We start from the raw sequence: 56,200 nt of genomic DNA, 5'->3' as shown, positions 1-56,200 counted from the left end.
AGTTCCTCGACGTCGAGCTGGGCGGGGTGGATGACTCGGCCGCCGGCGCCTCGACCGAGGTGCCGCTGCACCTCGTCTTCCACCTCGCTCGCGCGGGGTGGCTGCGCTGGTACGACGAGCTTCCGAAGACGGTGCTCCGTCCGGGGCGTTCGCCGATCGCGCTGCGGGTCCGGCTCGACGACGGCGCCGGCTTCGACCTCACCGAGGCGGGCACGAAGAAGTCGCTCGCGGTGTACGTCGTCCGCGACCCGGCGGAGGTGCCGGGGGTCGCGCGGCTCGGCCCCGATCCGATGGCCGACGACTTCACGCTCGAGCGGTTCGCGGAGGTCCTCGACGGCCGGCGCACGCGCATCAAGGGGCTGCTGCGCGACCAGTCGGTGCTCGCCGGGATCGGCAACGCGTACTCCGACGAGATCCTCCACGCCGCGAAGATGTCGCCGTACAAGATCGCCGCCACGCTCGATCCGGCCGAGGTCGAACGGCTGTTCGCCGCGATGCGGGGCACGCTCGGCGAGGCGCTGGCCGAGGCATCCGGCAAGCCCGCCGCCGAGCTGAAGGACGCCAAGCGACGTCACCTCCGGGTCCACGGGCGCACCGGCCAGTCCTGCCCGGTGTGCGGCGACACGATCCGGCAGGTCGAGTTCCACGACTCGACGTTCCAGTACTGCCCGACGTGCCAGACCGGCGGCACCCCGCTCGCCGATCGCGTCCGGTCGCGACTCGTGAAGTAGCTCCTCCGAACGGGCTGGGGGGATGCCGCGAGGCACCTGTGGCGCGCCCTGCGCGGCACGCGCACGTGCTTGCATGCTGGCATGGGATCGTTCGCGATGTTCCCGCTCGGCAGCGTGCTGTTTCCGCACATGCCGCTCGCGCTGCGCGTGTTCGAGCCCCGGTACCTCGTCATGATGGCGAGGATCCTGAACGACCAGCCGAGCGAGTTCGGCGTCGTGCTGATCGAGAGCGGGCGCGAGGCCGCCGGCGCCGAGGCGCAGCGGCGGTTCGGGGTCGGGACCGTCGCGCGGGTGACGGAGCTCGGCGCGACCGACGGCGACCTCGCCGTGATCGCCCGGGGCGGGCGTCGGATCGAGGTCGTGGAGTGGTTGCCCGACGACCCGCACCCCGCGGCGGTCGTCCGCGACCTGCCCGAGCTCGAGTGGGACGACGACCTGCGGCCGCTGCTCGAGAAGGCCGAGCTCGTCGTGCGCCGCACGATCGCCCGAGCGAGCGAGTTCGTCGAGCTGCCCTGGGACGCGGACGCGGGACTCAGCTCCGACCCGTCCGAGGCGGCATGGCAGCTCGCCGGGATCGCGCCCCTCACCGCACTCGACCAGGTGCGACTGCTCGCCTCGACCAGCATGCGCGCCCTCCTGACCCAGCTCGTCGAGCTCACGCTCGGCGCGGGCGAGGTTCTCACCACGTCCTGGGCGACGGCCGACGACCTCGATGCCGAGATCGCCGAGGCCCTGGACCGCTCCGCAGGGCCGTCGGGGTCGCGAGACGACGACCGCGGCGACGACGGCGACGGGCGACGGGACGGCTCGGACGGCGACCCGGACGTCGACGGGCCGCCGTCCGGGACCGGGGGGACGGACGCATGAGCGACCGGTGGAACCGGATGCGCTGCCCGCGATGCGGGGAGGCGGCCGTCGCTCTCGTGACGGTGGTGCCGACCATGGGCGACGCGGGTCTCGCGGTGACCGACTACCGATGCCCGAGCGGATGTCGCCTCGACGACCTGCACGGCGAGATCGACGAGGCGCTCGGCATCCGGCACGTCTTCGGCTGACCGCCGGCGCGCCTCACGACGGGGCCGGACCGAAGCCCTCGCCGTCCTCGTCCCGAGCCCGCTCCTGCGCCACGACCTGCGCTCGATCCGGGAGGCGACGGAGTCCGGCGAGCGGCTGCGCCATCCGGTGGTTGCCGCGAAGCTCCGATTCGGAGCGATCCAGGAACGCCCAGTACCCGGCCGTGAAGGGGCAGGCCTCGGGGCCGACCCGCACCCGGGGGTCGAACCGGCACCCGCCGCAGTAGTCGGTCATGCGATCCAGGTAGGAGCCGCCGGCGGCGTAGGGCTTCGTGGCGACGAGTCCGCCGTCCGCGTGCTGCGACATCCCCACGACGTTCGCCGGCATGACCCACGGGGTGCCGTCGACGAACGCCCCGGCGAACCAGTCGGTGAGCGCCGCCGGATCGATGCCGCGCTGCAGCGCCCAGTTGCCGAGCACCATGAGCCGTTGGATGTGGTGCGCCCATCCGCGGTCGCGGACGTCGCCGAGCGTGGCGCGCAGGCAGGCCGCCTCGACGCCGGCCGGGTCGAGGGTCGCGAAGGGTCGTGGCACCGGCCGGTGCGCCCCGAGGCGGTTGTTCCCGCGGACGTAGTCCGGGCCGAGGTGCCAGTAGAGGTGCCAGACCCAGTCGCGCCAGCCGACCACCTGGCGCACGAACCCCTCGACGCTCGGCAGCGGTGCGCGATCGGCGTCGTACTCGGCCACGACGCGCCGCGCGAGGCGGAGCGGATCGAGCAGGCCGAGGTTGAGCGGAACGCTGAGGAGCGAGTGCGCCATGACCCAGTCGTGCGCGAGGACGGCGTCCTCGAACGGGCCGAAGTCCCCCAACCGCGACTCGATGAAGTCCTCGACGGCCGCCTCGGCCTCGGCCGCGGTGACCGCGAAGCGTCGCGGCCCGTCCTCGCCGATGAACCGCACCGCGCCGTCCGCCTGCCAGCGGTCGAGGTCCGCTCGCACCTCGCGGTCGATGTCGTCCTCGTCGGGCCACCACGGGTCGGGGAGGCCGAGCGTGATCGCGCCCTTCGGGGGCGGATGGCGGTTCTCGCGGTCGAGGTTCAGCCGCCCGCCCTCGGGGTCCGGTCCGCGCATGAGCAGGCCGGTCCGATCGCGCACCCAGGCGTAGAAGTCCTCCATCCGGGTGCGGCGCGATCCGCGATCGGCCATCCACTCGGCGAAGTCCGCCTCCGGGGTCGCGAACCCGCGACTGGGGAGCATCGGGATGCCGCGTCGACGCACGGCCGCTCGCGCGGCCCGTGACGGCGGCGCGATCACCTCGAGGTCGTCGCGACCGTCGACCGCCTCGCCGAACCGCTCGACCCGCCGGTACTCCGCCCGCGCCCCCAGCTCGGCGGCGCGATGCCGGAGGGCCGAGAGGATGAGGTGGGCCTTCTGGCGGTGCATCGGGGCGCGGCCGAAGGCCGCGCGCGCCTCGACGAGCAGCACCGGCCCGCCGTCGTCGAACGGCGGGCCGAGCTGCCCGGCGAAGAGCCAGCGAACCGTCATCGTCGCCCCCGACCGGGCCGGGCCGACGGGTTCCGCGGCACCGGCTCAGCGGGTGGTTCAGGCCTCCCGAGCGTGCCGGGGCGGGTGCGGTTCGGCGTCGATCCGGTCATCGTGATCGGCCGCGGTGCGAGCCGGAACCTCCGGGGCGTCGGTCGCGGGAGCGGCGTCCGCGTGGCGGGCGTCGTGCGATCCGTCAGCCTCGTCGGCCGTCCGCGGTGCCGGCGCCGGTGCCGGTCCGGGTTCCGCCGCAGCTGCAGGTGCGGATGCCGGTGCGGCCGCCGGAGCCCGATCCGCCGCCGGCTCGGGTGCCGGTGCCGCGTCCGCCGTCGAGGCATCCGGGTCCACCTCCATCGCGCGTCGCTCCTGCTCCGCCTGGGTGTCGCGGAGCTCGGCGGCCTGGTCGCGATGCTCGCGGCTCGACTCGGCGAGTCGCTCGGCCTCGAGCCGGGCCCGGGCGGCGTCGGCCTCGGCCGCGCGAGCCGCGGCATCCGCCTGCATCGCCTTCGCCTCGCGCTCGCGCGCCTCGCGATCGGTCTGCGCCGCCTGCTCGCGGATCTCCGCCGCGTGGGCGCGCTGGGCCTCGGCCCGGGCCTCGCGCCGACGGCCGGCGGTCGCGATGAGCACGATCGCCGCGACCACGACCAGGAAGGCGATGATGCCCACGACGATCCAGATGGTGGTGCTGGTGTCCACGTTCGCACGTCCCTTCGTCAGTTCAGCTCACTCAAGCGCACGGCGCGCGCTCGCGAACAGGGGTTGCACACGGCCGCGGGGTGTGGTTCGCGCGATCGGTGGAGGGAGAATTCGCCGATCGCTCACGTTCGCCTATGCTGGCAACACCCTTCCCCCTGAACGGGGGAACCCGTTCAGACTGGGATCGGCGCCCCCCGACAGTGCCGGTCGGCTTGGAGTGTCCGTGGGACGTCATAGCGTCGCGGCTCCGGCGAAGTTGCCGAGCCGCAGATTCATCCTGTCCATCGTCGCCGGGGTGGCCGTCATCGGCATCGTCGCATCCGGCGTGTACCTCTGGGTGGGCGGCCACCTGAACCCGATCTTCGCCTCCGCGGGCGAGCCGGCGTGCGAGGAGATCGAGGAGCTCTCGATCGTCGCCGACACGTCGATCGCCCCGGCGATCGAGGAGCTCGCCGCCGACTTCGACGCCGATCCGAAGCGATGCGTCGAGACCGCGGTCCGCGCGCAGGACTCCGCCGACACGGCGGCCGAGCTCGCGTCCGGCACGCTGTCCGCCGACGCCTGGGTGCCCGACTCGACCAGCTGGCTCTCGCGCACCGCGTCCACCGCCGCGTCGCTCGGGCTCGGCGAGCCCGACGCGACCGTCGGGGACTCGGTCGCGACCTCGCCCGTCGTCTTCGCCGCGCCGGCCAGCGAGGCGCAGGAACTCGCCGCCGAGCCCGTCAGCTGGGCGCGCGTGCTGAACGGCACGCTGCCGGCGCTCCTGCCCGACCCCGAGGCATCCGCCGCGAGCCTCGCGAGCCTGTACGCCCTGAAGGGGCAGTCCTCGCCCGACGACCCGCGGCAGTTCGCCGGGGCTCTCATCGCGCTCGGCAAGTCGATCCCCGCGACGGCGGATGCCGCGATGAGCACCGTCGCCTCGGCGAGCACGCCCACCGTCGTGCTCACGAGCGAGGCGAGCGTCGCCGCGCACAACGCCGATTCCTCGGCCGCGCCGCTGGTCGCGGCCTATCCAGAGGAGGGCACGATCGCGCTCGACTACCCGTTCGTGCGCATCGGCGACGGCGACTCGGCGAACCTCGACGACTTCGAGTCCGCGCTGGGCTCTGCGACCGAGCACTTCCTCGAGGCCGGATTCCGTGCCCCCGACGGGTCGGGCGAGGTCGACTCGCCCGGCGTCGCCGCGACCGCGCCGCCGACCCAGACCGAGCTGGATTCCGCGGCGCAGATCGAGATCCTGCGCTCCTGGGGCGTCCTGACGCTCCGCTCCCGCATGCTCGCCGTGATCGACGTGTCGGGATCGATGGAGGAGCCGGCGGAGAACGGCCTGCGCCGGATCGACATCTTCCAGCAGGCCGCCGTCGGGGCCATGTCGAAGTTCTCCGGCGAGGTCGAGCTCGGCGTGTGGGTGTTCTCGACGGCGCGCAACGGCGACCTCGACTACGAGGACCTCTCGCCGATCGCCCCGCTCGCCGACGCCTCGCACACCCAGCAGATCCAGCAGATCATCGGATCGCTGCCGGCCCGCCTCGGCGGGGCGACCGGGCTCTACGACACGACGCTCGCCGCATACAAGCGCGTGCAGGAGTCGTACGACCCCGACAAGGTCAACTCGGTGCTCGTCATCACCGACGGCAAGAACGAGGACCAGAACGGCATCAGCCTGGACCAGCTGCTCGGCGAGCTGAAGAAGCTCGAGGACCCGACGAAACCCGTCGCCGTGATCATGATCGGCTTCGGTCCCGACACCGACCTCGACGCGATGAAGAAGATCGCCAAGGCGACCAAGGGCGGCGCCTACTCGGCGACCAAGCCCGAGGACCTCGGCACGGTGCTGGTCGACGCGCTCTCGCAGCGCACCTGCCGCCCGGACTGCGGCTGATCGGTCGGGGTCGACCGCACCGCCGTTCGACCGCACCACCGCACGACGACGGGCGCCCTCCAGCCGGAGGGCGCCCGTCGTCGTATGGCCGCCGCGCTCAGTGCGCGGGTGCGCCGGCCGGCATGTCGGCCGGGCGACGCACGAGCGTCGCGCCGACGATCGCGAACAGCGAGACGATCGCACCCACGAGGAACGCGTTGCGCACGCCCGCCGCCTGCGCGGCGATCTCCTCGACGCCGCCCGCCGTCGCCCCGGCCGCGGTCGCGGTCATCACGGTGATGAAGAGGGCGGTGCCGGCCGCGCCGGCGACCTGCTGGAGCGTGCCGACGATCGCCGACCCGTGCGAGTAGAGGTGCGGCTCGACGGACCCGAGCGCGGTCGTGAACAGCGGGGTGAACATGAACGCGAGCGAGATCGAGAGCACGACGTGTGCGGCGAGGATCATCCACGGCGGCGTGGTCTCGGTGACGAGCGTCAGCGACCACAGCACCGCGCTCACGCCGATGCTCGCGGGAACGAGCAGCGGCGTCGGACCGACCCGGTCGTAGAGCCGGCCCACGGTCGGCCCGAGCAGGCCCATGACGAGGCCTCCGGGCAGCACCAGCAGTCCGGTCGCGAGGGGCTCCAGGCCGAGCACGTCCTGCAGGTAGATCGGCAGCAGGATGATCGTGCCGAAGAGCGCGGCCATCATGACGGCCATGAGGCCGATCGAGACGGCGAAGTTGCGCGAGCGGAACGTGCGCAGGTCGAGGAGCGCGCGATCGCGGCGCTGCAGGAGCAGCTGGCGGACGATGAACGTCGTGATGCCGAGCGCACCGACCGCCAGCGCGATCCACATGGGGACGGCGTCGCCGGGCGTGCGGCCGCTCGCGACCTCGCCGACGAGGCTCAGGCCGTACACGAGGCCGCCGAACCCGAACGCGGAGAGCACGACCGAGACGACGTCGATGGGGAACACGCGCGTCTCGCTCACGTTCTCGACGCGGCGGAGCCCGATGACGAGCATCGCGACCGCGATCGGCAGCACGAGCCAGAACATGTAGCGCCAGCCGAGCGTGTTGAGGATGAGCCCCGAGATCGCCGGCCCGATGGCGGGCGCGACCGACATGACGATCGACACGCGCCCCATGAAGCGGCCGCGGTCGGCCGGGGCCACGACCGTCATGAGCGTCGTCATGAGCAGCGGCATCATGATCGCGGTGCCCGTGGCCTGGATGATTCGGCCGCCGAGCAGCACCTCGAAGCCCGGCGCGAGCGCGGCGAGCAGGGTGCCCGCCGAGAAGAGCGTCATCGCGGCGCCGAAGATCGGGCGGGTCGGGAACCGCTGCAGCAGGAAGCCCGTGATCGGGATCACGACGGCCATCGTCAGCATGAAGGCGGTCGTCAGCCACTGCGCGGCCGACAACGTCACCCCGAGGTCGTCGACGAGCTCGGGGATCGCGACGCTCATGATCGTCTCGTTGAGGAACACCGTGAACGTGGCCGCGAGCAGCAGCCAGATCACCCGGGTGTTCCGCGCGCCGTGCTCGGGACGGGCGGCGACGATGTGCCGGTCGATGGCGCGGTCGGCGGCCTCGGCCTCCGCAGCGGCTCCGAGGCCGGGGTCGGGCACCGTGGTCGAATCGGTGTCGGGTGCGGATCGTTCGCTCACGGTTCGTCCTGTCGTCTGCGTCTCGTCGTCGTGCTCGATTCGGCGGGCGCGGCGGTGCCGCTCCCGGCCGGGCGAACGAGGAATGCAACTCCCGGGCGCGCGTGCGCTATTCCCGATCGGCCCGGATGCATGCACATGCATGCATCACCCCGCCCCCACGGGCCGGCGACGTCGCTCGGACCCGGTCAGGGGACGATACCGCGCACCGCCGACACGGCCGCGGCCACGGCGTCGGCCGCGGCCGCGGCATCCGCCTCGGTCACCTCGCTGCCGAAGGAGAACCGCACGGCCGTCAGGGCGACCTCGGGCGCGAAGCCCATCGCGGTCAGCACGTGCGACGGCTCGTCGCTGCCCGCCGCGCAGGCGGAGCCGCTCGAGACGACGACGCCGCGCCGCTCGAGCTCGAGCAGCACGGCCTCGCCGCCCGTCCCCGGGAAGACGTACGACACGGTGCCCGGCAGCCGCCGCGACGGATGCCCCGTGGGCACGGCGTCCGGCACGGCGGCCGTGACGAGCTGGCGGAAACGCGCGGTCGCGGCGCCGACGCGCGCCGCGGCGTCCGCCCGCTCGTCCTCGGCGAGCCGCAGCGCCGTCGCGAACGCCACCGCGCCGGCCACGTTCTCGGTGCCCGAGCGGCGCCCGCGCTCCTGGCCGCCGCCGTGCAGGACCGGCTCGATCGGCAGCCGCCCGCGCACGATCAGGGCGCCCGTGCCCTTCGGCGCACCGACCTTGTGGCCGGCGAGCGAGAGGGCGTCGACGCCGAGCCCGTCGATCGAGAGCGGGAGCCATCCGGCGGCCTGCACGGTGTCGGTGTGGATGAGCGCACCCGAGTCGTGCGCGACCGCCGCGAGCTCGGCGATCGGGTTCACCGTGCCGACCTCGTTGTTCGCGAGCTGCACCGAGATGAGGGTCGTGTCCGGGCGGATGACCCGTGCCAGCGCCTCGGGCGTCACCTCGCCGGTCGGAGCGACCGCGACCTCGTCGACGTCGAACCCGTGCAGGCGGCGGAGGGCGTCGGCGGCGCCGAGCACCGCCTCGTGCTCGACGGGCGAGACGACGACGTGCCGTCCGCGGGGGTTCGCGAGCGCGAGGCCGAGGATCGCGAGGTTGTCGGCCTCGGTGCCGCCCGACGTGAAGACGACGTCGCCGGCGCGGCATCCGACCACCGACGCGACCTCGTCGCGCGCCCACGCGAGCGCCTGCGCGGCCGCCTCGCCCACGCCGTGCCGGCTCGACGGGTTGCCGAACGCGCCCGTGAGGTACGGCCACATCGCCTCGAGCGCCTCGCGTCGGACGGGCGTCGTGGCGGCGTGGTCGGCGAAGATCACGCCGGACCCGCCTCGATGACGACGTCGAGCCCGAGGTCGAGCGCGCGCGCCGAGTGCGTGAGCGCGCCGACCGAGATGACGTCGACGCCCGTCGCGGCGATGCCGGCGACCGTGTCGAGGTTCACGCCGCCCGACGCCTCGACGATCGCGCGGCCGTCGATGAGCGCGACGCCCTCGCGCAGCGCGGCGAGGTCGAAGTTGTCGAGCATGATCGTGTCGGCGCCGCCCGCGAGCACGGCGGGGATCTGCTCGACGCGGTCGACCTCGACCTCGAGGTGCGCGGTGTGCGGCATCCGCTCGCGCGCGGCGCGCAGGGCCCCGGCGAGGTCGGCGCCGCCCGCGGTGAGCACCGCGAGGTGGTTGTCCTTGGCCATGATCGCGTCCGACAGCGAGCGGCGGTGGTTGCGGCCGCCGCCGTCGCGCACGGCCTGCCGCTCGAGGCTGCGCAGGCCCGGCGTCGTCTTGCGCGTGTCGACGATGCGCGCGCGGGTGCCCGCGACGGCGGCGACGTAGCGGGCCGTGAGCGTCGCCACACCAGACATCCGCTGCACGAGGTTCAGGGCGACGCGCTCGGCGCGCAGGATGCCGCGGGCCGGCCCGGACACGCGGGCGAGCACGTCGCCCGTCGCGAAGGGCTCGCCGTCGGCGACGAGCAACTCGACCGCGATCCGGGGGTCGACGAGTCGGAACGTCGCCTCGACGACGCGCGCGCCGCTGAACACGCCGGGTTCGCGCGCGACGAGGTCGGCCGTCGCGGTCGCCGCCTCGGGGATCAGCGTCTCGCCCGTCAGGTCGCCCCACGGGGCGTCCTCGTCGAGCGCCATCAGCACGATCCGCTCGATCTCGCGGGTCTCGGTCATCAGGCGGCCTGCCTCTCCAGGTCGGTGCGGCGTGCGCCGTCGGCGCCGGCCGCGGCGGTCGTCGGCGCGTCGGTGCGGGTGTGGGCGCCGACGCTCCCGGTGCGGGCGAGCGCCGCGGCGACGGTGAGCCGGGCGAGGTCGAGGAGGTTGCGGTCCTCGACGCTGCGACGGTCGACCGGGTCGGGCGCGCGCCAGCCGTCCAGGCGAGCGGATGCCTCGGCGAGCCCGGCCGCGTCGCGCTCCAGCCCGACGCGGCTCCACATCAGCCGCTGCAGCTCGCCGCGATCGACCGGCCCGCTCGCCCGGCTCGGGTCCACATCGGCGGATATACGATCCGCCGCGCCGCCCGGGCCCGGTCCGCCTCCGGTGCGGCGGATCGTATATCCGCCGTCGTGAACGTGGGAGATGAGATCGGCAGGGGCGGATGCCGCGTGCGCGATCGCGGCGGCGGCGCGCTCGGCGAACACCGCGCCCTCGAGGAGCGAGTTCGAGGCGAGCCGGTTCGCGCCGTGCACGCCGGTGCGGGCGGCTTCGCCGACGGCCCAGAGCCCGGGCAGGCTCGAGCGCCCGTCGAGGTCGGTCGCGATCCCGCCCATGGCGTAGTGCGCGGCCGGCACGATCGGCACGGGCTCGCGCGACCAGTCGAAGCCCGCGGCCAGGCACGCCCGGTCGAGGGAGGGGAAGCGCCGCGCGAGGAACTCCGCGCCGAGCGCCGTCGCGTCGAGGCGCACGGGCTCGCCGCCCTGCTCGGCCATCCGCCGCCAGACGGCGCGCGCGACGACGTCGCGCGGGGCGAGTTCGCCGCGCGGGTCGACGTCGAGCAGGAACCGGCGGCCGTCCGCGTCGCGGATCACCGCGCCCTCGCCGCGCACGGCCTCGGAGATGAGCGGGGTGCCCGGCACCGCGAGGGCCGTCGGGTGGAACTGCACGAACTCGAGGTCGGCGACCTCGGCACCGGCGCGCGCGGCCGCCGCGACGCCGTCACCCGTCGCGACGTCGGGGTTGGTCGTGTGGGCGTACAGCACGCCTGCGCCGCCGGTCGCGAGCACCACGGCGTCCGCCCGGAGCACGGCGGGCGTCGCGCCCGCGGCATCCGCCTCGCCCTCGACGAGCACGTGCGCACCGACGACCCGGCCGCCCTCGACGACGAGGTCGACGAGCGTCGTGCGCTCGAGCACGCGGATGCCGCGCGCGCGGACCGTCGCCACGAGCGCCGCCTCGATCGCCGCACCCGTCGCGTCGCCGCCCGCGTGCAGGATGCGGGCGCGCGAGTGCGCCGCCTCGAGTCCGCGCGCGATGCCGGACTCGTCGCGGTCGAACGCGACGCCGAACCGGATCAGGTCGCGGATGCGGGCCGGGCCCTCCGTCGTCAGCACGTCGACCGCGTCGGCGTCGCCGAGCCCGGCGCCCGCGGCGAGCGTGTCCGCTGCATGTCGCGCGGGCGCGTCGCCCGCGAAGATCGCCGCGGCGATGCCGCCCTGCGCCCAGGGCGTCGATCCCTCGCCGATCGCGGCCTTCGTCACGACGGTGACGTCGCAGCCCGCCTCGGCGGCGCGGATCGCCGTCCACAGCCCGGCGATGCCGGAGCCGACGACGAGCACGGCGGTCATGTCAGGCCCCGGTCGCCGCGGGTGCGGGAGAGGACGCGGCGGCCGAGCGCGCGGCCGCGGCATCGGTCGCCGCCGCGATCGTCGAGCCGGCGGGGACCGGCACCGAGGCCGGGGGCTTCGCCGCGAGCATGCGCTCGAGCGCGAGGCGGGCCGGCACCGCGACGTCCTCGCCGACCGAGATGCGGTTGACCACGCGGCCGGCCACGAGCTCCTCGAGCACCCACGCGAGGTAGCCGGGGTGGATCCGGTACATCGTCGAGCACGGGCAGACGACCGGGTCGAGGCAGAAGATCTCGTGCTCGGGGTGCTCGGCGGCGAGGCGCTGCACGAGGTTGATCTCGGTGCCGATCGCGAACGTCGAGCCGGCGGGCGCCGCCTGGATCGCCTTCACGATGAAGTCGGTCGAGCCCGCGGCATCCGCCGCGTCGACGACGGGCATCGGGCACTCGGGGTGCACGATGACCTGCACGCCGGGGTGCTCGGCGCGGGCGCGCTCGATCTGGTCGACCGTGAACCGCTTGTGCACCGAGCAGAAGCCGTGCCAGAGGATGACACGGGCGTCGGCGAGCTCGTCGGCGGTGTTGCCGCCGAGGGCCTTCCGCGGGTTCCACATCGGCATCTGCTCGAGCGGCACGCCCATGGCCTTCGCGGTGTTGCGGCCGAGGTGCTGGTCGGGGAAGAACAGCACGCGCTGCCCGCGCTCGAACGCCTGCTCGAGCACGGTCTTCGCGTTCGACGACGTGCAGACGATGCCGCCGTTGCGACCCACGAAGCCCTTCAGCGCGGCCGACGAGTTCATGTAGGTGACCGGGATCACCGGCACGCGGCCCTCGGCGTCGGTGGCGGCCAGGTCGCCGTAGACCTCCTCCAGCTGTTCCCAGCACTCCTCGACGCCCGACTCGTCGGCCATGTCGGCCATCGAGCAGCCCGCGGCGAGGTTCGGCAGGATCACGGCCTGGTCGGGCCGCGAGAGCATGTCGGCGGTCTCGGCCATGAAGTGCACGCCGCAGAACACGATCGCCTCGGCCTCGGGGCGCGTCATCGCGGCGTTCGCGAGCTGGAACGAGTCGCCCGTGAAGTCGGCGTGCTGCACGACCTCGTCGCGCTGGTAGAAGTGGCCGAGGACCACGACCTTCTCGCCGAGCGTCGCCTTCGCGGCACGGATGCGGTCGTGCAGCTCGGCGTCGGAGGCCTCGCGGTACTCGGCGGGCAGCGCGCCCTGGCGGGGCGACCCGGTCGGGATGACGTCGCCCATCGACGAGCCCGGCCCGTAGCCGGCGGGGCCGGCGTCGAACTCCCACGGCCCCTTGGCGAGGTCGGGTGTGCAGGTCTCGCCTGCGGCCTTGCCGGTCGTGATGAGCCGGATGGTGCGGTCGACGGATGCCGCGAGGCGGACCTCGCGCTCGGGCGTGGTGGCGGTGGTGCTCATTGCGGTTCCTTGCTGTGCGTTCCGGGCCTGGTGTGGGATGCGGTGGCGGATGCCGCGTGCGGCGGCGCCGCAGGCGCCGGTGAGGGCGACGCCACGGGCGAATGGGCGGGGTCGAAGCGGTAGAGGGCCGGCGGGCGGTGGCGCGTGCCCGCGAGGCGCTCGCCGGTGTCGATGAGGGTGCCGGACGCCTCGATCGTGCGTCGGAAGTTCGCGGGGTCGAGGCGGCGCCGGAGGACGGCCTCGTGCACGCGGCGGAGCTCGGCCATCGTGAACCGCTCGCCGAGCAGCGCGTGCGCGATGCGCGAGTACACGAGCTTGGTGCGCAGGCGCCGGAGCGCGTAGTCGATGATCGCGGCGTGGTCGAAGGCGAGGTCGGGCAGCGCGTCCTCGTCGAACCACCGGACGTTCTCGTCGGAGACGGCGCGCTCGACCTCGTCGGAGTGCACGAGTGCCCAGTACACGACCGAGACGACGCGCTCGCCGGGGGAGCGGTCGGGGTCGCCGAACGTGTAGAGCTGCTCGAGGTACTTCGGGGCGAGCCCGGTCGTCTCATGCAGCGTGCGCGCCGCCGCGCCGTCGAGCGCCTCGCTGACGGGCAGCCAGCCGCCGGGGAGCGCCCAGCGGCCGAGCCCGGGCTCGCGGAGACGACGCACGAGGGGGATGCGCAGGCTGGCGGGACGCTCGCGGACCTCGACGACGCCGTCGGCCTGGTCGGGGGCGAGCGCGAAGATGACCGTCGAGACGGCCAGGCGCGCGTGCGCGTCGTGCTGCGACATCCGCTGCTCCCTCCTGACGACCCGCCCGACTTAGAGTCACCATGACGCGAAGTCGATGGAGCCCAGCTTACAGTCACGATGACACGAACGCGAATCGCGTGACGCGCGGACGGTGCCGCACGCGCGACGCGCGCGCACCACCCCGCGAGCGGACCCGGGCGCGCGCATTGGGTAGACTTCCCCCGACAACCGCATACCGGGCCATCGACGCATCGCGGGAGAGCCGCACGGATCCCTCCGGGGAGCCGTTCGGCACCGAAGGAGCAAGCCTCCCCGCCAATCTCTCAGGTCGCATCACCGCGATGACGAGGCCGACTCTGAAAAGTGCTCCGCGCGGAGCGCGGAGCAGATCGAGTAGGACCGACGACGTCGGCCCGTATCGAGATCCTCCCGTTCGTCGTGAGCCGCCGAAGGTGAAAGCACAGCTCCCCCGGAGCGTCGCGAAGCTCTCAGGCCCATGACAGAGGGGGAGTTCTTCCGCGGCGACCGCCGCGTGATCCGCGCGATCCTGGAGAACTCGTGACCGACGCACCCGGAACCACCGAAACCGGCACCACCGAGCGCCGCAGCCCCCTCGACGAGGTGCACCGCGCCGCGGGCGCGTCGTTCACCGACTTCGCCGGCTGGCAGATGCCGGTCCGCTACTCCAGCGACCTCGCCGAGCACCACGCCGTGCGCGAGCACGCCGGCCTTTTCGACCTCTCGCACATGGGCGAGATCGTGGTCGTCGGGCCCGAGGCATCCGACGCCCTCGACTACGCGCTCGCCGGCAAGCTGTCGGCGATCGTCGAGGGCCAGGCCAAGTACTCGCTCCTCCTCGCCCGCGACGGCGGGGTCATCGACGACCTCGTGATCTACCGGACCGGGCCCGACCGCTACATGGTCGTCGCGAACGCCGCGAACCGCCACGTCGTCGCCGAGGAGCTCCGTGCTCGCACCGCGCCGTTCGAGGCCGACGTCTTCGACGAGTCCGACGACATCGCGCTCGTCGCCCTGCAGGGTCCCGATGCGCTCGAGGTGCTCCAGCAGACCCCGGGCTTCGGCATCGAGGGCCCGGGCAACGACGAGGAGGACTTCGTCGACGCCGTCGCCGCGCTGAAGTACTACCGCGCGATCGCCGCGACCTGGGAGGGCGAGCCCGTGCTCGTCGCCCGGACCGGCTACACCGGCGAGGACGGCTTCGAGCTCTACGTCGCGCCCGAGCGCGCGAAGGCCCTGTGGGAGGCGCTCCAGGAGACCGGCGGGCCGCGTGTCGTGCCCTGCGGCCTCGCGAGCCGCGACACGCTCCGCCTCGAGGCGGGCATGCCGCTGTACGGCCACGAGCTCTCGCGCGACATCCTCCCCGTGCAGGCCGGCCTCGGCCGCGTCGTCGCACTGACCAAGGAGGGCGACTTCGTCGGCCGGACGGCGATCGAGCAGGGCCCCGCCGACGACGCGCCCGTGCTCGTCGGCCTCACCGCGGAGGGCCGCCGCGCGGCGCGCGCCGGGTACGCCGTCTTCGACGGTGCGGGCGACGACGCCGACCGGGTCGGCGAGGTCACCTCCGGCGCCCTCTCGCCCACGCTCGGCCACCCCGTCGCGATGGCCTTCGTCGCCCCCGGGTTCGCGGAGGTCGGCTCGTCGCTCTTCGTCGACGTCCGCGGCACGCGCGTCGCGGCATCCGTCACCGCACTGCCCTTCTACAAGCGCGGCGCCTGACCACGAACCCGCCGGCGGCCGCGTCGCCGGACCAGCACCACACGACCACGAGGAGCACCCCATGACCGACCGCAGCGAACTGCAGTACACCGCCGAGCACGAGTGGGTGAAGGTCGACGGCGACACCGTCACCGTCGGCATCACCGACTACGCCGCCGAGAAGCTCGGCGACGTCGTCTACGTCGACCTGCCCGACGCCGGCAGCACCGTCGTCGCCGGCACCGTCGTCGGCGAGATCGAGTCGACCAAGTCGGTGGGCGAGCTGTTCGCCCCGGTCGACGGCGAGGTCGTCGAGTCGAACCAGGCCGTCGTCGACACCCCCGAGCTGGTCAACAGCGACCCCTTCGGCGACGGATGGCTCCTGAAGCTCACGACCACGTCGCTGCCCGCCCTGCTCAGCCTCGACGAGTACCGCGCCCTGACCGGCGAGTAGGTCTCGAGCCGCGGGCTCGGCCCGCTCCTCGACCAGCGAACGACAAGGAAGACGATGACCACCAGCACCTCCACGGCCTTCGACGTCGACGCCTTCGGGCGCCGGCACATCGGCACCACCCCGCGCGACCACGAGTGGATGCTCGCCGCGCTCGGCTACGACTCGCTCGACGCCCTCATGGACGCGGCGGTGCCGAGCGCCATCCGCATGCACGAGGTGCTCGACTCGGTCATCCCGGCCGCGGCGACCGAGCGCGAGGCGCTCTCCGAGCTGCGCGAGCTCGCCGACGCCAACACGGTGCGCACGTCGATGATCGGGCTCGGCTACTCGGGCACGATCACGCCGGCGGTGATCCAGCGGAACGTGCTCGAGAACCCGAGCTGGTACACGGCCTACACGCCCTACCAGCCCGAGATCTCGCAGGGCCGCCTCGAGGCGCTCATCAACTTCCAGACGATGGTCACCGACCTCACCGGGCTCGACACCGCCAACGCGTCGATGCTCGACGAGGGCACCGCGGTCGTGGAGGGCATGCTCCTCGCGCGCCGCGCCTCGAAGTCGAAGTCGAACCGCTTCGTCGTCGACGCCGACGCGCTGCCGCAGACGCACGCGCTGCTCGTCTCACGGGCCGAGGCGGTCGGCATCGAGCTGGTCGTCGCCGACCTCGACGAGACGACGGATGTCGCCGAGCTGGGCGAGCACTTCGGCGTCTTCGTGCAGTACCCGGGCGCCTCGGGCCGCGTGTGGAACCCGGCATCCGTCATCGCCGCCTCGAAGGAGCAGGGTGCGCTCGCGGTCGTCGCGGCCGACCTGCTCGCGATGTCGCTGCTGACGAGCCCCGGCGAACTGGGGGCGGATGTCGCGGTCGGCACCTCGCAGCGCTTCGGCGTGCCGATGGGCTTCGGCGGCCCGCACGCCGGGTACATGGCCGTGCGGAAGGGGCTCGAGCGCCAGCTCCCCGGCCGCCTGGTCGGGGTCTCCCAGGATGCCGCCGGCCACCCCGCCTACCGGCTCAGCCTGCAGGCGCGCGAGCAGCACATCCGTCGCGAGAAGGCGACGTCGAACATCTGCACCGCCCAGGTGCTGCTCGCCGTGATGGCGTCGATGTACGCCGTGTACCACGGGCCGCGAGGCATCCGCCACATCGCGGTGACCACCGCGGCGAAGGCGAAGGCGCTCGCCGACGCGCTCACCGCGTCCGGCCTGACGCTCGCGCACGACGCGTACTTCGACACGATCCGGGTGCACGTGCCGGGCCTCGCCGCGAACGTCGTCGCACGCGGGCGCGAGCTCGGCGTGAACCTCTGGGAGGCCGACGAGGCGACCGTGCACGTCGCCGTCGACGAGACGACGACCGGGGCCGAGCTCTCGCTCGTCGTCGAGGCGTTCGGGTTCGACGCGCGCACCGAGGTGCCGGTGCCGCTCCGCGAACTGCCCGCGAGCCTGCCCGACGCGCAGCGCCGCACGTCGCCGTACCTCGAGCACCCGGTGTTCAACACGCACCAGTCCGAGACGCAGATGATGCGGTACCTCAAGACGCTCGCCGACCGCGACTACGCGCTCGACCGCGGCATGATCCCGCTCGGGTCGTGCACCATGAAGCTCAACGCCGCCACCGAGATGCAGGCCGTCACGTGGCCCGAGTTCGCGAACCTGCACCCGTTCGCGCCCGAGGCCGACGCCGTCGGCTCGCTCGGGCTCATCGAGCAGCTCGAGAGCTGGCTCGCCGAGGTCACCGGCTACGACACGGTCTCGCTGCAGCCGAACGCGGGCAGCCAGGGCGAGCTCGCGGGCCTGCTCGCCATCCGCGGCTACCACCTCGCCAACGGCGACGACGAGCGCGACGTCTGCCTCATCCCGTCGAGCGCGCACGGCACGAACGCCGCGTCCGCGGTGCTCGCGGGCATGAAGGTCGTCGTCGTCGCGACCGACGAGCTCGGCAACGTCGACCTCGACGACCTGCGCGCGAAGATCGCCGCGAACGCCGAGCGCATCGCCGCGCTCATGATCACCTACCCGTCGACCCACGGCGTCTACGAGCACGAGGTGAAGTCGATCACCCAGGCCGTCCACGACGCCGGCGGCCAGGTCTACATCGACGGCGCGAACCTCAACGCGCTGCTCGGCTTCGCGCGCTTCGGCGACGTCGGCGGCGACGTGTCGCACCTGAACCTGCACAAGACCTTCTGCATCCCGCACGGCGGCGGCGGCCCCGGCGTCGGCCCGGTCGCGGCGAAGGCGCACCTCGCGCCCTTCCTGCCCGGCCACCCGATGGCGCAGCGCGCCGACCACGCCGGCGGCGTCGAGCACGGCGGCGGACCGGTCTCGGCGGCGCCCTACGGCAGCCCGTCGATCCTGCCGATCTCGTGGGCCTACGTGCGCATGATGGGCGCCGAGGGCCTGAAGCAGGCCACGGCGACGGCGGTGCTCGCGGCGAACTACGTCGCCGCGCGCCTGCGCGACCACTTCCCGGTGCTCTACACGGGCGAGAACGGGCTCGTCGCCCACGAGTGCATCCTCGACCTGCGCCCGCTCACCGCCGAGACCGGCGTCACGGTCGACGACGTCGCCAAGCGCCTCATCGACTACGGCTTCCACGCGCCCACCATGTCGTTCCCGGTCGCGGGCACGCTCATGGTCGAGCCGACCGAGTCGGAGGACCTCGCGGAGCTCGACCGGTTCGTCGAGGCGATGATCGCGATCAAGGCCGAGGCTGACGCCGTCGGCCGCGGCGAGTGGCCGGCCGAGGACAACCCGCTCCGGAACGCCCCGCACACCGCCGAGTCGGTCATCGCGGGGGAGTGGACCCACCCCTACACGCGCGAGCAGGCCGTCTACCCGGTGCACTCGCTCGTGCGGAACAAGTACTGGGCCCCCGTGCGCCGCATCGACCAGGCGTACGGCGACCGCAACCTCGTGTGCGCCTGCCCGCCGATCGAGGCGTTCGCGTAGCGGTCGTCAGGCCGTTCGCGGCGCGGCGTGCCGGCCCCGCTCGGCGAACACGACCGGTCGTCGCTCGACCGCGGCCGCTCGACGGCGGGCCACGCGCTGCTCGGCCTCGCGGATCTCGGCCTCGTCCGCGGTGAAGCGGTGGTCGGTGCGACGGCCGGCGAGGCCGCCCGCGCTGAGCGCGTGTGCGAGGTCCATGGTTCCTTCTCCTCAGGCTGGCTGGGGCCGCTTCGAACGGCCGCAGCCATCGTGCGCCCCGGCCGCCGCCGCGGCATCCGGGCCGTCCCGCCGTCGCCCCCCGGGAGTACACTGAGGATCACTCGCACTGAGGGGGTGCGCATGATCCCGATCGACCTCGTGGCGGCGCTCGCCACGCTCGGATTCGTGGGCGTGATGGTGGGCTGCACGATCGGCGCGTCGCGCATGACGGGCCTCGAGCAGCGCGCCGGGATGCTGGACCGCCGGAACCCCGCCCTGGCCGACGCGCTCCGACGGGCCGAGTCGTTCAGCGACCTGTCGCGCGGCGGCTTCTACGGGGGAGCCGAGCAGTTCTCCGCCGTCTGCACGCCCGGCCGTCGCAGCTGGATCGACGGCGCGCTCGTGCGCTCGAACGACTCCGACCTGCGCGTCGAACCGCCGGAGGAGACGCTGCCGCCGATGCCCGCGACCGTGGTCGCGCTCGCCGGAGCCCGGCACGTGGCCGATGCGCCGCGCCCGCGGCATCCGTCGACCGCGCCCGTTCGGCCCGAAGCGCCCGTCGGTCAGTCCGCGGGCGGCGCGAAGAGCCCCGGCCACCAGCCGACCGCGAGCGGGTAGCCGACGAAGCTCACGATGTCGAGGAGCCAGTGCGCGATGACCAGCGGCATCGTGCGGCCCCAGCGCGTGTAGGCCCAGCCGAACACGACGCCCATGATCGCGTTGCCGATGAAGCCGCCGAAGCCCTGGTACAGGTGGTAGCTGCCGCGGAGGAGCGCGCTCGAGAGGATGGTCGCCCACGGGCCGACGCCGAGCTCGCGGAGGCGGGTGAAGAGGTAGCCGACGGCGATGAGCTCCTCGGTGAGCGCCGCCTTCAGCGCGGCCAGCACGAGGACCGGGATCGTCCACCAATAGGTGTCGAGCGGCTGCGGCACGATCGCCACGGTGAAGCCGAACGCCCGCCCGGCTGCGTAGAGCGCGAGACCCGGCACGCCGATGACGGCGGCGAGCAGCAGGCCGGATGCCGCGTCCCGCCCCGGTCGCGTCAGGTCGAACCCGATGCGGCGGAACGGGCTGCGGCCCGGCTGCCAGAGCAGGTAGAGGACGAGCGCCACGACCGCCAGGCCGAAGACGAAGTCGAGGAGCTGGTAGGTGAGGTCGAGCCACTCCCGCGTCGAACGGGACTGGTTGAGCGCGGCGCTCTGCTCGCCGAGCGGGCGTTCGGCGGTGAGCCGGGCGACGATCGCGACGATCGAGTAGACGGCGGACGCCCCGAGCGAGAGCGCGAGCACGATGGCCACCTCGATGCGGAGACGTCGTGCCGCAGGCATGCGGCAATCCTCGCACGAGCGCTCGAGGCGCAAGAATCGTGCGTCGACGGCTGCTCATCTGCGCATCACCCTGTCGCAAGATTGCGCCTCGGTAACGGTTCCGCCGTGAAGTTTGTTCGGCCGGGACCCCCTTATAGTCTCGATTCACCTACCAGCGCCCCCCTGCTCGACCACGAATCGAACAGTCGTGCGCTCATCTCACAGGAGGAACATTGAAGATCAAGAGAATCGGCGTTGCCGCCATTGCTCTTGCGGCGGCCGGTGCGCTCACGCTCGCCGGTTGCTCGTCCAGCAACGAGCCGACCGCCCCGGCCGGCGACTCGACCGCGATCATCACGACCAACGGCTCTGAGCCCCAGAACCCGCTGATCCCGACCAACACGAACGAGACCGGTGGAGGCAAGATCCTCGACTCGATCTTCGCCGGCCTGGTCTACTACGACGGCGAGGGTGCTCCGCACAACGACATGGCGGAGTCGATCGAGACCGACGACGCGCAGACGTACACCATCACCATCAAGGACGGCCAGACGTTCACGAACGGCGAGGACGTCACCGCCGAGTCGTTCGTCAAGGCCTGGAACTACGGCGCCGCGCTCGACAACGCGCAGCTCTCGAGCTACTTCTTCGACTCGATCGAGGGCTTCAGCTACGACGAGAACGTCGACGAGCTCTCGGGCCTCGAGGTCGTGGACGACAAGACCTTCACCGTGACCCTGAAGCAGCCGGAGTCCGACTTCCCGCTGCGACTCGGCTACTCGGCGTTCTTCCCGCTGCCCGAGGCGGCGTGGGAGGACCTCGACGCCTTCGGTGAGAACCCGATCGGCAACGGCCCCTACATGCTCGACGGCGAGGGTGCGTGGAAGCACAACGAGCGCATCGACCTCGTGGTGAACGAGGACTACCAGGGTGACCGCCAGGCGGTCAACGGTGGTCTCTCGATCATCTTCTACGCCACGCAGGACGCGGCGTACGCCGACCTCCAGGGTGGCAACCTCGACGTGCTCGACGCCATCCCGGACAGCGCGCTCTCGACCTTCCAGGACGAGTTCGGCGACCGCTCCGTCACCCAGGGCGCGGCGATCTTCCAGTCGTTCGTGGTCCCGGACCGTCTCGCGCACTTCGGTGGCGAGGAGGGCAAGCTCCGCCGCGCCGCGATCTCGCACGCGATCAACCGCGAAGAGGTCACCGACGTGATCTTCTCGGGCACCCGTACGCCGGCCCACGACTTCACGTCGCCGGTCATCGACGGCTACTCGGAGGACATCCCCGGTAGCGAGGTCCTCGAGTACGACCCGGAGCTCGCCAAGGAGCTGTGGGCCGAGGCCGACGCCATCAGCCCGTGGGAGGGTTCGTTCCAGATCGGCTACAACGCCGACGGCGGCCACCAGGGCTGGGTCGACGCAGTGACCAACCAGATCAAGAACGAGCTCGGCATCGACGCTTCGGGTGCTCCGTACCCGACGTTCGCCGAGTTCCGCACCGCCATCACCGACCGCGCCATCGAGACCGGCTTCCGCACCGGTTGGCAGGCCGACTACCCGTCGCTCTCCAACTTCCTCGGACCGATCTACGTGACCGGCGCCGGTTCGAACGACGGTGACTACTCGAACCCCGAGTTCGACGCCCTCATCAACGAAGGCCTCAGCGAGACCGAGGTCGAGGCGGGCATCGAGAAGTTCCAGCAGGCGCAGGAGATCCTCTTCGAGGACCTCCCCGCGATCCCGCTCTGGTACTCCACCGTCAACGGCGCGTGGGGCGAGCAGGTCGAGAACGTCCAGTTCGGCTGGAACTCGGTGCCCCTCTACTACGAGGTCACCAAGAGCGAGTAATTCTCGATCAGCGGTTTCAGGGGGTTAGACTCTCTGACGCCCGTGGGGCGGCGGTCCAGTGGATCGCCGCCCCACTCCCACGTATCCGGGGTGTGCCGAGGCGCGTAACATCGTGTGTGCGCACTCCCATAACGGTGAGGTTTTCTTCAACAATGTCAACACACGCAGAACGCGGGGCCTGATCCATGGCCGGCTACATCGCGCGCCGACTGCTCCAGGCGATCCCTGTGCTGCTCGGCACCACCTTCCTGATCTACTTCATGGTCTTCGCCATGCCGGGCGACCCCGTCGTCGCCCTGTTCGGCGACAAGACCCCTCCGCCCCAGGTGCTCGAGGCCGTCCGCGAGCGGTACAACCTCGACCAGCCGTTCATCGTGCAGTACCTGCTGTTCCTGGCGGGCATCTTCCAGGGCGACTTCGGCGTCTCGTTCTCCGGTCAGCCGGTCTCCGAGATCCTCGCGGAGACGTTCCCCGTCACCCTCCGCCTCGCGATCCTCGCGGTGCTCATCGAGATGGTCTTCGGCATCGCCATCGGGCTCGTCTCGGGCCTCCGCAAGGGCGGGATCTTCGACGCGAGCTTCCTCGTCGTCAGCCTGATCCTCATCTCGCTGCCGGTCTTCGTCGTCGCGTTCGTCGCGCAGTACGTCTTCGGCATCCAGCTCGGTTGGTTCCGGACCACGGTGGGTCCGGGTGCGCCGATCCAGGACCTCATACTTCCGGCCATCGTGCTGGCGACGATCAGCTTCGCCCAGATCGTCCGACTGACAAGGGCGTCGGTCATCGACACAGGAGGACAGGACTTCGTTCGCACCGCCGCGAGCAAGGGACTGTCGCGCCGACGCATCGTCCCCGTCCACATCCTGCGCAACTCGCTGATCCCCGTCGTGACCTACCTCGCCGTCGACTTCGGCGTGCTCATGGTCGGCGCGACCGTCACCGAGGGCATCTTCAACGTCCCCGGCGTGGGACGAACCCTGTACCAGGCCATCATCCGCGGCGAGGGACCGACCGTCGTCTCGTTCGTGACCGTCATGGTGCTGATCTACCTCGTCATCAACCTGCTGGTGGATCTGCTGTACGCCGTTCTCGACCCGAGGATCCGCTATGCCAAGTAACACCCGCCCCGCTCAGGCGCACTTCGTCGCGCCCATCGACGAGACTCCGCTCGTCGCGATCGACTCCGTCAAGGCCGAGGGCAAGCCCACGAACCTCTGGACCGACGCCTGGCGCGACGTGCGCAAGCGTCCGATGTTCTGGATCTCGTCGGCCCTGATCGTCCTGATCGTGGTCGTGGCGCTCTTCCCGACGCTCTTCACGAGCGTCGACCCGCGGTTCTGCCAGCTCTCGCTGAGCAACCAGGGTCCCGGTGACGGCAGCGTGCTCGGCTACAACCGGCAGGGCTGCGACATCTACTCGCGGATCATCCACGGCACGTCGACGTCGCTCTCGGTCGGCCTCATCGTGACCTTCCTCGTCGCCTCGCTCGGCATCTTCTTCGGTGCGCTCGCGGGCTTCTACGGCGGGTGGGTCGACGCGGTCCTGTCCCGTCTCGGCGACATCTTCTTCTCGATCCCCTACATCCTCGCCGCGGTCGTCATCATGTCGGTGCTCTCGCAGTACGCGAGCGTGTGGACGATCTCCCTGGCGATCGGCATCTTCGCGTGGCCGGCGACGGCGCGTGTGCTGAGGGCCGAGATCCTCAGGGTGAAGAACTCCGACTTCGTCATGGCGGCCACCGCCGTCGGCGTCACGCGGCTCCGCATCCTGATCCGGCACGTGCTCCCGAACTCGATCGCCCCGGTGATCGTGATCACGACGATCTCGCTCGCGTCGGCGATCGTCGCCGAGGCGACCCTGTCGTTCCTCGGCGTCGGACTGCCGTCGAGCACGATGTCGTGGGGCAACGACATCAGCCAGGCCCAGGTCGACCTGCGGACCAACCCGCAGACCCTGATCCTGCCCTCCATCGCGCTGTCGGTGACCGTGCTGAGCTTCATCATGCTCGGCGAGGTCGTCCGCGACGCGCTCGACCCGAAGGCGAGGGCGCAGCGATGACCTCGACCGTGAACGGAACCGACGTGAAGCACTCCACGCCCGACGGAGAGGAGCGGCCGCTCCTCGAGATCAAGGACCTCAAGGTCGACTTCACGACCCAGGAGGGCAAGGTCACGGCCGTCGACGGCGTGAACATCACGCTCTACCGCGGGCAGAGCCTCGCGATCGTGGGCGAGTCCGGTTCGGGCAAGTCGACGACCGCGCACGCGATCATCAACCTGCTGCCCGGCTCGGGTCGAATCGCGGGCGGCCAGATCCTCCTCGACGGCCAGGACATCTCCAAGGCGTCGAAGAAGGAGATGGAGTCGATCCGCGGTCGCAAGATCGGCTTCGTGCCCCAGGACCCGATGTCGAACCTGAACCCGGTCTGGTCGATCGGGTTCCAGGTCGAGGAGGCCATCAGGGCCAACGGCATCGCGACCGGCCGCAAGGAGGTCCGCGCCCGCGCCATCGAGGTTCTGAAGCAGGCCGGGCTGCAGGATGCGGACCGCCGCCTCAAGCAGTTCCCGCACCAGTTCTCCGGCGGCATGCGCCAGCGCGTGCTCATCGGCATGGGCCTGTCGGCCGACCCGCAGCTGCTCATTGCGGACGAGCCCACGTCGGCGCTCGACGTGACGGTGCAGCGCGTCATCCTCGACCACCTCGAGTCGCTGACTCGCGAGCTCGGCACGACACTGCTGTTCATCACGCACGACCTCGGCCTCGCGGCCGAGCGCGCCGAGCAGCTCGTGGTCATGTACAAGGGCAAGGTCGTCGAGTCGGGTCCGTCGCTCGAGATCCTGCAGAACCCGCAGCACCCCTACACGCAGCGCCTCGTCGCCGCGGCGCCGAGCCTCGCCTCGCGCCGCATCCAGGCGACGAGCCACGGCGAGGAGGCCGCCGGGGCGCACGAACTCGGCACCGAGCCCGCGACGACGACCGACACGATCGACCTGATCGCGACCGCCGAGGCCCGTGCGGAGGCGCACGAGGCCGCGATGGCGCAACCGCCGGCGATCGTGATCGAGGACCTCACGAAGGTCTTCAAGATCCGCGGTTCGGGCGACTTCACGGCGGTCGACAAGGTCTCCTTCGAGATTCCGAAGGGCACCACCACCGCGCTCGTGGGCGAGTCCGGTTCGGGCAAGTCCACCGTGGCGAAGATGCTGCTGAAGCTCGAGGATGCCACGAGCGGCAAGATCCTCGTGGGCGGGAAGGACCTCGCGAGCCTCACCGGCAAGGAGCTCTTCGACCTCCGCAGCCGGATGCAGCCCGTGTTCCAGGACCCGTACGGATCGCTGAACCCGCTCCGCAACATCGGCAACACCATCTCGGAGCCGCTGGTCACGCACAGCGTGGGCGACCGCGCGTCGCGCCGTGCCCGCGTGTTCGAGCTGCTCGACCAGGTGTCGCTGCCGCGGACCCTCGTGGGCCGCTACCCGAACGAGCTCTCAGGCGGCCAGCGGCAGCGCATCGCCATCGCGCGTGCGCTGGCGCTGAAGCCCGAGATCGTCGTCCTCGACGAGGCCGTCTCCGCGCTCGACGTGCTCGTGCAGGCGCAGATCCTGCGCCTGCTCGCCGACCTGCAGGCCGAGCTCGACCTCACCTACCTCTTCATCACGCACGACCTCGCGGTCGTGCGCGTCATCGCCGACCACGTCTGCGTGATGCAGAAGGGGCGCATCGTCGAGGCCGCGACGACCGACGAGGTGTTCGAGAACCCCAGGGAGCAGTACACGAAGGATCTCCTCGCGGCGATCCCCGGTGCGAACCTCCAGCTCGGCGCGTAGCCTGCGCCGCACGGACGCCCGGTCTCCTCGCGGAGGCCGGGCGTCCGCCGTTTCCGCCGGACGCGGTAGGCTGGTCTGGCGCGAACCGTGACCATCGGCTGCCCGCGCTCCCACCGACTCCAATCCAGCGCCTCGGCGCTGCCGATCCGCGCCCCGGAGCCCTCACGGCGACCGGAGGCCACGCGAGGACCTCACCATGGCCAAGGCCACCCGCAACGACCTGCGCAACGTCGCGATCGTCGCCCACGTCGACCACGGCAAGACCACGCTCGTCGACGCGATGCTCCAGCAGACCAACTCCTTCGACGCGCACGCGCACGTCGAGGAGCGCGCGATGGACTCGAACGAGCTCGAGCGCGAGAAGGGCATCACGATCCTCGCCAAGAACACGGCGATCTCGTACAACGGCGTGCACGCGGGCGGATCCCCGGTGACCATCAACGTCATCGACACCCCCGGCCACGCCGACTTCGGCGGCGAGGTCGAGCGCGGCCTGTCGATGGTCGACGGCGTCGTGCTGCTCGTCGACGCGAGCGAGGGCCCGCTCCCGCAGACCCGCTTCGTGCTCCGCAAGGCGCTCGAGGCCCGGATGCCGGTCATCCTCCTCGTGAACAAGACCGACCGCCCCGACGCCCGGATCGACGAGGTCGTCGCCGAGAGCCAGGACCTGCTCCTCGGCCTCGCCTCCGACCTGGCCGACGACGCTGCGTCGGCTGGAACGGACGGCGACCTCGACCTCGATGCGATCCTCGACGTGCCCGTCGTCTACGCCTCGGGACGCAACGGCGCGGCGAGCCGCACGCAGCCCGACAACGGCGCGCTGCCGGACAACGACGACCTCGAGCCGCTGTTCGAGGCGATCCTCGAGCACATCCCCGCGCCGACCTACGACGACGAGCACCCGCTGCAGGCGCACGTCACGAACCTCGACGCGTCGCCGTTCCTCGGTCGCCTCGCGCTCCTGCGCGTCTTCCAGGGCACGATCAAGAAGGGCCAGACCGTCGCGTGGGTCAGGCACGACGGCTCCGTCCAGAACGTGCGCGTGACCGAGCTCTTCCTCACCAAGGCGCTCGACCGCTACCCCGCGGAGAGCGCCGGCCCGGGCGACATCGCCGTGGTCGCTGGCTTCGAGGACATCATGATCGGCGACACGCTCGCGGACCCCGAGGACGTGCGTCCGCTGCCCGTGATCGCGGTCGACGAGCCGGCGATCTCGATGACCATCGGCACGAACACCTCGCCGCTCGTCGGCAAGGTCAAGGGCCACAAGCTCACCGCGCGCATGGTCAAGGACCGCCTCGACCGCGAGCTCATCGGCAACGTCTCGTTGCGGATCGTCGACATCGGCCGTCCCGACGCCTGGGAGGTCCAGGGTCGAGGCGAGCTCGCGCTCGCGATCCTCGTCGAGCAGATGCGCCGCGAGGGCTACGAGCTCACGGTGGGCAAGCCGCAGGTGGTCACCAGGCAGGTCGACGGCAAGCTGCACGAGCCGTTCGAGCACCTCACGATCGACGCCCCCGAGGAGTACCTCGGCGCCATCACGCAGCTGCTCGCCGCTCGCAAGGGCCGGATGGACAACATGTCGAACCACGGCACCGGCTGGGTCCGCATGGAGTTCGTCGTGCCGAGCCGCGGCCTGATCGGCTTCCGGACCGAGTTCATGACGACGACGCGCGGCACGGGCATCGCGAACGCGATCTCGCACGGCTACGACGAGTGGGCGGGCCAGATCGTGACCCGCAACAACGGCTCGATCGTCGCCGACCGGGCGGGCGTCGTCACGCCCTTCGCGATCATCGCCCTCCAGGAGCGCATGACGTTCTTCGTGAACCCCACCGAGGAGGTCTACGAGGGCATGGTCATCGGCGAGAACTCGCGCAACGACGACATGGACGTCAACATCACGAAGGAGAAGAAGCTGACGAACATGCGCTCGTCGACGGCCGACACCTTCGAGTCGATGACGCCCTCCCGCCAGCTCTCGCTCGAGGAGTGCCTCGAGTTCGCGCGCGAGGACGAGTGCGTCGAGGTGACCCCGACCGCGGTGCGCATCCGCAAGGTGGAGCTCGACGCGACCGCGCGTGCGCGCGCCGCGTCGCGCCTGAAGAAGCAGGGCTAGCGCAGGGACGAGCGACGGGGGATGCCGCGGGGTCGCCGCGGCATCCCCCGTCGTCGTTCGCGGCTCACGCGGGTTGCCGGGGCGGTGGAGGAACCTCACAGAAAGCACCTCGTATGGTTGTCGGGTTCTTCGAAACCCGACTTTGTCGTTACGCAACCGTTACCTGAGCTTCACCCTTCCCCCGCTTATGAACTTCCCCCAGCATGGCCGTCGTGCGGCCGGACGCCCCCGTTACCGCCGCGCGAACCCCGCCACCCCCGCCACCCCCGCCAGCACCGCGACCTCCGCCGAGAGCGCCAGGCCGATCGCCGCGCCCGAGGCCGTCGCCCGCCCCGTGCGCCGCCGCCGCGCCTCCGCCGCGCTGCGCCCCGTCATGACGATCGGCGCGATGACCTTCGCCGGGGGCATGCTGCTCTCGACGAGCGTCCCCGCGCTCGCGGTGACCGCGACCGACACCGTGGCCCGCGCGTCGGTCTACGCGCCGGCCGAGGACTCGATCTCGATCCGCTCGCAGACCCTCGAGGTCGGCTCCGAGGTCGCGCTCGAGCCGATCGACGTCGGCGACTGGGACGTCGAGGCGGCTCCGCCGCCCATCGAGTCGAGCGTCGCGGGCCTCGGCGACGTGTCCCTCCTGCAGGCCGACCGCGTCGTGTGGCCGGTCGACCCGTCGCGGACGGCGTCGGGCTTCGGCCCTCGCATCGCGCCCTGTGCGGGCTGCTCCACCTTCCACGACGGCATCGACTTCAACCCGGGCGCCGGCGCGACCATCGGCTCGGTCGCCGACGGCGTCGTCATCACGGCCACCGAGGCCGGCGGCGGGCTCGGCGTCTACGTCGAGGTCCAGCACAACATCGGCGGTGCCGTCATCACCTCGCTGTACGCGCACATGCAGTACGGCTCGCTCCAGGTCGCCCCCGGCCAGCGGGTCACCGCCGGCCAGGCGCTCGGTGCGGTCGGCACGACCGGCCAGTCCACCGGGCCGCACCTCCACCTCGAGATGTACGGCGCCGACGGCGTCCGCTTCGACGGCATGTCCTGGCTGAGCTCGCACGTCAACGGCTGAGCACGCACGTCGACGGCTGAGCACGCACGTCGATAGCTGAGCCGACGCGGCGGCCGATGCCGCGGCGCGAGCCGCGGCATCCGTCGCCTCAGCGACCCGAGAACCCGGGCTCGCGCTTCTCGATGAACGCGGCGACGCCCTCGCGCATGTCGTCGGTGCGGAACGCGTCGGCGAAGCCCGCGACCTCGAGGGCGGTCGCGGTCGCGGTGGGGGTTCCCGCCGCCTCGACGAGCACCCGCTTCGCGAGGGCGACGGCCGTCCAGGCGTTCGCCGCGACCTCGTCGATCGTCGCGCGTGCGCCGGCGAGCAGCGCGTCGCGATCGGGGAACCGTCGCGCGATGAGGCCCGCGGCCTCCGCCGTCGCGGCGTCGATGCGCCGTCCGGTGAAGATGAGGTCCTTCGCGAGCGGGAGCCCGACGGCGCGGGGCAGCCGGACGGTGCCGCCGAACCCGGGGATGAGGCCGAGCCGGACCTCCGGCTGGCCGAACGACGACGACTCGGTCGCGTAGATGAGGTCGCACGCGAGCGCGAGCTCGAGCCCGCCGCCGAGTGCGAACCCGTCGACGCAGGCGATGACGAGCGCCGGGAACGCCTCGATCGTCGCGGCGACCCGGTGCCCCAGGCGGGCGGCCTCGGCGCCCTCCTCGGGCGTGAGGGTCGACAGCGAGCGGATGTCGGCGCCCGCGACGAACGCCCGCCCGCCCTCGCCGACGACCAGGACGCCGCGGACGGCGTCGGCCTCGGCGCGGAGCGCGTCGAACGCGTCGGCGATGGCCACGAGCACGTCGGGGGAGAGGGCGTTCAGCGCCGTCGGCCGGTCGATCACGACGGTGGCGACGACGCCGTCGCGCTCGATCCGCACGGGCGGGTGCTGCTCGTCGGGTCCGGGCTGTTCGGTCATCCTCGATCGTCCTTCCCGCGGCGGTCGGGCCGCGCCGCCGACCACGCTACGGCATGGTGCGCGCACGCGCGCCGCACCGGCGGCACCCGCACAGGCGCGACGGATAGACTCGCGCGCATGCCTCTCTTCTCCCGGCGTGCGCGCGCCGTCGCCGTCGTGGCGAGCCTCGCCGCGGCGACCCTGCTCTCCGGCTGCACGGGCACCGTGCAGGACCTCGTCGAGCGCGGGGTCGAGGACACCGTCGAGGACGCGACCGGCGGTCGGGTCGAGCTGAGCGGCGAGCTCCCGGCCGACTTCCCGGCGTCGGTGCCGATCATCGACGGCAGCATCGAGCTCGCCGGCGGGGCCGCGAGCTCGGACGGCTGGGTCGTGGTGCTCACGTCCGAGGCGGCCGACCCGCTGGGTGACGCACGCGCCGAGGTCGAGGGCGCGGGCTTCCGCGAGGACTCCACCCTCGCGCAGGCGAGCGCGGCGGGGACGGTCTACACCGACGGCGAGTTCCTCGTGATCCTCGCGGGCGAGGGCGGCACGGTGACCTACACCGTGACGCCGGCGCCGTGACCGCGGCGAGCGGGCGCCGGTCGCTCGGCTCCCGGATCGGCACTCTCGCGATCTCGTTCGCGGTCGGCGTGGTCTACGGAACGGTCGCGACGATCGGGCACCGGCACGCGTGGGAGATCGGCGGCGCGTCGATCCCGTGGGGCGTCGTCGCGGGCCTCGTCGGCGTCGCCGCACTGCTCCTCGGCATCCGCCTCGTGGCGGGCGGACGGGCGGCCGCCGCGGCCGCCGCGGCGGGCGTGGTCGGAAGCGTGGCCGTCCTGGCGCTCCCCGGCCCCGGCGGATCGGTGCTCGTCGCCGACGGCGTCGTCGGCATCGTCTGGGCGATCGGGCCCGCGATCGTTTCGGTATTGGTCGTCGCGTGGCCCTCGCTGCCGTCGCGCGAGGCGCGTCGCGCATAGACTGGCAGTCAAGCCTCATCGAAGGGACCGCGACCCACCGTGACCTATGTCATCGCCCTGCCGTGCGTCGATGTGAAGGACCGTGCCTGCATCGACGAGTGTCCCGTCGACTGCATCTACGAGGGTGAGCGTTCGCTCTACATCCACCCCGACGAATGCGTCGACTGCGGCGCCTGCGAGCCGGTGTGCCCGGTCGAGGCCATCTACTACGAGGACGACCTTCCCGACGAGTGGGCCGACTACTACAAGGCGAACGTCGAGTTCTTCGACGAGGTCGGCTCCCCGGGCGGCGCGGCGAAGGTCGGCGTCATCCCGAAGGACCACCCGCTGATCGCGGCGCTGCCCCCGCAGGGTCACTGACCATGGCGCTCGGGGCACTGCCCGAGTACCCCTGGGACCTGGTGGTCCCGTACCGCGATCGGGCGGCGGCGCACCGCGACGGCATCGTCGACCTCTCGATCGGATCGCCGATCGACCCGACGCCGCCGATCGTGCGCGACGCACTCGCGGCGGCCGCCGACGCGCACTCCTATCCGGCGACCGCCGGGACGACGGCCCTGCGACGCGCGATCGTGGACTGGTACGCGCGTCGGCGCGGCGTCGAGGGTCTCGAGACGGATGGCGTACTGCCGACGATCGGCTCGAAGGAGCTCGTCGCACTCCTGCCCTTCTTCCTCGGCGTGGGCGCCGGCGATGCCGTCGTCCATCCCATGGCGGCCTACCCGACGTACGAGATGGGTGCGATCTTCGCGGGCGCGGAGGCCGTGGCATCCGACGACCCGGCCGAATGGCCCGCGAACACCCGCCTCGTCTGGCTCAACTCGCCGGGCAACCCCGACGGTCGCGTGCTCGGCGTGCCCGAGCTGCGCCGCGCAGTGGAGCGGGCCCGCGAGCTCGGGGCGATCCTCGTCGCCGACGAGTGCTACGCCGAGCTCGGCTGGGAGGAGCCGTGGCACGAGGGGGCCGTCCCGAGCGTGCTCGACCCGGCCGTGACCGGCGGTGATCCGAGCGGGGTGCTCGCGATCTACTCGCTGTCGAAGCAGTCGAACATGGCCGGCTACCGTGCCGCGTTCGTCGCTGGCGATCCCGCGCTGATCGTCCGCCTCACGAAGGTCCGCAAGCACGCCGGGCTCATGGTCCCGGCCCCGCTGCAGGCGGCGATGGCCGTCGCGCTCGCGGACGACGAGCACGTGCGGGAGCAGAAGGCACGCTACCGGGCGAGACGCGACCTCCTCCGGCCCGCCCTCGAGGACGCCGGCTTCCGCATCGACCGCAGTGAGGCGGGCCTGTACCTGTGGGCGACCGAGGGACGCGACGCCTGGGAGTCGATCGGGCGCCTCGCCGACCTCGGCATCCTCGCCGGGCCCGGGCACTTCTACGGACCGCACTTCCCGCAGCACGTCCGGCTCTCGCTCACGGCGACGGACGAGCGGATCGGTCGTGCCGCCGACCGGCTTCGGGCGACCGCGGTGCGCTGAGGGCCGATCGTCACCGAATCGTCGCCAAGACTGTGGCACCGCTCCAATCGATCGCGTGATCCATTGGCGGATGCGACAGTGTGCGCCCGACCCGTCTAGGCTGTAGTCGGGCCGCGCGCGCCGACCGGTGCCGGGCCGGAGAGCAGGGAACCGCGAGACAGTGACGATCACAGGAGACGCCGTGAGCAACGTCGTGAACGAATCCGTCGGAGTCGACGCCGACACCGCGACGCTGAACTTCCCCGGTGGGACGGCGGAATTCCCGATCCACCGCGCCTCGCAGGGCAATGCGAGCATCGACGTCTCGACGCTCACCCGGCAGACCGGCCTCACCGCACTCGACTACGGGTTCGTCAACACCTCGTCGACGCGGTCGGCGATCACCTACATCGACGGCGAGCAGGGGATCCTGCGGTACCGCGGCTACCCGATCGAGGAGCTCGCCGAGCACTCGACCTACCTCGAGGTCGCCTGGCTGCTCATGTACGGCGAGCTGCCGACCGCCGACCAGCTCGGCGAGTTCGACGAGAAGATCCGGCGCCACACGCTCCTCCATGAGGACCTGAAGCGCTTCTTCTCCGCGCTCCCGCACACTGCGCACCCGATGGCCGTCCTCTCCAGCGCCGTCGCCGCGCTCTCGACGTACTACGAGGACTCGTCCGACCCGCACGATCCCGATCACGTCGAGCTCACGACCATCCGCCTGCTCGCGAAGATGCCGGTGATCGCCGCCTATGCGCACAAGAAGAGCATCGGCCAGGCGTTCCTCTACCCCGACAACTCGCTCAACTTCGTCGAGAACTTCCTGCGGCTGAACTTCGGCAACATGGCCGAGCCGTACCACATCGACCCGACGCTCGCGAAGGCGCTCGATCGGCTGCTGATCCTCCACGAGGACCACGAGCAGAACGCGTCGACGTCGACGGTCCGGCTCGTCGGTTCGACGGGTGCGAACCTGTACGCGTCCATCTCCGCCGGGATCCAGGCCCTGTCGGGCCCGCTCCACGGCGGCGCCAACGAGGCCGTCCTCCAGATGCTCGCGCAGATCCGCGACTCGGGCGAGGGCGTCGGCAAGTTCGTCGAGCGCGTCAAGCGCAAGGAGGACGGCGTCAAGCTCATGGGCTTCGGCCACCGGGTCTACAAGAACTACGACCCGCGCGCGAAGATCGTGAAGACGAGCGCCGACGCGGTGCTCGAGGGCCTCGGGGTGAACGACCCGCTGCTCGACATCGCCAAGGAGCTCGAGCAGTTCGCGCTCGAGGACGACTACTTCAAGCAGCGTCGCCTCTACCCGAACGTCGACTTCTACACCGGCGTGATCTACAAGGCCATGGGCTTCCCGACGCGCATGTTCACCGTCCTGTTCGCGATCGGCCGCCTGCCCGGCTGGATCGCGCACTGGCGCGAGATGAACCTCGACGGCGGCACCAAGATCGGCCGACCGCAGCAGCTGTACACGGGATCGCCCGAGCGGCACTACCCGATGCACTGAGCCGCGGCGCGGTCCGCGGCGAGCACGAACGGCCCGTCCCTCGGACGGGCCGTTCGTCGTTCCCGGCCCGGATGCCGCGGCGCGCGTCAGAGCGCGGCGATCTCGTCGGCGGCGGCGTCGTCCACCGGCGCCGAACGGTGCTCGACGAGACCCGGTCGCGGATCGAGGTGCACGCCGGCGAGCATGCAGCGCACGGACCCGCCGGCGAGCTCGATCGTCGGGACGTCGAGCGGCAGCAGCCGGGCCGTGCGCTCGATGCGCGCGCGCTGGTCGAGGTCCAGCGCGTCGAACGCCGTGCGGGAGAGCGCGAGCACGCGTCCCTCGGTGGACCAGAGCTCGAGCGCGTTGCCGGCGAAGGCGTCGACCTGCGCGTTGTCGAGCGCGATGACGTCGCGGCGGCCGCGTGCGGCCAGGCGCCCGAGCACCTCGTCGCGACGCGCGGGGGAGACGAACATGTCGGCGGCGACCAGCGCGAACTCCGTCGCGATGCTCAGGATCACGTTGGTGTGGTAGACCGCGACCCCTCGACCGTCGACCGCGTCGAAGACCATCGGCTCATAGCCGAAGTTCGTGCAGAAGCGCTCGAGCGCGATCGGATCGGCGCGGTTCGAGCGCGCGGCGTAGGCGATCCGAGACTCGTGGTCGAGCACCATCGCCCCCGTGCCCTCGAGGAAGACGTCGTCGTACTCGAGGCCCGAGTAGTCGATGACGTCCTGCACGCGGTACGTGGTCTTCAGCAGCTCGACGATGTCGCTGCGCCGCTCGGTGCGGCGGTTCGGCGTGAACATCGGGAAGAGCGCGATGTGACCGCCCGAATGCGTCGAGATCCAGTTGTTGGGGAAGACGCTGTCGGGCCGGTGGGTCGTCTCATCCTCGAAGAGGTGCACGGTCACGCCCGCCGCCTCGAGCGCGGCGGCCGCGCGCGTGACCTCGTCGTAGGCCGCCGCCGCGAGCCGGTCGGGGTCGAGTCCGTCGGCGTTCGGCTGGAAGCCGTTGTCGGCGAGGGTGTGCGGGTTCGGTGCGAAGTGGTGCGGCCGGACCATGACGACCGCGGCCGGCGACTGGACCGACATCCGCTCAGCCCACCGGGGAGTAGGCGCCGACGAGGCCGAAGAGGTCCTTCGGGTCGTCGGGGTCGGCGACCAGGTCGATCCGCTGCTCGTACCGGGTTCCGGCCACCTGGTCGCGGGCGTAGCGCAGGGCCGAGAAGTCCTCGATCGCGAAGCCGACCGAGTCGAACACCGTGATCGCCTCGGCGGAGGCGCGACCGGGCTCGCGGCCGGCGAGGACCTCCCACAGCTCGGTGACGGGGAAGTCGGCGGCCTTCGCCTGGATCTCGCCCTCGATGCGCGTCTGGGGCGTGTATTCGACGAACACGTCGGCGCGATCGAGGATCGCGGGGTCGAGCTCGGTCTTGCCGGGGCAGTCGCCGCCGATCGCGTTGAGGTGCATGCCCGGGCGGACCCATTCGTCCGCGACGACCGTCGCGCGGGCCTTGTCGGCCGTGCACGTCGTGACGATGTCGGCGCCCTCGAGCGCCTCCGCGGCGCTGCCGGCGACCTCGATCTCGAAGCCGAGGGGGAGCATGTTGCGGACGAACTTGGCGATCGCGTCGGGGTCGACGTCGAACACGCGGAGGGTCGTGATGCCGAAGGCGTGACGGAACGCGAGGGCCTGGAACTCCGCCTGGCTGCCGGTGCCGATCATCGCCATGACCCGGGAGTCGGGGCGTGCCAGCAGCTTCGCCGCGAAGGCGGAGGTCGCCGCCGTGCGGAGCGCGGTGAGCACGGTCATCTCGGCGAGGAAGGTCGGGTAGCCGTTGTGCACGTCGGCGAGCACGCCGAAGGCGGTGACGGTCTGGTAGCCGCGGGCGGGGTTCGACGGGTGCCCGTTGACGTACTTGAAGGCGTAGGACTCGTGATCGCTCGTCGGCATGAGCTCGATGACGCCGAACGGCGTGTGGCTCGCGACCCGGGGCGTCTTGTCGAAGCTCTCCCAGCGCGCGAAGTCCTGCTCGAGGTACTCCATGATCCCGGCGATGATGCGCTCGGGGCCGTTTGCGGCGACCCATCCGACCATGTTGCGTACGTCGACGAAGCTCGTCATCTCGTTCCCTTCAGTTCGTTGATTCGAGGGTACGATCCGTCGATATGCAACAGCAACGACCTCCTTGCTCACGGATCGTCAGCCAGATGCGCACAGTGCAAGACGTCGCTGTACGATATGCACATGGAACCGCTCGACGACCTCGACCGCCGGCTACTGGCCCTCCTCCGGGAGGACGGGCGGACGCCCGTGGCCGAGCTGTCGCGCCGGCTCGGCGTCGCCCGGGCGACCGTCACGGGCCGGATCGACCGGCTCGTGGCATCCGGCATCATCGTCGGCTTCTCGGTGCGCGTGCGCGACGAGACGGACCCGCTCTCGATCCACGCGATCTCGTTCATCGAGGTCGAGGGGCGCACGACCGACGACGTGATCAGGCGCCTGCGAGGGTTCCCCGAGATCATCGCGCTGCACACGACGAACGGGGGATGGGACCTCGTCGCCGAGCTCCGCACGGAGACCCTCGGCGAGTTCGACCGCGTGCTTGGGCGCATCCGTTCGATCGACGGCGTGGTCAACAGCGAGACGAGCCTGCTGCTGAGCTCGGTGCTCCGCTGAGCCGCGCGACGCGCCGGGCGCCGAGCGGCCGCGCCGCGCGGCGCGGCCGGGCGTCGCGTCAGCGTCCGGGCTGCAGGACGAGCGCGTCGGTCGCCGCCCGCCGCACCGCGCGGGTCGAGAACGGCCACTCGCGCGTCTCGCCCTGCTGCCACAGCTCGGCCTGGTCGTCGTAGTGCGGATGGAAGGCGTGGCCCGAGGCGCCGGTCAGGTTCACCCAGGTCGAGTCGTTGAAGTTCTCGAGGTCGACGACCATGCGCATCGAGGGCACCCAGTTCACCTCGTAGCCGAGCGTGGCGTCCCAGCCGTTGGCGTTCACGATCGCCGAACCGCCGCCCGTCTCGTACGGACCGCGGTTGAACAGCCATTCGATGGGGCCGATGCCCGACTCGCCGAACGTCTGGTTCGTCAGGGTCAGCGTGTGCAGGCCGCCCCAGCGCCATGACGCGGGGTCGTCGCCCATGAGCCCGGATGCCTCGGCCCACGCGGCGTCCAGGGCGGCGGCGAGCACGGCATCGCGTCCGGTCGCCCCGGTCGCGCGATCGGTCCACCACTCGTCCTCCGGCTGGCCGAGCAGGGTCCCGAGCACGGAGAACCACCGGTCGCCGCCGACCGGTCGGGTCGACTCTGGGAGCCCGCCGAACATGCCGTCGAGGAGGTTCCGCCAGAACACCGCGAAGTACGCCGCCTGGGCGCTGTCGACGTCGGCCGACGCGTCCCAGTCGGCGAGGAGGCGCGCACCCCGCGCGGCGTCGCCGTCGAGGTCGAGCTCGGCGATCACCGGCAGGAACGCCTCGGCGTTGGCGTCGCGGGTGTCGAACTGGATCGCGCCCATGTCCTCGACCGTGATCGGCTCGCCCGCGGCGATGAGCTCGCCCAGGCGGCGTTCGATGCCCTCGGCGCGGTACCCGAGGTCCCAGTCGCGCGTGAGCAGCGGGCCGTCCTGCTCGACGGCGTTGTTCGCCGTCACGATGTACCCGCGCTCGGGGTTCAGCACCGACGGGAGTTCCTCGTAGGGCACCGTCCCCGTCCAGCCGTTCTCGCTCGTCCAGCCGGGCAGCGGCACCGTGCCGTCGCCCGAGGCCCGCACCGGGATGCGCCCCGGCGCCTGGTAGCCGATGTTGCCCTCGACGTCGGCGTACACCAGGTTCTGCGAGGGCACCTCGAAGCGCTCGGCGGCGTCCCGGAACTCCTGCCAGGTGGATGCCCGGTTCATGGCGAAGATCGACTGCGGCGTGCGGCCCGGCTGCAGCGCCGTCCACTGCAGGGAGACCTCGAGCTCGGGCTCGCCCGCGCCCTCGACGGGCTCCTCCGCTCCGTCGGCGGTCGGCGCATACCCCTCGGCGACCGCGGCGAAGTCCGAGCCGATGTCGGTCACGATCGGTCCGCGCGCGGTCGAGCGCACGGTGATCGTCACGGGCTCGCCGCCGGCGACCTCGATGACCTCCTCGCGCGTCGTGAGCGGCTCGAGCGCGCCGTCGAACTCGTACGAGTCGTCGGCGACGCGCTCGAGGTAGAGGTCGGCCACGTCTGGCCCGAGGTTGGTGAACCCCCAGGCGATGCGCTCGTTGTGGCCGATGATGATCCCGGGGAGCCCCGAGAACCCGAAGCCGGCGACGTCGAACGTGCAGTTCGGGGTGGGCTCGGCGCAGTGCAGGCCCATCTGGACCCAGATCGACGGCATGGCCGGCCCGAGGTGGGGATCGTTCGCGAGCAGCGGCATGCCCGTGTCGGTGAGCGCGCCCGAGACGACCCACGAGTTCGAGCCGATGTCGCCGCCCTCGGGTCCGAGCAGTTCCGGCAGGGCGTCGAGCCGTGCGGCGAGGTCGCCGAGCACGCTCGCGGTCTCGTCGTCGGCCGGCATCGTGCCGGCGGACGCCTCGATCCCGGCGGCCGACGCGTCGACGGCCCGCACGTCGAGGGCGGCTGGCGCCGCCGGCGCAGGCCCGCCGACGATGGTCGGCTTGGCCGACCAGGGGAACGCGGGGTGGAGCTCGGCGACCTGCTCGGAGGAGAGCCCGGAGGCGAGGAGGAGCGCACGGTCGATCTCGTCGCCGAGGTTCGACCTGAGGTCCCAGGCCATCGCCTTGAGCCAGGCGATCGAGTCGACCGGGGTCCACCGCTCGGGCGCGTAGCCGGGGTTCTGCAGGGCGAGCACGCCGTACTCGAGCGAGAGCTCCACTCCCGATCGTTCGGCGAGGTAGGCGTTCACGCCGTCGGCGTACGCCTCGTACAGCGCCCGGGTCCCGTCGTCGAGCATCTCGAACTCCTGCTCGGCGATGCCGCGCCAGTCGAGCGTGCGGATGAACGCGTCGGTCGCGACCTGCGACTCGCCGAAGAGCTCCGCGACGCGGCCCGCGGTGACGTGCCGGCGGAAGTCCATCTCCCAGAAGCGGTCCTGCGCGTGCACGTAGCCCTGCGCGAAGAGCAGGTCGTGGTCGGTCTCGGCGACGAGCTGGGGGATGCCCGCGTCGTCGCGGTACACCGTCACGGCGCCGTTCAGGCCGGGGACCGAGATCCGCCCCGACTCGACGGGGAACGAGCGGTGCACCGTCCACCAGCCGAACCCGACGGCCGCGACGCCGAGCACGAGCACCGTGACGAGCGCCCCGACGAGGAACTTCGCCCATCCGGTCCGTCGGGTCCTCGGCGCGTCGGTTCCCACGTCACTCCTTCGTGTCGGCGCATGGCTCGGGCCGCCCGTCCGAGCGGCCCCGGGTCATCACTGTACCCCGGCGACCGCGGCGACGAGGGTCGCGCCGCCGAGCTCCGGGATCAGGCGTGCAGCGCGGCGTTCAGCGCGATGCCGCCGCCCGAGCGCGAGAGCACCTCGACGCGCCCGTCGAGCGAGTTCCGGCGGAACAGCAGGTTCGGCAGGCCGGAGAGCTCGACGGCCTTGGCGATCCGGTCGCGCTCCCCCGGGCCGCCCCGGAGCACCACCTTCGTGCCCGCCGTCACGTAGAGGCCGGCCTCGACCACGGAGTCGTCGCCGATCGAGATGCCGATGCCCGAGTTCGCGCCGAGCAGCGCGCGCTCGCCGATCGACACGCGCTGGGTGCCGCCGCCCGACAGCGTGCCCATGATCGAGGCGCCGCCGCCGATGTCGCTGCCGTCGCCGACGACGACGCCCTGCGAGACGCGGCCCTCCACCATCGAGGAGCCGAGGGTGCCGGCGTTGAAGTTCACGAAGCCCTCGTGCATCACCGTCGTGCCGGGCGCGAGGTGCGCGCCGAGGCGCACGCGCGACGCGTCGGCGATGCGCACGCGCTCGGGGACCACGTAGTCGAGGAGGCGGGGGAACTTGTCGAGCCCGGTGACGTGGATGCCGGCGCGCTGGAGCGCCGAGCGGAGCCGGTCGAGGTCGTCGGGGTGCACCGGGCCGGCGTTGGTCCAGGCGACGTTCGGGAGGTGTCCGAAGACGCCGTCGAGGTCGAGCCCGTTGGGACGGACGAGCAGGTGCGAGAGCAGGTGGAGCCGCAGGTAGGCGTCGGACGTGCTCGCCGGGGCGTCGGCGAGGCGGATGGCGACACGCACCGCCTCCACGCGGACCCCGCGCCGCTCGTCCGGACCGACCGACCCGGGCGGCGGCTCCCACGCCGGCGCGTCGGCGGGCTCGCCGAGCTGCGGGGCCGGGAACCACGTGTCGAGCACCGTGCCGTCGCCGGCGATCGTGGCGAGGCCGTCGCCCCAGGCGGTGGCGGGCGCGGTCGGGTTCGACGAGTCTGCGGGCATGCTCCAAGGGTACCGAGCACGACGGGGCGGCGACGGCGGATGACGCGGCGCGGGAGCGCGGCATCCGCCCTCGTAGACTCGGGGACATGGCTGCACCCGCCAGGCCCACGGCCGCGCTCGACCTGTCCGCCGACGTCGTCTCCATCACGCAGGCGATCTGCGACGTCCCGAGCGTCTCGGGGGAGGAGGGCCTGCTCGCCGACCTCGTGCAGGACGCCCTCGCGGATGCCGCGCACCTCGACGTGTTCCGCGACGGCGACACGATCGTGGCGCGGACGGACCTCGGGCGCGACCGGCGCGTCGTCATCGCCGGGCACCTCGACACGGTGCCGATCAACGGCAACGTGCCGACCCGGTTCGAGGTCGACGGCGACCGGCAGGTGCTGTGGGGGCGGGGGACGGTCGACATGAAGGCGGGCGTCGCGGTGCAGCTGAAGCTCGCGCGCGAGCTCGTCGCCCCGATCGTCGACGTGACGTGGATGTGGTACGACCACGAGGAGGTCGCCGCCGACCTGAACGGGCTCGGCCGCGTCCTGCGATCGCGACCCGACCTCTTCGCGGCCGACTTCGCGATCCTCGGCGAGCCGACCCGCGGCGAGGTCGAGGGCGGCTGCAACGGCACCCTGCGCGTCGAGCTGCGCGCGACCGGGCGCCGGGCGCACTCCGCGCGCGGCTGGGTCGGCGAGAACGCGATCCACAAGCTCGCGCCAGCGCTCGAGCGGCTCGCGACGTACGAGGCGGAGACCGTGCGCGTCGACGGCCTCGACTACCGCGAGGGGCTGAACGCCGTCTTCATGCACGGCGGCATCGCGGGCAACGTCATCCCCGACGACGCCGTGCTCACGCTGAACTACCGCTTCGCGCCGAGCCGCTCCGTCGAGGAGGCGACCGAGCACGTCCGGGCGCTCTTCCCCGAGTACGAGCTCACGGTCACCGACGCGTCGGAGGGTGCGCGGCCCGGCCTCGACGACCCGCTCGCGCAGGAGTTCGTCCACGCCGTGGGCGCCGACGCGCAGCCGAAGTACGGGTGGACGGATGTCGCGCGCTTCAGCGCGCTCGGCATCCCGGCCGTGAACTTCGGTCCGGGCGACCCGCTCCTCGCGCACGCCGACGACGAGCGCGTGGACTGCGACGAGATCCTCGCCTGCGAGGCCGCGTTGCGCGGCTGGCTCACGGGGTCGGCGCGCTGAGCCGATCCGTGGGCGTGGAGACCGCGGCGGGTGCGCCGGAGCCGCGGGACGCGGACGCGCACCGCGTCGGACGCTGGTCCCCGCGCGTGCGGTGGCGCCTCCTGCCGTGGTGGGGGCGGGTCGTCGTCGTGTACGTCGCCGCGCGCGTCGTCTCGATCGTCATCGTGCTGCAGTTCGCGCACGCGCAGGCCGCGAGCGCGTGGACCGAGGCCCGGCCCGGGTACTTCGAGTACGCCAACATCTGGGACGGCCGCTGGTACGCGTTCATCGCCGCCGCCGGGTATCCGACCGAGCTGCCGCTCACGGACGACGGCCACGTCGCCGAGAACGCGTGGGCGTTCCTCCCCGTCTTCCCCGGCATCGTGCGGATCCTCACCGTCGTCGGCGTCCCGTGGGACCTGGCCTCCGTCGTCGTCTCGCTCGTCGCCGGCCTCGCCGCGGCGCTCGTGTTCCACCGGCTCATGTCGCGGTTCCTCGAGCCCGACCAGGCCCTGTTCGCGGTCGTGCTCTTCTGCGTCGCGCCCGTGTCGCCGATCATGGGGTTCGGCTACGCCGAGGCGCTCGGCTTCCTCTGGCTGGCCCTCGCGCTCCTGCTCCTCGTCGACCGACGGTACGGATGGCTCGTGCCAGTGATCGGCATCTGGGCCTTCACGCGGCCGGGCGCGCTCGCGTTCGCGCTGGCGCTCGGCCTGCACTGGATCGTGCGCTGGTTCACGCGGTCGCGCGACCCGTTCCCCGTGCGCGAGCGCGTGGTCGCGGCATCCGTCACCCTGTTCGCGGCCGTGGTCGGACTCGCCTGGCCGGCGATCGCGTGGGCGTTCACCGGGGAGCCGGCCGCCTACACCGACACCGAGCTCGCGTGGCGCGCGCCCTACATCGGATACGTGGAGCTCGTACCGCTCACGCCCTGGTTCCAGTCCGGGGACTGGTGGCTCGGGCAACCGATGGGGACGATCCTGCCCATCGCGCTGGTGGTGGCCTTCGGCGCGCTGCTCTTCACGCCCTGGGTCCGGCGTCTGGGCGTCGACATCAGGCTCTGGCTCGCGAGCTACGCGCTGTACCTGCTCGCCGTGTTCTTCCCGCAGTCGAGCACGTTCCGGCTCCTCGCGCCCCTCTTCCCCGTGGTCGGCGCGTTCGCCGTGCCGCGCTCGCCGTGGTGGCGGGCCTCGCTCGTCGCGGTCTCGATCGCGCTGCAGGTCGCGTGGCTGCGCATCGGGTGGTTCATCGACGGCTACGACTGGACCCCGCCGTGATCGCCGGCCGGCCGTCCGGCCGCGCCGCCGTCGGTGATCGGCCGGTGCACGGACGACGTCGGACGCGTGAACGGCCGCCCGTGTCGTCCACAAACCGGAGCCCGGTGTCCCGGTGCACGGTCTCGATACGAGATAATGGAGATTCAGCCACGAAAGGGGTAGCTCAATGGCGGCCATGAAGCCACGCACTGGAGACGGACCGATGGAGGCTGTGAAGGAGGGGCGGCTCATCATCGTGCGCGTGCCCCTCGAGGGTGGCGGTCGCCTCGTCGTCTCGGTGAACGACGCTGAGGCCAAGGAGCTCTACGACGTCCTGGGCGGCGTCGTCAACGCGGCCTAGTCAGGCGCCCAGCTTCACGATCTGCAGCAGGCCGTCCCCGGCCGGCGAGATGGCGGTGACCACGGCGGTGGAGGCCGCGAGCTCCGAGACGAGCCCGCGGAACGCCGTCGCCACGTCGTCCCGTCGCGCCGGGTCGGCCACCCTCCCCTTCCACAGGGCGCGGGCCACGAGCACGCTTCCGCCCGGCTTGGCCAGGCGAAGCCCGTGCTCGACGTACTCGATGACCGAGGCGGCGTCCGCATCGACGACCACGAGGTCGTAGGATCCCTCGTTCATCCGAGGCAGGACCTCGCCCGCACGACCCGCGATGAGGCGGACCCGTGCGGGGGCGATGCCGGCGTCGGCGAAGTGCTCGCGCGCGTGCTGCTGGTACTCGGTCTCCGAGTCGATCGACGTCAGGTGCGCCGACCGTGCGGCCTGCAGCATGCAGAGCCCCGAGACGCCCACGCCGGTGCCCACCTCGATGATCGCCCGCGCGTCGCTCGCCGCGGCGATCACCGCGAGCTGCGCGCCGACGGCCGGCGAGACGGGATCGACACCGAGCTCGAGGGACTGCAGGCGTGCCTTCGCGATCGACTCGGACTCGACGACGGATTCGTCGACGTACTTCCAGTTGAGGTCGTGTTCGGACACGTGGCGGCTCCCGGGGCTTCTGTCGACCCCCAAGCCTAGGGGTCGAGGCAACGGTCGATCGCACGCCTCGCCGCCGACTATCCTTGACCGCATGGGCGGCCTCACCTTCGACAAACTCCTCATCATCGGGGTGATCGCCGTGTTCGTGCTCGGTCCGGAGCGGCTCCCGCACTACGCGGCGCAACTCGGCCGGTTCGTGCGCTCGCTGCGCGACATGGCCAACGGTGCGAAGGACCGCATGCGCGAGGAGATGGGCCCCGACTTCGACGACGTCGACTGGCGCAAGCTCGACCCGCGCCAGTACGACCCGCGACGCATCGTGCGCGAGGCGCTGAGCGACGTCGACCCGTTCGCCGAGCCCGCGAAGCCGGTCGTCGCGAGGGCGGCGGTGAACGAGAATTCCGCGTACCTGCAGCGCAAGCGCAAGCTCGACGCGATCGCCGCGGGCGAGTCGGCGCCGTTCGACTCCGAGGCGACCTGAGCCGGCCGCCGGCCGCGGTCGTCGCGCGCTCGGCGTCCCCGGCCGGGTTCCGCTAGGCGCGGCGGATGGCGCGGAGCGCCCGCGCGAGCACGACCAGCAGGCCGCTGAGCCGCGCGTAGTCGCGCCCGGTGTGCGGCAGCGGGATGATCCGCGTGTTCACCGACACCGTCACCGGGTCGACGAAACGGAGGAGGCCCTCGCGCCCGTTGCGACGGCCGATCCCGGACGCCTTGACCCCGCCCATCGGCGCGTCGACCGAGCCGAAGCTGCCGCGGTACCCCTCGTTCACGTTGACGCTGCCCGCGTCGAGCTGGTCCGCGACGCGGAGCGCCCGACGGGTCGAGCCCGCGAGCACCGACGCGTTGAGGCCGTACTCCGAGGCGTTGGCGGCGAAGATCGCCTCGAGTTCGTCGTCGACCACGTGGAGCGACGCGATCGCCCCGAAGGTCTCCTCGTCGAGCACGCGCATGCCGGGTGCGACGTCGGTCAGGACGGTCGGCTCGAACGCCCACGGCCCGACATCCGGCCGCGCGCTGCCGCCGACCAGCACCCGGGCGCCCTTCGCGAGCGCGTCGTCGAGGTGGCCGCGGATCCGGTCGAGCTGGGCCGCCGTCGCGAGGCTGCCGTAGTCGGCGTCGTGGTCGAGGCCCGAGCCGATCCGCGGGTCGGCCAGGCGCGCGGCGAGCGCCGCGGTGAAGGCGTCGGCGACGCGTCGGTGCACGTAGATCCGCTCGACCGACACGCACAGCTGGCCCATCGACGAGAAGCACGCGTGCGCGGCATCCGCCGCCGCCTGCTCGACGTCGACGTCGTCGAGCACGATCAGCGCGTTCTTGCCGCCGAGTTCGAGGGAGGCGCCCACGAGCCGCCGTCCGGCCTTCTCGGCGATCCGGCGTCCGGTCGCGGTCGACCCGGTGAAGCAGATGTAGTCGGCCTCGTCGGTCAGGGCCTCGCCGACCTCGGTCGCGTCGCCGGAGACGACGGCCCAGAGCGATTCCGGAAGCCCCGCGTCGATGAAGGCGCGCCGGAGCGCGAGGACGGACAGGGTGCCCTGGTCGTCGGCCTTCTGCACGACGGCGCAGCCGGCGGCGAGGGCCGGGATCACGTCCATCGCGGCGAGGCTGATCGCGTAGTTCCACGGGGTGATGACGCCGACGACGCCCTTCGAGCGGTAGCGGACGCGCGTGGACAGGGCGACGGGGATGCCCGCGCGCCGGCGGCCGCCGCGGAGGACGCGGCGCGCCTTGAGCGCGTTCCACCGCGTCACGGAGAAGGCCTGGAAGACCTCCTCGAACGCCTGGCCGCGCGTCTTGCCACTCTCGAGCTGGGTGAGGTCGAGGAGCTCCTCGCGCCGTTCGACGATGAGGTCGTGCGCGCGCAGCAGGATCCGGCGACGCGCGGCGAACCCGGCCCGGGCCCACGCGACCTGCGCCAGGCGCGCGCGCGAGACCGCTCCGCGGACGTCGTCGGCACTCGATCGCGGAAGGTCGACGAGCGTCTCGCCGGTCGCCGGAGTGGGGATCGCGGCCGTGCGGCCGGTCGTGGCGATGAGGTCGGCGACGAGGGCGTCGCGCGCGGGGCTGTGGGTGACGGCCGGGGTTCGGGTGGCGGCGTTGGACACCCGGCCAGTCTAGGCGTGCCGCGACCGGGGGAGCGTGTCCGGATCGGCCTGGCCGACTGGGTAGGCTTCCCCGCATGACTTCCCCCGAACGGCGGGTCTCTCGCGGCATCGTGGCCCGGTACGCCATCGGTTCGATCGGCACCGGCGGCTTCGCGACGCTGCCCGGGCTCGTGCTCGTCTTCTACCTCACCGACACGCTCGGCGTCACCGCACTGCTCGCCGGACTCGTCGTCACCGCAGCCAAGGTGTGGGACGTGGTCATCGACCCGTGGATCGGCGAACGGAGCGACCACGCCCTCGCCGTCTCGGGCACGCGCCGCACCTGGATGCGCGTCGGCGCGATGGCGCTCCCGCTCGCGTTCGTCGTCACCTTCGCCGCACCCGCCGGACTCGGCCCCGTCGTCGCGGGCGCGTGGGTCATGGTCGCCTTCCTCGCCACCGCGACCGCGTTCAGCCTGTTCCAGGTGCCGTACATCGCGCTGCCCGCCGAGCTCACCGACGACTACGACGCGCGCACGCGCCTGCTGACGTGGCGCGTGGTCGTGCTGAGCCTCGCGATCCTGTTGTTCGGCGCAGGCGGCCCGATGCTCCGCCGGGTCGGCGGCGACGACGAGGCGCTCGGCTACCTCGTGATGGCCGTCGTCGCCGGTCTCGTCATCGGCATCGGCATGCTGGTGGCCACGACGACCGCTCCGACCGGCATGGTCGTCCGGGAGCGCGAGCGTCGCAGTCTCGCCGACGGCTACGCGGAGGGCCTCGCCGCACTGCGCCGCAGCCGGCCGTTCCGGCTGCTGCTCTCCGGCTTCCTCCTGCAGGGGCTCGCGACCGGCGTCATGCTCGCGGGCGCGAACTACGTCGCGGTCTGGGTCCTCCACTCCGAGGACGCGCTGACGTTCCTCTTCGTCGCCCTCATCGGCCCGGCGATCCTGTGCGCGCCGCTCTGGGGCCGGCTGGCGCGTCGCATCGGGAAGGAGCGGTCGTACGTCCTCGCGAGCCTCGCGTTCGCCGTGGCATCCGCCGCCCTCGTCGGCATGCTCTGGGCGCCGGGCGCCTGGGTGTACGCGCCCGTCGCGATCGCGGGCGCCGCGTACGCGGGCATGCAGTCGCTGCCGATGGCGATGCTGCCGGATGTCGTGGCGCACGACGCGCGGACGAACGGCCCGGGCCGCGCGGGCACGTTCGGCGGCGTCTGGACCGCCGGCGAGACCACCGGGATGGCGCTCGGCGCGACGCTGCTCACGATCGTGCTCGCCGCGACCGGGTACCTCGAGTCGGTCGGATCGGCCGTCGTCGCGCAGCCCGACGCGGCGGTCGCGGGCATCGCGCTGAGCTTCAGCGTGCTCCCCGCCGTGCTCGTGCTCGTCAGCCTCGTCCCGCTCCTGCGCTACCCGCTGCGGCGCGCGGACATCGACGCCCCCGCCCCGACCGAGGAGATCGCCCGATGAACGCCTTCGAACGCGAGCCCGACGAGGTGCTCGCGGAACTCGCCGCGCTGCGCGAGGGCGACGCGCCCACGCACGGCGGCCGGGTGCTCTCGTACGTGTACGACTCCGGCCTCGCCGAGCTCGACGAGCTCGCCGCGCGCGCGGCGCGCCTCGTGCAGCCGGTCAACGGCCTCGATCCGACCACGTTCACCTCCGTCGCGGCGATGGAGGCCGGCGTCGTCGGCTTCGCGCGCCGGGTGTTCCACGGCGGGCCCGCCGGGGCGGGCGTAGATGAGGCGGGCACCGAGGTCGTCGGCTCGGTCACGTCCGGCGGCACCGAGAGCTGCCTGCTCGCCGTGAAGACGGCGCGCGACGCCTGGCGCGCGGCCCGCCCCGGCGACGAGCGGATGCCGCGGCTCGTCGCCCCGACGACGGTGCACGCCGCGTTCCACAAGGCGGCGCACTACTTCGGGCTCGCGCTCGACCTCGTCCCGGTCTCCGCGGAGACCGGTGCGCCGTCGGTCGCCGACGTGGTCGAGCGGCTCGACGACGACGTCGCGCTCGTCGTGATGAGCGCGCCGTCCTACCCGTTCGCGACCCTCGATCCGGTCGGGGAGGTCGCCGCGGAGACCGCCGACCTCGGGATCGCCCTCCACGTCGACGCGTGCATCGGCGGCTTCGCGCTCGCCTTCCAGGAGGGGCTGCCCGACTGGGACTTCCGCGTGCCGGGGGTCACGAGCCTCTCCGCGGACCTGCACAAGTACGGCTACGCGCCGAAGGGCGTGTCGGTGCTCCTCCAGCGCGGCCGCGACCGGCAGCGCCGCCAGTACTTCGCGACCACCGCGTGGCCGGGCTATCCGGTCGTGAACCCGACGATGGCGGGCTCCAAGCCGGCCGGCCCGCTCGCCGCGGCGTGGGCGATCGTCCAGGTGCTCGGCGAGTCCGGGTTCGCGGAGCTCACGGCGCGGGCGACGGCGGCGACCGCGACCCTCCGCGAGGCGATCGACGGCATCGAGGGCCTCGCCGTCGTCGGCGACCCCGTGGGTCCGCTGCTGGCGGTCCGCACCGACGAGTCGGTGCTCGCCGAACGGCGCGTCGACCCCCACCACTGGGCGGATGCCGCGCGCGGCGCCGGGTGGCACCTGCAGCTGCAGCCTGGCACGGTCCAGGCCGACGGCACCGTGCTGCCGCACACCACGCACCTCACGATCACGCCGGTCACCGACCACGTCGTCGGCGAACTGGTGCCGGCGCTCGCGGCCGCCGCGGACACCGTGCGCGGCGTGCCCGCGGTGGACGGCCGCGCGCTGGTCGCCGGGCTCGCCGGGCAACTGCCCGGCGGCGCGGATGCGCTCGCCGCGGCATCCGCCGGGATCGACTCGGACGGCGCGGCGCTGCTGCTCGGGGCGTTCGGGCTGCTCGGCGGCGACGGCGCGGGCGGAGCGCTGCCCGACCGGATGGCGCCCGTGCTCGCGCTCGTCGAGGCGCTCCCCGGGCCGCTCACCGAGCGGCTCCTCGTCGAGCTGCTCGCACGCGTCGTCGAGCCGCGCTGAGGTCCGGCGCGGCGCCGGGCCGCCGGGCGGGCCGCCGGGCCGCCGGGCCGGCCAGCTCAGAGTGCGAGCATCCGGTCGGTGTCGCCGAACACCTCCAGGCCGGCGCACTCCGCGACGCCTTCGAGCAGCGTGGTCCCATCGTGCGCGACGTGGCGGAGGGTGATGCGCGCGTCGAGCGTCTCCTCGACCCGCTGGTGCATCGCGGTCCGCAGCGGGGCGTGCAGCAGGCCGCCGCGCACGCGCTCGGCCTCGAGGTCGATCACCCCGTCGGGGCCGGCGAGCGACCACCGCACGTGCGTGTCGTCGATCTCGAGCCGCCGCTCCTCCGAGCGGTTGTACGTCGTCCAGCGGTGCAGGCGGCCGCTGTGCTCGAGCCCGACGATCGAGCCCCGGAAGTTCCCGCCGAGCCAGGGGATGATCGCGACGGACGCGATGAGCGAGGCATCCGGATGCTCGCCGTCGGCGTGGTCGACGTGGTTGCTCGCCATCCAGACGTAGCCCGACGGGAACGCCCGGCCCCAGTCCTTCTCGATGTAGCCGCGCCCGCCGTCGAAGGACTCCTCGGCGCCCTCGACCTCGAGCGTGCCCCGGAGGCCGTGGCCGAACGACACGATGCCGTGGAAGCACTCCATGAACGGCACGAGCCCGTACCAGCCCATGATGCCCGGCTCGCGGAGCGTCACCGGCCATGGTCGGAGCGGTTCCGCGTGCTCGATGCGCCCGCGCAGCTGCGGGAGGTCGAGCGTGACGCCGCGCGCGTCGAACCGGTTGGGGCCGACCTCGACGTGGAACCCGCGCGCGGACGCCGAGAAGGCGTCGACCGGGAACCGGTGGTACCACGATCGCCCGGTGAGGCCGTCGAGGACCTGCACGAACGCCTCGTCGCAGCCGCCTCCGTCGTCGTCGGCGATGCCGCGGAACACGCCCGGGATCACCGCCCAGCGGTGCGCCCGGTCTTGCGACACGAGCTTCACGTACCAGCCCTCGAAGAAGCCGCGCCGCACGCCGTGACCGTGGAACGCCTCGGGGTGACGCACCCCGCGCAGCCATTGGGCCGGTGTCCGCATGCGGCCAGCGTACCGGCGCCACGCCGCCGCTACAGGCCGCAGCGCTCGGCGTAGTAGGCGTAGAGGTCGGCCTTGAGGGCGGCGCCCGAGGCGATCTCGAGGCGACCCTCGCGGCCGTCGCCGGTCGCGACGGTGAAGGGCAGGATCGTGCCGCGCTTGTCGTCCGCGAGCGCGTGCGCGTCGCACCGCGCCGGCCGGACGGCGAGCGCCGCGTCGACCGGTTCGTCGCCCGCGGCGACCTCGATGCCGAGCGGCCAGTCCTGGCCCTCCTCGTTGCCGATGAGCGTCGTCGCCGAGACACCGTCGATCGAGAGCGTGCCGTCGCCGGATGCCACGGGCGCGACCCGCACGTCGATCCACGCGCGCCGGTCGGCGCCCGTGCCCGTCGTGCGGAGCCGCTCGGGCAGCTCGATGGCGGCGACGCCGGCGACCGATTCGGCGAGGCAGTCGGCGTCGGCGATGCGCGCCATCGTGCCGAACGGGTCGTCGGGCTCGAGCGTGCCCTCGCGCTCGGCGCCGTCGGCGGCCGTGAGGCGCACGTCGACGCCGATCGCGGCGGGGTCGCCGTCGCAGACGCTGCCGGTGAGGTCGAGCCGGATGTCGATGGCGTCGCCCCGACCGAGGGCGAACGGCTCGTCGCGGTCCATGCCCGGTTCGAGGGCGGGGGAGCGGACGGCGACCGCGGTCACCGTGACGGGCTCGCCCGTGTTCTCGAAGTGCAGGACGAGCCGACCCTGCGGCACGTCGAGCCGCCCCTGCTGCACCGCGACCGTGAGCCCGTCGGGGAGCGCGGCGTCGCGCTCGGCGTCCGGGCCGGCGCCCGTCGCGCACGCGGTCAGGGCCGCGGCGGCGAGCACCCCGACGGCGAGGCCGGCGGCCGTGCCGCGCGCGAGCCTCACGGAGGAGCGGGCGGCAGGCGGCATCCGTCTCACCGCACCGAGACGTCGAGTCGCCGGCCGGCGAGCGACCGCGGCCGACCCGCGAGGAACGCCGCGGCCTGCTCGATCGCACGCGCCGCAGGGTCGTCGGGTTCGGCCACGACCACGGGACGGCCCTCGTCGCCGCCGCGCCGGAGCGCGACGCTGAGCGGCACCGCGGCGACGAGCGGGACGGGCTCGTCGACGCCCTCGGAGAGTCGTCGTGCGACCTCGGCGCCGCCGCCCGTGCCGAACAGGTCGAGGAGCGACCCGTCGGGCTGGGCGAAGCCCGCCATGTTCTCGATCACGCCGACGACGCGCTGCCCGGTCTGCCTGGCGACGAGACCCGACCGCTCGGCGACGTCGGCCGCGGCCGGCTGCGGAGTCGTCACGACGACGACATCGGCGTTCGGGAGCAGCTGGCCGAGCGAGATCGCGACGTCGCCGGTGCCGGGCGGCAGGTCCACGAGGAGCACGTCGAGGTCGCCGAAGTACACGTCGGTGAGGAACTGCTGGAGCGTGCGGTGCAGCATCGGGCCGCGCCACGCGACGGCGACGGACGATCCGCGGCCGCCCGGTTCGGTCGGCTCGACGAACATGCCGATCGAGATGACCTTCACGCCGTAGGCGACGGGCGGGAGGATCATGTCGTCGACGCGCGTGGGACGAGCCGCCGTGCCGTGCTCGTCGACCAGGCCGAGGAGGCCGGGGATCGAGAAGCCGTGCACGTCGGCGTCGACGAGGCCGACGGAGAGCCCGCGCGCCGCGAGCGCGACCGCGAGGTTCGCCGTCAGCGTCGACTTCCCGACGCCGCCCTTGCCGCTCGTGACCGCGATCACGCGAGTCAGCGTGCCCGGCCCGAACGGATTGCCGCGCGCCGCGCGGCCGCCGCGGAGGCGCTCGGTGAGCGCTGCACGTTGCTCGGGCGTCATGACGCCGAGCTCGACGACGGCGTTGCCCGCGCCGACGACCTGCTCGGCCGCTGCGCGCACGTCGCGCTCGATGCGGTCGGACGCCGGGCAGCCGACGATCGTCAGGCGCACTCCGACCTCGACGCCCGCGTCGGTCGCGGTCACGCGCTCGACCATGTCGAGCTCGGTGATCGGTCGGCGGATCTCCGGGTCGATCACGCCCTCGAGCGCGGCTCGGACGGCGCGCTCGATGCCGCCCGCGTCAGGACGGGGCATTCGCGGCGTCCTCCTCGTCGCGCCGGTCGAGCTCCTCGAGCGCCTGCCGCAGCTCCTGCCGGATGAACTCCTTCGAGGCGAGGTCGCGCACGGCGAGGCGCAGCGCCACGACCTCGCGGGCGAGGTACTCGGTGTCGGCGAGGTTGCGCTCGGCGCGCTGGCGGTCCTGCTCGATCTGGACCCGGTCGCGGTCGTCCTGGCGGTTCTGCGCCAACAGGATCAGGGGCGCGGCGTAGGACGCCTGGAGGGAGAGCACGAGCGTGAGCGCGATGAAGCCGAGTTCGACCGAGTCGAACCGCCAGGCGGGCGGGGCGAGCGTGTTCCACAGGATCCAGAACGCGACGAAGAGCGTGAGGCCGAGCAGGAACCACGGGGTGCCCATGTTGCGTGCGACCCATTCGGTGAACCGGCCGAAGCGGTCCCGATCGCCGGAACGGCGCAGGGGCGGCGCGGGTCGGCGGATGCCCTTCGGGGTGTCGAACCGACGGTCGTCGGCGGCGTCAGCGCGTGCCATCTCCTGCCCTCCTTCCGGGTGCGATCGGGATGCTGCCGGTGGCCAGCTGTGCGCGGGCCGTCGCGCGTCTGCTCACCTCCGACTCGTCCTCGGGGTGACTCCTCCAGTCGTCCGGGAGCAGGTAGTCGAGCACGTCGTCGATCGTGACGACGCCCACCAGGCGATGCTTCTCGTCGACCACGGGCACCGAGACGAGATCGTAGCTCGCGAGGATGCGGCTCACCTCGGCGGCCGACGTCTCGGCCTTCACGGGCTCGAGGCCCTGGTCGATGAGCGAGCCCAGCCGTTCGTGCGGCGGGTAGCGCAGCATCCGCTGGAAGTGCACGATCCCGAGGAAGCGGCCGGTCGGCGGCTCGTACGGGGGGAGCGTGACGCACACCGCCGCGCCGAGCGCGGGCGGCAGGTCGTGGCGCCGGATGAGTGCGAGCCCCTCGGCCACCGTGGCATCCGCCGAGACGATGATCGGCTCGGTCGTCATGAGGCCGCCCGCGGTGTCGGGACCGTAGGAGAGCAGGAACCGGACGTCCTCGGCCTCCTCGGGCTCCATGAGCTCGAGCAGGTGCTCGCCGCGCTCCTCGGGCAGCTGCGCGATGAGGTCGGCGGCGTCGTCGGGCGACATGTGGTCGAGCACGTCGGCCGCGCGGTCGTCGCCGAGCTTCGCGAGGATCTCGACCTGGTCGATCTCGGGCATCTCCTCGAGGACGTCGGCCAGCCGGTCGTCGGGGAGCTCGGCCGCCACCTCCTGCCGGCGCTGCGGCGGCAGGTCGAGGAGCGTGTTGGCGAGGTCGGCGGGCTTCAGCTCGGAGTAGGTCGCGATGAGCTGCTCGGCCGACTGCGCCTCGCCGGCCTCGGTCGTCTCGCTCACCTCGCGCCACGTGACGTAGGCCGACGGGCCCTTCGCGAACGGCGACGCGCTCGTCTTCGGGCGGCGCACGAAGAGCTGGTCGACCTCCCACTCGCCGGGCTCGCGCTCCTCGATCGCGACGTCCTCGATGCTCGCCGTGCCGGATCCGTCGTTGAAGGAGACCTTGCGGCCGAGCATCTCGGCGATCACGCGGACCTCCCCGCCGCGCTGCTCGAAGCGGCGCAGGTTGATGAGCCCCGTCGTGATGATCTGCCCGCCGCCGATCGAGGTGACGCGCCCGATCGAGACGAAGACGCGGCGCTTGCCGGGGATCTCGACGATGAGGCCGACCACGCGCGGCGGGTCGTCCTTGCGGTACACGACGAGCACGTCGCGCACCTTCCCGACCCGGTCGCCCGCGGGGTCGAACACGGCGCACCCGGCGAGTCGGGCGACGAAGACTCTCGTGGCGCTCACGCCTCCCAACTTACCCCGCGCACCCGCGTTCGGACCGGGCGGCGGAGCCGCGTGGAAGAATGGCACCGTGAGCACCCAGTCACCGTTCGGCGGTCGCATCGGCCGCGCCTTCCCGACCCTGCCGAAGGGCGAGACGGTCGCGAGCTACGAGACCTACCAGGAGGCGCAGGCGGCGGTCGACCAGCTCGCGAAGGCCGAGTTCCCGGTCAAGGAGCTCTCGATCGTCGGCCACGACCTCACGAGCGTCGAGCGCATCACGGGCACCCTCAGCTGGGGCCGCACCGCCGCCGCCGGCGCGCTCTCCGGGGCGTGGTTCGGCACGTTCCTCGGCCTGCTGTTCTTCATCTTCTCGCCGTCCGGCACCTCGCTCGGCATCCTCGGCGCCGCCGTGCTCATCGGCGCGGGGTTCGGCATGATCTTCAGCCTCGTCTCGTACTCGATCAACCGCCGTCGACGCGACTTCACCTCGGTCATGCAGGTGCTCGCGACGCGCTACGCGATCATCGCGGAGCCCGCGCACGTCGTGCGGGCCCGCCAGGTGCTGGGCGTGACGGATGCCGCGGCGCCGCCCGCGCCCGCAGCGACGACGGTCGCCCGCCCGCCGGCCGCCCCGCCCGCCGCGCCCGAGGCAAATGCCCCGGCCGAGCCGCCCGCGTCCGACGCCGAGGCGTCGAGTGGGCCCGAGGCGCGCGAGATCGACCCGTCGCGCCCGCTGACCTACGGCGAGGCGCAGGATGCCCGCCGCCGCGCGGCGCGCGAGCGCGGCGACGAGTAGCCAGAGCTCGCGCGCCCGTCGGACGGGGACGTACCGGCGACTCCCAGCGTCGGCGCCTAGCGTGACGGGCATGCCCAGTGCCACCCGAACCGACTCCGGCCGGTCGCCGCTCGAGCAGACGGTGCGCGCCGAGATCGCCGACGCCGAGCGGCCCGACCGCCCGGTGCGGCGGTGGCTGCGCGGCATCCGTCGCCGGATCGACCGGCACCCGCGCCTGCGGTTCGCCTACCGGACCGGCGTGGGCGTGCTCGGCGGCGTGATCGCCGTCGCCGGTCTCGCGCTCGTGCCGCTGCCCGGGCCCGGCTGGCTCGTCGTCTTCCTCGGCCTCGCGATCCTCGGCACCGAGTTCGCCTGGGCGCGCCGGCTCGCGGCGTGGGTCAAGCGCATGCTCGACCGCTTCTGGGCCTGGTGGAAGGCGCGCCGCGCCGCGCGACCCGCCGCCGAGTGATACCGTCCGCGCCGAGTGATGCCGAAGCACCGACATCACTCGGCGAGACGTGGAACACTCCGCGCGACGGGGTCGGGGACCGCTGGGAGGTCAGCGCCGTGCGCCGCGCACCCAGGCCTCGACCTCGTCGGCCGTGCGCGGGATGCCCGCCGAGAGGTTCTCGGCGCCGTCGGCGGTTACGAGGATGTCGTCCTCGATGCGCACGCCGATGCCGCGGAACTCCTCGGGCACGGTGAGGTCATCGGCCTGGAAGTAGAGGCCCGGCTCGATCGTGAAGACCATGCCCGGCTCGAGCACGCCGTCCATGTACATCGAGCGGCGCGCCTGCGCGCAGTCGTGCACGTCGAGGCCGAGGTGGTGGCTCGTGCCGTGCACCATGTAGCGGCGGTGGAACTGGTTCTCGGGCTGCAGCGACTCCTCGGCCGGGACCGGGAGGAAGCCCCACTCGGCGGTGCGCTTCGCGATGACCTCCATCGCGGCGGCGTGGATCTCGCGGAAGACCGCGCCGGGGCGCACGATGCGGAACGCGGCATCCGCCGCCTCGAGGACGGCCTCGTAGACCCGGCGCTGCACCGGCGAGAACGTGCCGTTCACCGGGAACGTGCGCGTGATGTCGGCCGTGTAGTAGCTGTCCATCTCGACGCCCGCGTCGAGCAGCACCAGGTCGCCGGGGACCACGGGGCCGTCGTTGCGGGTCCAGTGCAGGATCGTCGCGTGCGGGCCGGCCGCGGCGATCGAGGCGTAGCCGACGTCGTTGCCGTCGAGGCGGGCCCGGGTGGCGAAGACGCCCTCGATGACGCGCTCGCCCCGCACCTCGCTCGTGATGCGCGGCAGCTCGGCGAACACCTCGGTGAAGCCGCGCTCGGTCGCGTCGACCGCGGCACGGAGCTCGGCGACCTCGAACTCGTCCTTCACGAGGCGCAGCTCGGAGAGCACGCGCGCGAGCTCGGCGTCGGGCTCGTGCTCGGAGTTCACCTCGAGGCTGAAGGGCGCGTCGGACGCGTTCGTCGACAGGGCCTCCTCGGCGGCGAAGCGGAGGCGCGCGTGGTCGACCCGCTCGGTGATCGCGGCGTCGGCCTCGCGCACGACGAGCGTGGCCGTGTCGGTCGAGTCCACGACCGCGTCGAAGTCGGCGATGCCGCGCGTCGCGAGCTGCAGGTCGGCGGCGACGTGGGCGAGCGACGGGCGCGGCCCGATCCAGAACTCGCCGATCGCGGGGTTCGCGTAGAACTCCTCGCTGTCGCGCCCCGCACGTTCGCGGAAGTAGACGGTGGCCTCGTGGCCGGCGTCACC

At 72.5% G+C, this 56,200-nt stretch carries 52 protein-coding genes and 2 riboswitches (2 of these 54 running past the window's edge); of the genes, 28 read left to right on the top strand and 24 right to left on the bottom strand.

The window, feature by feature from the left end:
• The 3 genes from GLX25_RS17065 to GLX25_RS17055 form a co-directional block, all read left to right on the top strand.
• Positions 1 to 731, top strand: partial view of an Fpg/Nei family DNA glycosylase gene (locus GLX25_RS17065; RefSeq protein WP_166548943.1) — the 3' portion only. The gene continues 169 nt to the left of window position 1, outside the view; only the last 731 of its 900 coding nucleotides appear in the window; its start codon lies beyond the left edge, outside the window; it ends in the stop codon at positions 729 to 731.
• A gap of 81 nt (positions 732 to 812) precedes the next feature.
• A complete protein-coding gene (locus tag GLX25_RS17060) occupies positions 813 to 1,598 on the top strand; it encodes an LON peptidase substrate-binding domain-containing protein (RefSeq protein WP_240898396.1) in 786 nt (261 codons plus the stop codon).
• Complete coding sequence (locus tag GLX25_RS17055; RefSeq protein ID WP_155843726.1) at positions 1,595 to 1,786, top strand: hypothetical protein; 192 nt, start codon at positions 1,595 to 1,597, stop codon at positions 1,784 to 1,786. Before GLX25_RS17060 ends, GLX25_RS17055 begins: the two co-directional genes overlap by 4 nt.
• A 13-nt stretch (positions 1,787 to 1,799) precedes the next feature.
• On the opposite strand, the gene GLX25_RS17050 is transcribed toward GLX25_RS17055, so the two are convergent.
• Together GLX25_RS17050 and GLX25_RS17045 are read right to left on the bottom strand one after the other, a co-directional pair.
• A complete protein-coding gene (locus GLX25_RS17050) occupies positions 1,800 to 3,290 on the bottom strand; it encodes a cryptochrome/photolyase family protein (RefSeq protein WP_155843725.1) in 1,491 nt (496 codons plus the stop codon).
• A gap of 57 nt (positions 3,291 to 3,347) precedes the next feature.
• The gene (locus GLX25_RS17045; RefSeq protein WP_155843724.1) at positions 3,348 to 3,983 is read right to left on the bottom strand and encodes a hypothetical protein; all 636 of its coding nucleotides are present in this window, start codon (positions 3,981 to 3,983) and stop codon (positions 3,348 to 3,350) included.
• Positions 3,984 to 4,278: 295 nt separating this feature from the next.
• Between GLX25_RS17045 and GLX25_RS19445 the strand changes: the two genes are divergently transcribed.
• The gene (locus GLX25_RS19445; RefSeq protein WP_155843723.1) at positions 4,279 to 5,865 is read left to right on the top strand and encodes a substrate-binding and VWA domain-containing protein; all 1,587 of its coding nucleotides are present in this window, start codon (positions 4,279 to 4,281) and stop codon (positions 5,863 to 5,865) included.
• Between the two features lie 97 nt (positions 5,866 to 5,962).
• On the opposite strand, the gene GLX25_RS17035 is transcribed toward GLX25_RS19445, so the two are convergent.
• The 6 genes from GLX25_RS17035 to GLX25_RS17010 all read right to left on the bottom strand — a co-directional run bounded on the left by GLX25_RS17035 (position 5,963) and on the right by GLX25_RS17010 (position 13,519).
• A complete protein-coding gene (locus GLX25_RS17035) occupies positions 5,963 to 7,516 on the bottom strand; it encodes an MDR family MFS transporter (protein WP_420837660.1) in 1,554 nt (517 codons plus the stop codon).
• 185 nt (positions 7,517 to 7,701) lie between these two features.
• Positions 7,702 to 8,844: a cysteine desulfurase family protein gene (locus tag GLX25_RS17030; RefSeq protein WP_166548942.1), complete on the bottom strand. Its 1,143-nt coding sequence runs from the start codon at positions 8,842 to 8,844 to the stop codon at positions 7,702 to 7,704.
• Positions 8,841 to 9,704: a carboxylating nicotinate-nucleotide diphosphorylase gene (gene nadC / locus GLX25_RS17025; protein WP_155843721.1), complete on the bottom strand. Its 864-nt coding sequence runs from the start codon at positions 9,702 to 9,704 to the stop codon at positions 8,841 to 8,843. The genes GLX25_RS17030 and nadC overlap by 4 nt, the downstream gene beginning before the upstream one ends.
• Complete coding sequence (nadB, locus tag GLX25_RS17020) at positions 9,704 to 11,314, bottom strand: L-aspartate oxidase (RefSeq protein ID WP_155843720.1); 1,611 nt, start codon at positions 11,312 to 11,314, stop codon at positions 9,704 to 9,706. Before nadB ends, nadC begins: the two co-directional genes overlap by 1 nt.
• Before the next feature lies 1 nt (position 11,315).
• Positions 11,316 to 12,743: a quinolinate synthase NadA gene (nadA, locus tag GLX25_RS17015; RefSeq protein ID WP_155843719.1), complete on the bottom strand. Its 1,428-nt coding sequence runs from the start codon at positions 12,741 to 12,743 to the stop codon at positions 11,316 to 11,318.
• Positions 12,740 to 13,519, bottom strand: a complete 780-nt coding sequence (locus GLX25_RS17010; RefSeq protein WP_155843718.1) for an NUDIX hydrolase — start codon at positions 13,517 to 13,519, stop codon at positions 12,740 to 12,742. Before GLX25_RS17010 ends, nadA begins: the two co-directional genes overlap by 4 nt.
• Before the next feature lie 205 nt (positions 13,520 to 13,724).
• Positions 13,725 to 13,829, top strand: a riboswitch (glycine riboswitch).
• Between the two features lie 58 nt (positions 13,830 to 13,887).
• Positions 13,888 to 13,993: riboswitch (glycine riboswitch) on the top strand.
• 45 nt (positions 13,994 to 14,038) lie between these two features.
• Between GLX25_RS17010 and gcvT the strand changes: the two genes are divergently transcribed.
• From gcvT to gcvP, 3 genes are all read left to right on the top strand, one after another.
• A complete protein-coding gene (gcvT, locus tag GLX25_RS17005; RefSeq protein WP_166548941.1) occupies positions 14,039 to 15,217 on the top strand; it encodes a glycine cleavage system aminomethyltransferase GcvT in 1,179 nt (392 codons plus the stop codon).
• 61 nt (positions 15,218 to 15,278) lie between these two features.
• Positions 15,279 to 15,650, top strand: a complete 372-nt coding sequence (gcvH, locus tag GLX25_RS17000; protein ID WP_155843717.1) for a glycine cleavage system protein GcvH — start codon at positions 15,279 to 15,281, stop codon at positions 15,648 to 15,650.
• Positions 15,651 to 15,704: 54 nt separating this feature from the next.
• The gene (gene gcvP / locus GLX25_RS16995) at positions 15,705 to 18,602 is read left to right on the top strand and encodes an aminomethyl-transferring glycine dehydrogenase (RefSeq protein WP_155843716.1); all 2,898 of its coding nucleotides are present in this window, start codon (positions 15,705 to 15,707) and stop codon (positions 18,600 to 18,602) included.
• A 6-nt stretch (positions 18,603 to 18,608) separates the two neighbouring features.
• Here gcvP and GLX25_RS16990 read toward each other — a convergent pair whose 3' ends face one another.
• Positions 18,609 to 18,797 (bottom strand): hypothetical protein, encoded by a 189-nt coding sequence (locus GLX25_RS16990; RefSeq protein ID WP_155843715.1) that lies wholly within the window; start codon positions 18,795 to 18,797, stop codon positions 18,609 to 18,611.
• Between the two features lie 141 nt (positions 18,798 to 18,938).
• Here GLX25_RS16990 and GLX25_RS16985 point away from each other — a divergent pair, with 141 nt between their 5' ends.
• Positions 18,939 to 19,415: a hypothetical protein gene (locus GLX25_RS16985; protein ID WP_155843714.1), complete on the top strand. Its 477-nt coding sequence runs from the start codon at positions 18,939 to 18,941 to the stop codon at positions 19,413 to 19,415.
• Here GLX25_RS16985 and GLX25_RS16980 read toward each other — a convergent pair.
• Entirely contained in the window at positions 19,361 to 20,125 is a 765-nt protein-coding gene (locus tag GLX25_RS16980) for a CPBP family intramembrane glutamic endopeptidase (RefSeq protein ID WP_155843713.1), read from the bottom strand. The genes GLX25_RS16985 and GLX25_RS16980 overlap by 55 nt on opposite strands.
• 212 nt (positions 20,126 to 20,337) lie before the next feature.
• On the opposite strand from GLX25_RS16980, the gene GLX25_RS16975 reads away from it, so the two are divergent.
• The 5 genes from GLX25_RS16975 to typA all read left to right on the top strand — a co-directional run bounded on the left by GLX25_RS16975 (position 20,338) and on the right by typA (position 27,900).
• Entirely contained in the window at positions 20,338 to 21,957 is a 1,620-nt protein-coding gene (locus tag GLX25_RS16975) for a peptide ABC transporter substrate-binding protein (protein WP_155843712.1), read from the top strand.
• A gap of 185 nt (positions 21,958 to 22,142) precedes the next feature.
• Positions 22,143 to 23,072 (top strand): ABC transporter permease, encoded by a 930-nt coding sequence (locus tag GLX25_RS16970; protein WP_155843711.1) that lies wholly within the window; start codon positions 22,143 to 22,145, stop codon positions 23,070 to 23,072.
• Positions 23,062 to 24,012 (top strand): ABC transporter permease, encoded by a 951-nt coding sequence (locus GLX25_RS16965; RefSeq protein WP_155843710.1) that lies wholly within the window; start codon positions 23,062 to 23,064, stop codon positions 24,010 to 24,012. The genes GLX25_RS16970 and GLX25_RS16965 overlap by 11 nt, the downstream gene beginning before the upstream one ends.
• On the top strand, positions 24,009 to 25,781 hold the full coding sequence (locus GLX25_RS16960; RefSeq protein WP_155843709.1) for a dipeptide ABC transporter ATP-binding protein: 1,773 nt from the start codon (positions 24,009 to 24,011) through the stop codon (positions 25,779 to 25,781). The genes GLX25_RS16965 and GLX25_RS16960 overlap by 4 nt, the downstream gene beginning before the upstream one ends.
• Positions 25,782 to 25,977: 196 nt before the next feature.
• A complete protein-coding gene (gene typA, locus GLX25_RS16955; protein ID WP_155843708.1) occupies positions 25,978 to 27,900 on the top strand; it encodes a translational GTPase TypA in 1,923 nt (640 codons plus the stop codon).
• Positions 27,901 to 28,131: 231 nt separating this feature from the next.
• Here the strand turns inward: typA and GLX25_RS18430 are convergent, their stop codons facing one another.
• Positions 28,132 to 28,308, bottom strand: a complete 177-nt coding sequence (locus tag GLX25_RS18430) for a hypothetical protein (RefSeq protein WP_166548940.1) — start codon at positions 28,306 to 28,308, stop codon at positions 28,132 to 28,134.
• Here GLX25_RS18430 and GLX25_RS16950 point away from each other — a divergent pair.
• Positions 28,289 to 28,963, top strand: a complete 675-nt coding sequence (locus tag GLX25_RS16950) for a M23 family metallopeptidase (RefSeq protein WP_166548939.1) — start codon at positions 28,289 to 28,291, stop codon at positions 28,961 to 28,963. The genes GLX25_RS18430 and GLX25_RS16950 overlap by 20 nt on opposite strands.
• An 88-nt stretch (positions 28,964 to 29,051) precedes the next feature.
• Here GLX25_RS16950 and GLX25_RS16945 read toward each other — a convergent pair whose 3' ends face one another.
• Positions 29,052 to 29,864 carry an enoyl-CoA hydratase/isomerase family protein gene (locus GLX25_RS16945; protein ID WP_155843706.1) on the bottom strand — a complete coding sequence of 271 codons (813 nt, stop codon included), beginning with the start codon at positions 29,862 to 29,864 and terminating at the stop codon, positions 29,052 to 29,054.
• A 117-nt stretch (positions 29,865 to 29,981) separates the two neighbouring features.
• On the opposite strand from GLX25_RS16945, the gene GLX25_RS16940 reads away from it, so the two are divergent.
• The 5 genes from GLX25_RS16940 to GLX25_RS16920 all read left to right on the top strand — a co-directional run bounded on the left by GLX25_RS16940 (position 29,982) and on the right by GLX25_RS16920 (position 33,793).
• Positions 29,982 to 30,425: a hypothetical protein gene (locus tag GLX25_RS16940; protein WP_155843705.1), complete on the top strand. Its 444-nt coding sequence runs from the start codon at positions 29,982 to 29,984 to the stop codon at positions 30,423 to 30,425.
• Positions 30,422 to 30,823, top strand: coding sequence for a hypothetical protein (locus tag GLX25_RS16935; RefSeq protein ID WP_155843704.1), 402 nt, complete (start codon positions 30,422 to 30,424; stop codon positions 30,821 to 30,823). The genes GLX25_RS16940 and GLX25_RS16935 overlap by 4 nt, the downstream gene beginning before the upstream one ends.
• A gap of 39 nt (positions 30,824 to 30,862) precedes the next feature.
• Positions 30,863 to 31,183 (top strand): ferredoxin, encoded by a 321-nt coding sequence (fdxA, locus tag GLX25_RS16930; protein ID WP_129235541.1) that lies wholly within the window; start codon positions 30,863 to 30,865, stop codon positions 31,181 to 31,183.
• Between the two features lie 2 nt (positions 31,184 to 31,185).
• Positions 31,186 to 32,301 (top strand): succinyldiaminopimelate transaminase, encoded by a 1,116-nt coding sequence (gene dapC / locus GLX25_RS16925; RefSeq protein WP_155843703.1) that lies wholly within the window; start codon positions 31,186 to 31,188, stop codon positions 32,299 to 32,301.
• 193 nt (positions 32,302 to 32,494) lie between these two features.
• A complete protein-coding gene (locus tag GLX25_RS16920) occupies positions 32,495 to 33,793 on the top strand; it encodes a citrate synthase (RefSeq protein ID WP_166548982.1) in 1,299 nt (432 codons plus the stop codon).
• 86 nt (positions 33,794 to 33,879) lie between these two features.
• On the opposite strand, the gene ctlX is transcribed toward GLX25_RS16920, so the two are convergent.
• Both ctlX and GLX25_RS16910 read right to left on the bottom strand, forming a co-directional pair.
• On the bottom strand, positions 33,880 to 34,866 hold the full coding sequence (gene ctlX, locus GLX25_RS16915; protein ID WP_155843702.1) for a citrulline utilization hydrolase CtlX: 987 nt from the start codon (positions 34,864 to 34,866) through the stop codon (positions 33,880 to 33,882).
• Between the two features lie 4 nt (positions 34,867 to 34,870).
• Complete coding sequence (locus GLX25_RS16910) at positions 34,871 to 35,899, bottom strand: ornithine cyclodeaminase (protein WP_155843701.1); 1,029 nt, start codon at positions 35,897 to 35,899, stop codon at positions 34,871 to 34,873.
• Positions 35,900 to 36,022: 123 nt separating this feature from the next.
• On the opposite strand from GLX25_RS16910, the gene GLX25_RS16905 reads away from it, so the two are divergent.
• On the top strand, positions 36,023 to 36,454 hold the full coding sequence (locus tag GLX25_RS16905) for an Lrp/AsnC family transcriptional regulator (protein ID WP_155051607.1): 432 nt from the start codon (positions 36,023 to 36,025) through the stop codon (positions 36,452 to 36,454).
• Positions 36,455 to 36,512: 58 nt separating this feature from the next.
• Here GLX25_RS16905 and GLX25_RS16900 read toward each other — a convergent pair whose 3' ends face one another.
• Complete coding sequence (locus tag GLX25_RS16900; protein WP_271192482.1) at positions 36,513 to 39,116, bottom strand: penicillin acylase family protein; 2,604 nt, start codon at positions 39,114 to 39,116, stop codon at positions 36,513 to 36,515.
• A gap of 110 nt (positions 39,117 to 39,226) precedes the next feature.
• On the bottom strand, positions 39,227 to 40,183 hold the full coding sequence (dapD, locus tag GLX25_RS16895) for a 2,3,4,5-tetrahydropyridine-2,6-dicarboxylate N-succinyltransferase (RefSeq protein WP_155843700.1): 957 nt from the start codon (positions 40,181 to 40,183) through the stop codon (positions 39,227 to 39,229).
• Positions 40,184 to 40,269: 86 nt separating this feature from the next.
• Here dapD and dapE point away from each other — a divergent pair, with 86 nt between their 5' ends.
• The 3 genes from dapE to GLX25_RS16880 all read left to right on the top strand — a co-directional run bounded on the left by dapE (position 40,270) and on the right by GLX25_RS16880 (position 42,966).
• The gene (gene dapE / locus GLX25_RS16890; RefSeq protein ID WP_155843699.1) at positions 40,270 to 41,373 is read left to right on the top strand and encodes a succinyl-diaminopimelate desuccinylase; all 1,104 of its coding nucleotides are present in this window, start codon (positions 40,270 to 40,272) and stop codon (positions 41,371 to 41,373) included.
• 8 nt (positions 41,374 to 41,381) lie between these two features.
• Positions 41,382 to 42,626, top strand: coding sequence for a glycosyltransferase family protein (locus GLX25_RS16885; protein WP_271192481.1), 1,245 nt, complete (start codon positions 41,382 to 41,384; stop codon positions 42,624 to 42,626).
• A 166-nt stretch (positions 42,627 to 42,792) separates the two neighbouring features.
• A complete protein-coding gene (locus GLX25_RS16880; protein WP_019179788.1) occupies positions 42,793 to 42,966 on the top strand; it encodes a DUF3117 domain-containing protein in 174 nt (57 codons plus the stop codon).
• On the opposite strand, the gene GLX25_RS16875 is transcribed toward GLX25_RS16880, so the two are convergent.
• Positions 42,967 to 43,599 carry an O-methyltransferase gene (locus GLX25_RS16875; RefSeq protein WP_166548938.1) on the bottom strand — a complete coding sequence of 211 codons (633 nt, stop codon included), beginning with the start codon at positions 43,597 to 43,599 and terminating at the stop codon, positions 42,967 to 42,969.
• Positions 43,600 to 43,690: 91 nt separating this feature from the next.
• On the opposite strand from GLX25_RS16875, the gene GLX25_RS16870 reads away from it, so the two are divergent.
• Complete coding sequence (locus tag GLX25_RS16870; protein ID WP_154347937.1) at positions 43,691 to 44,080, top strand: twin-arginine translocase TatA/TatE family subunit; 390 nt, start codon at positions 43,691 to 43,693, stop codon at positions 44,078 to 44,080.
• A 52-nt stretch (positions 44,081 to 44,132) separates the two neighbouring features.
• Here the strand turns inward: GLX25_RS16870 and GLX25_RS16865 are convergent, their stop codons facing one another.
• Positions 44,133 to 45,701, bottom strand: a complete 1,569-nt coding sequence (locus GLX25_RS16865; protein WP_166548937.1) for a succinic semialdehyde dehydrogenase — start codon at positions 45,699 to 45,701, stop codon at positions 44,133 to 44,135.
• 74 nt (positions 45,702 to 45,775) lie between these two features.
• Between GLX25_RS16865 and GLX25_RS16860 the strand changes: the two genes are divergently transcribed.
• A complete protein-coding gene (locus GLX25_RS16860; RefSeq protein ID WP_155843697.1) occupies positions 45,776 to 47,146 on the top strand; it encodes an MFS transporter in 1,371 nt (456 codons plus the stop codon).
• Positions 47,143 to 48,678: a pyridoxal phosphate-dependent decarboxylase family protein gene (locus tag GLX25_RS16855; protein ID WP_155843696.1), complete on the top strand. Its 1,536-nt coding sequence runs from the start codon at positions 47,143 to 47,145 to the stop codon at positions 48,676 to 48,678. Before GLX25_RS16860 ends, GLX25_RS16855 begins: the two co-directional genes overlap by 4 nt.
• 56 nt (positions 48,679 to 48,734) lie before the next feature.
• On the opposite strand, the gene GLX25_RS16850 is transcribed toward GLX25_RS16855, so the two are convergent.
• The 5 genes from GLX25_RS16850 to GLX25_RS16830 are packed head-to-tail and all read right to left on the bottom strand — an operon-like array spanning position 48,735 to position 53,684.
• A complete protein-coding gene (locus GLX25_RS16850) occupies positions 48,735 to 49,745 on the bottom strand; it encodes a tocopherol cyclase family protein (protein ID WP_155843695.1) in 1,011 nt (336 codons plus the stop codon).
• A gap of 29 nt (positions 49,746 to 49,774) precedes the next feature.
• Positions 49,775 to 50,668 (bottom strand): hypothetical protein, encoded by an 894-nt coding sequence (locus GLX25_RS16845; RefSeq protein ID WP_155843694.1) that lies wholly within the window; start codon positions 50,666 to 50,668, stop codon positions 49,775 to 49,777.
• A gap of 5 nt (positions 50,669 to 50,673) precedes the next feature.
• Entirely contained in the window at positions 50,674 to 51,849 is a 1,176-nt protein-coding gene (locus tag GLX25_RS16840; protein WP_155843693.1) for an Mrp/NBP35 family ATP-binding protein, read from the bottom strand.
• The gene (locus GLX25_RS16835; protein WP_155843692.1) at positions 51,836 to 52,363 is read right to left on the bottom strand and encodes a DUF1003 domain-containing protein; all 528 of its coding nucleotides are present in this window, start codon (positions 52,361 to 52,363) and stop codon (positions 51,836 to 51,838) included. Before GLX25_RS16835 ends, GLX25_RS16840 begins: the two co-directional genes overlap by 14 nt.
• Complete coding sequence (locus tag GLX25_RS16830; protein WP_166548936.1) at positions 52,350 to 53,684, bottom strand: magnesium transporter MgtE N-terminal domain-containing protein; 1,335 nt, start codon at positions 53,682 to 53,684, stop codon at positions 52,350 to 52,352. Before GLX25_RS16830 ends, GLX25_RS16835 begins: the two co-directional genes overlap by 14 nt.
• Before the next feature lie 67 nt (positions 53,685 to 53,751).
• Between GLX25_RS16830 and GLX25_RS16825 the strand changes: the two genes are divergently transcribed.
• Positions 53,752 to 54,459: a YflT domain-containing protein gene (locus GLX25_RS16825; protein ID WP_271192479.1), complete on the top strand. Its 708-nt coding sequence runs from the start codon at positions 53,752 to 53,754 to the stop codon at positions 54,457 to 54,459.
• Positions 54,460 to 54,529: 70 nt separating this feature from the next.
• Positions 54,530 to 54,907 (top strand): TIGR02611 family protein, encoded by a 378-nt coding sequence (locus GLX25_RS16820; RefSeq protein WP_155843690.1) that lies wholly within the window; start codon positions 54,530 to 54,532, stop codon positions 54,905 to 54,907.
• A 90-nt stretch (positions 54,908 to 54,997) separates the two neighbouring features.
• On the opposite strand, the gene GLX25_RS16815 is transcribed toward GLX25_RS16820, so the two are convergent.
• A protein-coding gene (locus tag GLX25_RS16815) for an aminopeptidase P family protein (protein ID WP_205719925.1) crosses the window boundary here: on the bottom strand, positions 54,998 to 56,200 show its 3' portion. It continues 375 nt past the right edge of the window; 1,203 of the gene's 1,578 nt are visible here — the last part of the coding sequence; its start codon lies off the right edge, out of view; it ends in the stop codon at positions 54,998 to 55,000.

Origin of the sequence: Agromyces luteolus (assembly GCF_009729855.1) — a bacterium.
In the GTDB taxonomy this organism is placed as follows: Bacteria; Actinomycetota; Actinomycetes; order Actinomycetales; family Microbacteriaceae; genus Agromyces; species Agromyces luteolus.
The sequence above is the reverse complement of the archived record's forward strand: the minus strand, read 5'-3'. Positions and strand labels throughout refer to the sequence as shown.

Coding starts and splice junctions, on each gene's coding strand:
- GLX25_RS17060 (WP_240898396.1), top strand. CDS start 813: ATGGGATCGTTCGCGATGTTCCCGCTCGGCAGCGTGCTGTTTCCGCAC.
- GLX25_RS17055 (WP_155843726.1), top strand. CDS start 1,595: ATGAGCGACCGGTGGAACCGGATGCGCTGCCCGCGATGCGGGGAGGCG.
- GLX25_RS17050 (WP_155843725.1), bottom strand. CDS start 3,290: ATGACGGTTCGCTGGCTCTTCGCCGGGCAGCTCGGCCCGCCGTTCGAC.
- nadC (WP_155843721.1), bottom strand. CDS start 9,704: ATGACCGAGACCCGCGAGATCGAGCGGATCGTGCTGATGGCGCTCGAC.
- nadB (WP_155843720.1), bottom strand. CDS start 11,314: ATGACCGCCGTGCTCGTCGTCGGCTCCGGCATCGCCGGGCTGTGGACG.
- nadA (WP_155843719.1), bottom strand. CDS start 12,743: ATGAGCACCACCGCCACCACGCCCGAGCGCGAGGTCCGCCTCGCGGCA.
- GLX25_RS17010 (WP_155843718.1), bottom strand. CDS start 13,519: ATGTCGCAGCACGACGCGCACGCGCGCCTGGCCGTCTCGACGGTCATC.
- gcvH (WP_155843717.1), top strand. CDS start 15,279: ATGACCGACCGCAGCGAACTGCAGTACACCGCCGAGCACGAGTGGGTG.
- gcvP (WP_155843716.1), top strand. CDS start 15,705: ATGACCACCAGCACCTCCACGGCCTTCGACGTCGACGCCTTCGGGCGC.
- GLX25_RS16990 (WP_155843715.1), bottom strand. CDS start 18,797: ATGGACCTCGCACACGCGCTCAGCGCGGGCGGCCTCGCCGGCCGTCGC.
- GLX25_RS16985 (WP_155843714.1), top strand. CDS start 18,939: ATGATCCCGATCGACCTCGTGGCGGCGCTCGCCACGCTCGGATTCGTG.
- GLX25_RS16980 (WP_155843713.1), bottom strand. CDS start 20,125: ATGCCTGCGGCACGACGTCTCCGCATCGAGGTGGCCATCGTGCTCGCG.
- GLX25_RS16970 (WP_155843711.1), top strand. CDS start 22,143: ATGGCCGGCTACATCGCGCGCCGACTGCTCCAGGCGATCCCTGTGCTG.
- GLX25_RS16965 (WP_155843710.1), top strand. CDS start 23,062: ATGCCAAGTAACACCCGCCCCGCTCAGGCGCACTTCGTCGCGCCCATC.
- GLX25_RS16960 (WP_155843709.1), top strand. CDS start 24,009: ATGACCTCGACCGTGAACGGAACCGACGTGAAGCACTCCACGCCCGAC.
- typA (WP_155843708.1), top strand. CDS start 25,978: ATGGCCAAGGCCACCCGCAACGACCTGCGCAACGTCGCGATCGTCGCC.
- GLX25_RS16950 (WP_166548939.1), top strand. CDS start 28,289: ATGACCTTCGCCGGGGGCATGCTGCTCTCGACGAGCGTCCCCGCGCTC.
- GLX25_RS18430 (WP_166548940.1), bottom strand. CDS start 28,308: ATGCCCCCGGCGAAGGTCATCGCGCCGATCGTCATGACGGGGCGCAGC.
- GLX25_RS16945 (WP_155843706.1), bottom strand. CDS start 29,864: ATGACCGAACAGCCCGGACCCGACGAGCAGCACCCGCCCGTGCGGATC.
- GLX25_RS16940 (WP_155843705.1), top strand. CDS start 29,982: ATGCCTCTCTTCTCCCGGCGTGCGCGCGCCGTCGCCGTCGTGGCGAGC.
- dapC (WP_155843703.1), top strand. CDS start 31,186: ATGGCGCTCGGGGCACTGCCCGAGTACCCCTGGGACCTGGTGGTCCCG.
- ctlX (WP_155843702.1), bottom strand. CDS start 34,866: ATGTCGGTCCAGTCGCCGGCCGCGGTCGTCATGGTCCGGCCGCACCAC.
- GLX25_RS16910 (WP_155843701.1), bottom strand. CDS start 35,899: ATGACGAGCTTCGTCGACGTACGCAACATGGTCGGATGGGTCGCCGCA.
- GLX25_RS16905 (WP_155051607.1), top strand. CDS start 36,023: ATGGAACCGCTCGACGACCTCGACCGCCGGCTACTGGCCCTCCTCCGG.
- dapD (WP_155843700.1), bottom strand. CDS start 40,183: ATGCCCGCAGACTCGTCGAACCCGACCGCGCCCGCCACCGCCTGGGGC.
- dapE (WP_155843699.1), top strand. CDS start 40,270: ATGGCTGCACCCGCCAGGCCCACGGCCGCGCTCGACCTGTCCGCCGAC.
- GLX25_RS16880 (WP_019179788.1), top strand. CDS start 42,793: ATGGCGGCCATGAAGCCACGCACTGGAGACGGACCGATGGAGGCTGTG.
- GLX25_RS16870 (WP_154347937.1), top strand. CDS start 43,691: ATGGGCGGCCTCACCTTCGACAAACTCCTCATCATCGGGGTGATCGCC.
- GLX25_RS16860 (WP_155843697.1), top strand. CDS start 45,776: ATGACTTCCCCCGAACGGCGGGTCTCTCGCGGCATCGTGGCCCGGTAC.
- GLX25_RS16855 (WP_155843696.1), top strand. CDS start 47,143: ATGAACGCCTTCGAACGCGAGCCCGACGAGGTGCTCGCGGAACTCGCC.
- GLX25_RS16850 (WP_155843695.1), bottom strand. CDS start 49,745: ATGCGGACACCGGCCCAATGGCTGCGCGGGGTGCGTCACCCCGAGGCG.
- GLX25_RS16845 (WP_155843694.1), bottom strand. CDS start 50,668: ATGCCGCCTGCCGCCCGCTCCTCCGTGAGGCTCGCGCGCGGCACGGCC.
- GLX25_RS16840 (WP_155843693.1), bottom strand. CDS start 51,849: ATGCCCCGTCCTGACGCGGGCGGCATCGAGCGCGCCGTCCGAGCCGCG.
- GLX25_RS16835 (WP_155843692.1), bottom strand. CDS start 52,363: ATGGCACGCGCTGACGCCGCCGACGACCGTCGGTTCGACACCCCGAAG.
- GLX25_RS16820 (WP_155843690.1), top strand. CDS start 54,530: ATGCCCAGTGCCACCCGAACCGACTCCGGCCGGTCGCCGCTCGAGCAG.